Below are 57,105 nucleotides of genomic sequence, written 5' to 3'. Positions count from 1 at the left end.
AACATTTTAGAAACAAAATTGCCTAAGAAGCCAATCAAGAAAGAAACCGTTACTCTTTCAATGTTAAATATAGATGTAACTTTTGGAAAGTGTCCAACTTGTGGTTCGGCTTTAGCAGGAAAGCAAAACTATTGTACAAAATGTGGACAAGCTATCGATTGGGAGGGTTGAAAATTGAAAAAACCTAGTAGAGAAGAATATACAGAGCGAGGCGCTGCACTCGGTGTCGACGAAACATATAAGTACGTAGAAGCTCTAGAAGGATATTGTGAGCAATTAGAAAAAGCTTACGAAGATGTAAAAAAAGGTTTAGATAATGCTTGCAACAAACTAGAAGGTTTATATCTTTGCATTGATGTTTTAACGGATAAAGAATCTAAAAAAGATAAAGAATATTGGAAAAAGAAGGTAATGAAAGATGACTAAATTTGAATTGAATCTATTAAAAGAATTCTCTGATGATGGATGTGGTGGAGATGACTTTGATGAAATCAGTACATTAGTTGGCATGAGGATGAGAGGCTACTTTCAAGATGCCGAAGATGATGAAACCATTGATGAATTGATAGAGAGGTATGAAGAATGTATAAGTCGCCAATAGAAATAGTAATGAAAGAAGTGTTTCAAAAGATGAATGAGGATTTTGAAAATTCAGTATTTAAAGCTATACAAAAAGTCGGCATAAATGTTGATAAAGAAGAACTCCTAAAAGCTCTAATTTATGATAGAGGACAATATGATAAAGGATATGAGGATGCGATGAATGAAATCAAGCATCCTCAACCCCTTAAATTTGAAGATTTAACTCCTGGTATGTGGGTTTGGGATAATTTCTTTACAACTTTTACAAGATTAGAAAATACATATTTATATTCTGATGATGCTCTTGCCAAAGAAACTAAAATGACAACGTTTTATTGCGATGCAGGTGTTCTAACTAAGCCTTTTGAAGAAAATAGATATTATCCAGTTCAAATTCCATGGGAAGGAAATAAAAAACAATGGGAACGTACTATAGAAAGTTGCAAACAGTAAAACATGCTTTGCAATACTATATCACTAGACCGAACGCTAGTAAAAAGGATCTAGTAAGAGAAAAGAATTTATTGAAGTCAGTTGAAGAAGAAGTAGAAATTTATCAAGAAAGAAATCACATTCCAAAGAAGGAGAACAAGTAAATGAAAAAAATATTAATCATATTAGCAAGTGTATTTGCTTTAACCGGGTGTTCAAAAGCATCTAGAGTTAATCATAATATTAGAAAAGATGCCAACAACTTTAAAATTACAAGAAAAGTCGTTGCTCTTAATACTAGAACAAATGATCCTTTATTTACCGTTGAGGGAAAGATTTCCCTCGATAGTGATGAAGATGGAGATTTAAACGTAACTATTAAGACTGGAAAAGGAAAATACAAATTATTTTATGCACATCTATCAAATGATGTTACATACACTTGTATTCAAACGGAAGCTAAAAAAGAAAATCCTTATGCTTATGATATTCAATTCTTCCCAGCAAAAGAAGTTGTTGAAAATGGAATTATAGATATCAAATCAAGTGAATGAGAAAGGGTAAAACAATGACAAAGTTTGAATTGGACTTATTGCAAGAGTTAGAAGAGTTAACTAGTGGGCTTGATAATCACTTTGATGAAGTGCCTCTTTTGCTCGGTATGAAAGAAAGAGGATACTTTCAATATGTGCCATACGGCATGACATTAAAAGATGCTATTGTCATGTATAAAAAATTATTATACAAAGAAAAATAGAAAAAAACGTTAAGAAATGTTAAGATTATTTACATAAGGAATAATTAGCAAATCATGAGGAATAGAGATGCAAGAATCAAAGTATCAAGTTATTAATTGGAAACGCTGGAAAGATACAAAAAGGCTTTTAGAAGAAACACGTGATCAACTAAAGGATGATAGAAAAGCAATTACTTATTCTAAAGAAATGCCAGGAACAAATCACATGAGTGTTATTCAAAGATATAATAAAATCTTAGAAAACACTGATATTTACGATGGTTATATTCATGCTTACAAGATTGTAATCGAAAGATTGGAAAATTGTATAGCAACCTTGCTTAATCAAGAGCAAAGAAAGGCCATTATCATTTATGCAAATAATCCAGGAAAGGGAGAAAGTGGGATGCGTGAACAAGAAGCTCTAAAACAAGGCTTCTCAAGAGCAAAATTCTATGAGGTAATAAATCAATCCTTTAATATTTTAGACACTGTTCTAGCCCTTGAACCGGTGCAAAAAACGGATGCTGGACTAATTCAAGACTAAATACTAGAAAAAATGTGTTATATTATTAATGTGGTCAAGCCATAAAAAAGAAAAGCACCCCTTTTCTAAATTCAATAGGAGCAACTTCGGTTGCTTTTTTTCTTTATTTAATATAGCAGGGTAGTAAAAAAAGGTATAACGCAAGTCTCTTTAGCTTGTATTCCAGGTTCGATTCCTGGTCCTGCAACCACTAAAAAATAAAGGAGGTGTGTCATATGACAGAAAAGCAAAAGCTGTTCTGTGATGAATATTTAATTGATCTAAATGGCACACGAGCCTACAGAACAGTATATAAGAGCAAAACGGATAGAACAGCTGCAACTAGAGCAAGTAATCTTTTAAAAAAAGAAGATATCGCTGAATACATCAACAAGCGACTTGAAGAAATTCATAATGAAAAGACTGCAGATATTCAAGAAGTCATGGAATATCTTACATCAGTTATGCGTGGAACAAGTGAAGCTAGTACTCTAGCAATGTGCGGTGATGGTATGCAAGAAGTCATAACTAAAAAGCCTGATGAAAAAGAACGATTGAAAGCTGCTGAACTTTTAGGTAAGCGTTTTGGCATGTTTAAAGAAAGCGTAGATATTACTTCTAATGGTCAAACAGTGATTATAGATGATATCGAATAAAGTCAATTTAAAATCAATCATTGGTCCAGCTTTTTATGATGTTCATAAACATATCAAAAATAAAGATTTCACCCACTACTGGTTAAAGGGTGGCCGTGGATCATTGAAATCATCGTGTATCGGAACTGAAATTCCTTTAGGCATCATGAGGGATGCAAAAAAAGGATTGATGAGTAATGCGGTTGTTATCAGGCGTGTAAAAGATACTTTGAGAGGTTCAGTTTACGAGCAAATCAAGTGGGCCATTTATATGTTGAAAGCTGAAAACGATTGGGAAATTCCTGATTCAAAGTTACAAATGACATATAAGCCAACTGGCCAAGTCATCATATTTAAAGGTGCTGATAATCCTAAAAAGTTGAAATCAACTAAGGTATTTATTGGCTATATCAAATATGTTTGGTATGAAGAATGCGATGAATTTGAAAGCTATGACAAGATAACAAATATCAATCAGTCGCTATTGCGTGGTGGTCCTGAATATTGTGTCTTTTATTCGTTTAACCCACCTGAATCACAAAGAAGTTGGGTAAATAAAGAAGTTCTAGTTAAAAGAGATGATTCTTTTGTCTCTCATACAACTTATCTTCAAGCCCCGAAAGAATGGCTTGGTGAACAGTTCCTTATTGAAGCTGAACACATGAAAAAGACAAAGCCTGAAAAATACAAACATGATTATTTAGGTGAAGTAACTGGTACAGGTGGAGAAGTATTTACTAATCTTACAATAAGAGAAATTACAAATGAAGAAATCCAAACATTTGATAGATTAAAGAATGGTTTGGACTTTGGATATGCTGGTGATCCATTAGCATATCTTAAGATGCATTATGACAAGACGAGAAGACGTCTTTTTATTTTTGGGGAAGTATATGGTACACGTTTATCCAATGCAAAAGCAGTTGAGAAAATTAAAAAGCTTAACCCATTGAATAAATTAGTAACGTGTGACAGCGCGGAACCACGTACGATAAACGAATTCAAGTTGCTTGGATTAAAGGTAACTGGAGCAAAGAAAGGACCTGACAGTGTAGAAAACGGGATAAAGTGGATGCAGGATTTAGAAGAAATCATTATTGATCCTATTCGTTGTCCTAACGCTGCAAGAGAATTTAATGATTATGAGATTGAAAAAGATAAAGAGGGAAATCTTAAAGGAGAGTTTCCTGATAAAAATAACCACACGATTGATGCTGCACGATATGGGTGTGAACAAGACATCATCCAATCAAAAGGTCGAGCAGGTAAGAACCGTGCTAGATATGAAAATTAGGAGGTATCCACGTGTTTACGTTCACAATAGATAGTTCAAATTATGATGAAACAAAGTTGAATCTTGTTCAAATTGAAGAGTTGATCAACAAACATCGTAATTTGATTGGAAGAATTAAAAAGAATCAGCGATATTATGAAGCTGATCATGATATTAAAAGAAGACAAAAGAAGTTGAAGACATCAGCAAATAACAGAGTTGTTTGTAATCACGCTAAAGATATCAGTGATACAGCAACTGGTTATTTTATGAACAGTCCAATTTCTTATGCAAGTTATGATAATCAGAATAAAGAAAGCATTGATAAACTAACGGATGCCTTTGATAAAGCGGATGTAGATGATGTTGATAGTGACAATGCACACGATATGAGTATTTGTGGTGTCGCTTATGAATATGTGTATATCAAACAAGGTGAAACTGAAATAGCAGTTAGAAACCTTGAACCTGACCATACATTCTTAGTATACGATGATACGATAGAGCAAAATCTTCTTTTCGGTGTTTATTACTATCGATATAAGGATGCAATCACCAGTCAGCAATGCTATCGTGCAACTGTATGTACTAAGAATTACATCACTACAATGATTTTAGAATGTAACAATAGAAATAGGCATAGGTTTATTGATGAACCAGTTAAGCACTTTTTTGGAAATGTTCCAATCATTGAGTATCGAAATAATAAATTATGTATCGGTGACTTTGAACAGCAAATTTCTTTGATTGATGCTTACAATAAGCTCATGAGCGATAGAGTTAACGATAAAGAGCAATTCGTAGAATCATTGCTTGTTATTTATGGTTCATTAATGGGTGATGACAATGAAGAAGTCAGTGAAACAATGAAGATTCTAAAAGAAAATGGTCTTCTAGAATTACCTGCAGAAGCAAGAGCTGAATATCTTTCAAGAGTTTTTGATGAAGCAGGGATGGAAGTATTAAGAAAAGCAATCAAAGAAGATATCTATACATTTTCTCATGTTCCTAACTTAACTGATGAAAATTTCGTTGGTAACAGTTCAGGTGTGGCCATGGAATATAAACTTTTAGAACTTCAAATGATTACTGGAGAAAAGGAAAAGTATTACATAAAAGGATTAAAAAGAAGAATTGAATTGTTCTGCAATTATTTAAATATAAAAGCAATCGTAATAGATCCTGGAAATGTAAAAATCACATTTACTCGAAAACTTCCTAAAAACTTGAATGAGTTAGCTCAAATGATTGCCAATTTAAGTGGAAAGGTATCAAATGAAACATTGATTGAACAACTTCCTTTTATTGAAGATGCTCCAAGTGAAATGGAAAAAGTCAAAAAAGAAAATGAAGAAAGCGTAAAACTTCAACAGCAAATGTTCAAGCAACAAAGTGATGTACCTTTTAATCAAGACGAGGAGAACAAGGATGATGAAACAGGAAATGACACTGATACAAAAAATGATGCTTCAAATGTTAAAGGTAATAAACAAAATTCTAGCATTCCTAATTAAGAAATTAAGATGATATGAAGAATGAGAAATATTGGAAAAAGCGTCAGGAAGAAAAGCTTTCATCTATTTTGGATGATGCACAAGTAGCAAGTGAATATGTTTCAGATATCTACAGTAAAGCTAGTCTTTACACTCAAAGTAAAATCAATGGTATCTTTGAAAAATATAGAGATGGCCATGGTTTATCAAACGCTGATGCAAAAGAAATGCTTGATTCTTTGTTAAGTGATAGAGATTATAATCAAATAAAAAGAATACTTGAAAATAATCCAAAGACTAAACAAAGAAAAGAACTTTTAAAGAAGTTGGATACGCCACCCTATCAATATAGAATCAAACGACTTGAAAATATGCAAAGTCAGTTAGATAAATTGATGAATGAAGTATATAAAGTTGAAAAAGATGTAAGCACTGATTGTTATATCAACAGTGCTTTTAATGCTTATTATAGAAATGTATATAATCTTCAAAAGGGTATGAAAGTTGCTTATCAGTTCGATATGTTGGCTCCTGAACTGATAGACAGCATGTTAAAATCAAGATGGAGCGGTAAGAACTATTCCAATAGGATTTGGGATAATACGAACGCACTGGCCGAATCTTTGAAAGATGAAATGCTGATGGGCGTTTTAACAAATAAGACTGAAAAAGAAATGGCCGACACGATTATGAATAAGTTTGCTGTTGGTGCTTATCAGGCAAGACGACTTATTCAAACTGAAAGTGCAGCAATGACAGCATTTGCTGATCAACAAGCTTTTAAGGATGCTGGTATTGAAAAAGAAATGTTTATTGCAGTGCATGACAGTAGAACATCCCAAATTTGTCAGCAACACGATAGAAGCATCGTAGAAATAGCAAAAGCTAAAGTAGGTGTCAACGTTCCACCTCTTCATCCTAATTGTCGTTCACACATGATTCCTTATATCGAAGGTGTTACTGATGCTATGAAGAAAAGGCAACGGAATCCTGTTACTAACAAAGATGAAGTTGTGGATGTCAGTGAAAATTATGATCAATGGCTAAAAAGACAACAAGAAGAACATGGTGTTGACACTGTTAATTCTTTTATGAAAAAGACAAAGAATGCATCTAGTGATAGAAAACAATATAATCAATACATTGATGTTCTAGGTAAAGAAAATGTTCCATCCTCGCTATCTAAATTTCAAGATATGAAGTATAATGATAGTGATAGATTTAGTGAATTAAAATCAAATAAAATTGTTGTTGAGAAAGCAAAAGAATATGCTAAAGAAATAACTTCAGGAAAATACAAATTAGATTCTTCTAGCGGGTATTCTTTGTCAAATTATTTAAATAGTAAATTAGGATATGATGCTTTACCACAAGTATTACCTGAAAATGAATTTAAAAAAGAAATTAGTGATAGACAACTGTTATATAGAGGAATATCAGGTACGACAGATAAAAATGTTGAAGAAATGGTTGATTCTTTTAAATACGGAAAATTTTATGCTGGTAGAGGTATCTATGGTTACGGAACATACACCGATTCAAATGTAGAGGTTGCAAGAATATATACTCGAAATGGTGAATTTGGGAAAATAATGGAGATGTATCTTGATGAAGATGCAAAGGTTGCTGATTATAAGAAACTCTTCATTGAATATGAAAAAACTGGTATACCAGCTAAAATGGCTCAGTTTAAAGAGTTAAATGATTATGAGGAATTATTAAATAATTTAGGTGCCTATGCTTCTATAAAAGGATATGATGCAATTGCGTTGAATGGTTTTCAAGGAAAAACACATGTGCTAATATTAAATAGGGGAAAAGTAATTGTGAAGGAGTAAAAAAGTATGGATGAAGAAAAAATGTTAGAAGAAGCTCGTTGGAGCCAATTTGCTGCAGGGTTGCTTGATTATATTAATTGTGCAAATAGCAAATTTATTAAAACGGACTATCAAGTTAAATTCAACAAACCAACAGCTTACAATTATGAATTAATAACAGCCACATGCATGGAAGATTTATCCCCTGAACTGCAACGTGTTGCAAATGAATATAAAGAATATATGAAAAATGAAAATAATAAGTTAGCCTCTTATTTTGCAAAAAAATAATCTAATTAAGCCGACAGGTAGTCGGTTTTTATTTTACTCATTTTTAAGAAAGGGGAATGCTATGTCACAAGGATTAAGACCTCACTTTCATCAAGAATACATTGGTAGAAGTGAACAGTACTACAATAAAAAGAAACATCTTTTAATAAAAAAAGAGCAAAAGATATGTATGATATGTGGCCGAGAGAGATACGTAATTACTAAATGTTATGTACCGCCGCCAAATAGAAAAGAAAATTCAAACGGGTAACTGAGAGGTTGCTTTTTATTTTACTAAAAAGGAGGCATATTATGGCAAAGTTAAGAGTTATTCATAACATGGTTGATACTAGATGTGGAATCACAAGAAGAACTGGAGAAGTTTTTGAAGTGAACGATGAAGAACGTATCAAAGAGTTATTAGATGCAAAAGTAGTAGAAGAAGTAAAAGAAAAAATTAAACCTGATAAATAGGCAATTACTGATTGTCTTTTTATATGTCCAAAAACTTATGACACTAAAAGATGGGATGGTCTTACGGACCTTAACTGGAGGATTTTATGAAAGAAAAATTTTTATTTCCTTTAAACATTCAATTATTTGCTGATGATGGTTCCGGAAATGATTCAGGAAATGATAATGATCAAGGAAACGATGGCCAAGGTAATGACGGCCAAGGAAATGATGGTCAAACTGGCCAAGAAACGAAGACTTTTACTCAAGAGGAACTAGATAGAATCGTTCAAGGAAGAATTGCGAAAGAACGTAAATCTTGGGAAAAGCAATTGGAAGAACAGCAAACAGAAGCTCAAAAACTAGAAAAAATGAGTGAAAAAGAAAAGAAAAAGTATCAGGAAGAAAAAAGAATCAAGGATTTAGATGATAGAGAAGCAGCAATTACACGTAGAGAATTGACTGCACAAGCAAAAGTACAATTGGCCGACAAAGGAATTCCAACTGAACTTGCTGAGATCCTTATTTTAACTGATGCCGATTCTTGTAAAAAAAGTATCGAAACAGTAGAAAAAGCTTTTCAAACAGCTGTGCAAAGAGCAGTGGAAGAAAGAATAAAAGGTAGAGAACCTATGAAAAAAGCTAAAGATGCTAAATTAACTGATGAGGAATTAGTTTATCAAAAAATGATGGGAAAATAGGAGGTAATAAAATATGGCAATTAACACATTAGCAACAGCTACTTTATTTCAAGAAACATTAGATAAAGTAGCTATGCACGAAGCATTAACAGGATGGATGGAAGCAAATGCAGGAGATGTAATCTATAATGGTGGTGCTGAAATTAAAATTCCTAAAATGTCTTTACAAGGATTGGGAGATTATGACAGAGATAATGGATATACACAAGGCTCTGTAACATTAGAATATGAAACAAGAAAAATGACACAAGATCGTGGACGTAAGTTTTCATTGGATGCAGTAGATGTTGATGAAACTAATTTTGTCGCAACTGCTTCAACCGTTATGGGAGAATTCCAAAGAGTTCATGTTGTTCCTGAAATCGATGCATATCGATTATCAAAAATTGCAACAGATGTTATTACAGCTAACAAAACAGAAATGATTGAATATGGATATACTCCTGCAGAATCAACTATTTTAAGAAAAATGAAAACTGGTATTAAAAAAATCAGAGATGCAGGATATAACGGTGATTTAATCATCCATGCAACTGGAGATGTTATGTTAGAACTAGAAATGTTCTTATCAACAAAAATGCAAACAGCAACAATTTCAATCGGTGGAATTGATTTAACAGTTCCAGCAATTGATAAATGTGCAATCATCGAAACACCTCAAAATCGTATGTATACTTCTATCAAAATGAACGATGGAAAAACATCTGGTCAAGAAGTAGGTGGATACGCAAAAGGTACAACTGCAAAAGATATCAACTTTATGATTATTCCTAAACCAGGTGCGATTGCGGTTTCTAAACAAGACAAAATGCGTATCTTTGATCCTAATACAAACCAAAAAGCTGATGCATGGGCAATGGATTATAGACGTTTCCATGATGTTTGGACAAAAGACAATACATTACCATTAATTTATTTAAATATTAAAGATGCTGCGTAATAGGAGGTCTTTTTGATGAAAACTATTATCAATAGCAATGTTGAAAGAATTATCGAAGATGAAATGTTAGAAAAATATAAAGCCTTAGGCTACAAAGAAATTTCATCTTCAAAAGCAAATGATAACGCTCCTGAAAATAAGCCGTTATCTAAAATGAAAGTTGATGAATTAAAAGCATTAGCAACAGAATTAGGAATTGAAAATACAGACTCACTTACAAGAGATGAATTGATTGCAGTAATCAAAGAAAAGAAAAATGGATAAATTAAAAGAGCAGTTTAAAAAACTAACAGGAGAAACTGATGAAGAATTGGTTTCTTCTTTTCTTTTAAAATCTCAAAATACTGTATTATCAAAAACCAATCGAAGTGAGTTGATTGATGATCTCAATGATTATGTTTTGAAATTGGCCATTGCACTTTACAATCGTCAAGGAAACGAGGGGCTTGCATCTTATAGCGAGGGTGGAGAGAGTGAAAGTTATCAAAGTGAAGATGAAATTCTTTCAGGTATTTCCAATTATCGCTTATCAGCTATGGCAAGGAGATTGAAAGATGAAAAAAAGAAGTCTCAAGAAGTTTCAAATTAAAACTTACAGTGCTGTAAAAGATGATGAGGGCAATGTCATTGAAACCTATAGTGATGAAGCAAATGAAGATGTAGCTCTTATATGGCCAGCATCTTCAAAACTTCAAACTGAACTATATGGTATGCGTGTAAATGGTATCTTGAATATGCATTATTATGGCTCTCTAGCAATTAAAGAGCATGACATGATTAATTATGAGGGTATCAGCTATAAAGTCATCAGCATTCAAAATTTCAAGCGATTTAAAGCAATTGAGATTGAAAGAGTATGACAAGCACTGATTTTAGCAATCTCATAAGAAAACTTTCAGCATTAGACAATCAAGCATGTCAGGAGGTTGCAGTTACAGCTGTTAAACAAGCAGGTGTGATGGTTCAATCTCAAGCAAGACTGCTGATATCCAGTGATACTGGAGCATTGGCCCGTTCAGTCAAGGTGAAAAATGAGGTCAAGGAAAACAAGGCAACAGCCACTGTTTACACTAATTCAGCTTATGCACCTTACTATGAATTTGGAACTGGTCCTAATGGAGAAGCCAATCATCAAGGTATTTCTCCTCAAGTATCACCCAAATATAAACAAACAGGTTGGATGATACCTGCAGATGCGATGACAGTTGATAAAGCTGAAATGTATGGTTTCAAGGTTGCTTATAAAGATGGTGAAGTCATTGGTTATTACACTAAAGGTCAAATGGCAAGGCCTTTTATGTATCCTGCGCTTCATGATCAGGAAGATACCATTAATAAAAATACTGAAAAGCTATTTAAAAATAAAATAAGGGAGCTATATAAAAAATGATTAATGTTAAAGATATCGTTTATAAAGGATTGTCTCAAGTTGTTGAAAATGTAAGTGATGCTTATCCACAAAACTGGAGCAAAACACCTGCAATTCAATATGTTGAGGAAGAAAATAAGCCATATGAATTTACGGATGATAAGGAACAGCTTTCTTTTGTTCGCTTTAGAATCGACATATGGGATATGAAAAGTACTTCACAAACAGCATGTGATGTAGATGATATCATGTCGTCTCTAGGATTTTTAAGAACGACATGTGCGGATGTTCCTGACCCAAGCGGTTTAAAACATAAACAAATGAGATATGAGGCAATCATTGATTGCAAAAAACAATTTATTTATCACACAAAATAAAGGAGGAGTAGAAAATGTTAGCGAATGGAGCAACATTAGAATATAAGAGTAAGTCAGTAACAAGCTTTGCTAAATTAAAAGGCTTGAAAGAAATTCCTGAAATTGGAGTGGATCCTGAAAAAGTAGATAATACTGATTTGGAAGCCTCTCAAAAAGTGTATGAAATGGGAATTGGAGACCCAGGAGACATCACTTACAAATTCAAATATGAAAATACTGAAACTGACAGTCCATATCGTATTTTAAGAGCATATGAAGCATCAGGAGAAACTTTATCTTTCAAAGAAACATTGAAAGATGGAACAACTACTGAATTCGATGGCCAAATTTCTCTTAAGAGAACTGGTGGCGGTGTCAATGGTGTTATTGAATTTGATTTAAATATTGCATTAGCAAGTGCATTTAAAATTACTGATCCAAAAATTGTTTAGGAGGCTGAAAAATGGGAGTATTAAGTGGAGAAACCGAAGAAGTTCAAGCAGAAGTCGTTGAGGCACCAAAAAGAAAACCTTTTACCATTTGGGAAGTTGATGGTAAAGAATACAGATTAAAACTCACTACTTCTGAAATTGTCAGCTTAGAATCAAAATTAAGAGTTAACCTATTAACGATTATTTCTAGTGCTGATGATGGTTCATTGCCACCATTGAAAGTAATGTTATTGATTACACATGGTGCAATGAAAAAGTTCCAACATGGAATCAAAGAAGATGATGTCATCGAATTATTTGATAAATATTGTGAAGAGGGCGGAACTCAAATGACATTCATGACGGATGTGTTCTTGCCAATTTATCAGGTAAGTGGTTTTTTCTCCCAAGCTCAAGCGGAAACGATGGACAAGAGACTAGTGGAAGCGAAAGAGCAAATGTAGAAAACATAGAATTTGAATATGTATCTGATTTAATAAATGAACTATATCCAGTCGCTTTAGATTGTGATATCAGTTCATTTTTATTTTGGGAATCTTCGGTACTTGAAATCACTGACTATATCGAATCGTATCGAAGAAAAGAAAAGAGAAAACAAAAGCAAATAGCAATCGACAATCATATTCTTGCTGATCAACTGCTTAAAGGAATATCAGTTATTTTCAGTGAAGAAAATAAAGCTATTGAAATCAATGAATTATGGGATTATTACCCTGGATTATTTGAAGAAGAAAAGAAACAGCATCTTATTGAACAAGAAGAAAATGAATTTGAGAACTTTAAGGCAAGAAGAATGAAATTTGCGAATGCTTACAATAAAAAATTTAAAGGAGATGATTAAAAAGACACTAGAAGAATTAAAAGTTATCATCTCAGCTGAAACAAGCAAATTCAAGAATGCATTGAAAGATGCGACGAATGAAGCAAAAACATCAGCTAACAGTATTGAAAGCTCTACTGGTCGAATCAGCAGAGCAGTAAGTGGAATTAAATCTATGGTAGCAAAGGTTGCTGCAGGTTTTGGTTTGTACAAATTAGGAAAAGAAGCGATTGAGGTTGCTTCCAATATTACTGAGGTACAGAACGTAGTAGATACAGCCTTTGGAGATATGTCATGGAAAGCCGAGAGGTTTGCACAAAATTCCATTCAACAATTTGGTATGAGTGAACTCTCAGCCAAAAAGACAGCATCTACATACATGGCCATGGCATCAGGTATGGGACTAGGTGCTGACAAAGCGAGTGATATGGCTATTTCTTTGGCTGGACTTTCAGGGGATGTTGCATCGTTCTACAACATTTCACAAGAGTTAGCGGATATCAAATTGAAATCAGTATTTACTGGTGAAACTGAAACCTTAAAAGATTTAGGAATCGTTATGACACAAACTAACTTGCAATCTTACGCATTGAGCCAAGGAATCAGCAAGAATGTAAGTGACATGTCACAAGCTGAATTGACAACTTTAAGATACAACTTTGTATTGAATCAATTATCAATGGCTCAAGGAGACTTTGCGAAAACAAGTGGAACATGGGCCAACCAAGTGCGTATCTTGCAAGAACAGTTCAAACAGTTATTAGGAATCATTGGTAATGGATTGATTGCTGTATTGACACCAGTCATTCAAGTTATAAATATGATTATTGGAAAACTCATTACACTAGCAAATGTAATTGCAGGTGTTTTTGGCAAATTATTTGGTAAAAAGAGTGGAGCAAAACAAGCAAGTGCTGGATTTACTGCTGCAGGTGATTCAGCTAAAAAAGCTACAGCTTCAACTGGTGGCTTAAATAAGTCATTGAAAGGTACTGAGGGTCAAGCTAAGAAAACAGCAAAGGCCTTAGGCTCATTGGCATCATTTGATGAAATCAATACAATCAGCGCAAGTGATTCATCAGGTTCAGGTGGTTCAGGCAGTGGAGCAGGTGGAGGCGTTGGTGGTGGAGGCTATGATATAGATCCAATCGATTGGGACAGTGCTTTTGGAGAACCTGATACGAGCGGTATCGATAAAGCAGTCGACCATGTATTGAAGAAAATTAATTCTATCAAGGAATGGCTCGTACAAAACAAGCCAATCATTCTTTCATTGATTGCAGGTATCGTTGCTGGATTCCTTACTTTTGAAGTGATCAAGAATTGGGGTACGATTATTGCTGCAGTCACTTATCCATTTCAATTATTAAGTCTTGTAGTTTCTACATTCTTATCAGGAATGGCTGAGGGCGGTGGAATATTAGGTGGATTTCAGGCAGTCTTGGGTGTTACAGCAGGAACTGCAGCATACTTTGCAACAATTGTAGCAGCGATTACTGCCGCATTGGTTTATTTATATCAAACGAGTGATAGCTTTAGACAGTTAGTAAATGATTCAATAGGAGAACTTGTAGGAATTTTAAATAATTTCTATAAGAATATTCTTGTTCCTATTTTTGATTTCTTATTAGATTTGTTTAATACAATTATCGTTCCTTTAGCAACCTTTATAGCAAAAGTCTTTGTAAAGGCAGTAGAAGCAGTCTTTACTATAGCTCTTTCATTATGGAAAAACGTTTTGGCACCACTAGCTAACTTCTTAGTAAGTGTGCTTTCAGTAGTATTACAAGGTGTCTTGGAAGTATGGAATACATGGAAACCGGGCATTGAAGCAATTGGAAAAGCAATCAATTGGGTATGGGACAATGTTCTTTCTCCATTGGTTGACTTTATTCTTGGGTCATTCAGCGATACATTCAAATCATGGGGCGATTTGATCAACAAATTGATTCCTGATGTTATTGAAATCTTCCAAGGATTGACTGATTTTTTTGTTGGAGTATTTACTGGCGATGAAAAGCGTTGTTGGGAAGGAATTAGAAAAATATTTGAAGGATTCTCAAGCTTTCTTAAAAATATCTTTGCAACTGACTGGACACAATCATTTGGTTTATTAGGTGTTCCTCTTAATGCATTCTGTTCAACGGTTACAACTATTTGGAACACGATAAAAGGTGTCCTAAATGGAATTATCACGTTTATTAGAGGTGTATTTACTGGAAACTGGAGACAAGCATGGGAAGGTGTTAAACAAATCTTTTCAAGCATCGTCAGTGGATTAGCAAATATTTTTAAGGCACCAATCAATGCAATTATCAGTGGAATCAACAGTTTCATTGGTGGATTAAATAAAATTAAAATTCCTAATTGGGTTCCAGGTGTCGGTGGAAAAGGATTTAATATTTCAAAAATTCCAAAATTGGCTGAAGGTGCAGTTGTTTCAAAAGCAACTCCTGCAATCTTTGGGGAAGCAGGAACTGAAGCAGTTATCCCTTTACAAAGAAATACTAGAGGTTTAGACTTAATTGCTCAAAAGATTTCTGAAAGATTGCCACAAGTTGATAATGGTAATGGAGGTACTTATGTTATCAATTTAGTTTTAGAAAATGGTAAAGTTTTAACTAGAATGGTGATTGATAATATCAAAGAATATGAAGCGCAAACTGGTAAGCCAGTATTCGATTATTAATTAGGAGGTGTAGAATATGGCCGATGAAGCTAAAATAAAAGTGAATGGTGTATTATTACCTACGCCTTCTGATATCAGTGTTGAAATCCAAGATTTGGATGGTGATAGCATTAGACCTATCGCTACAGGAGTTTTAAGGCGTAACAGAATAAGGTCAAATATGTTGAAAGTGACATTGACATGGAATCTAAAGACATTTGTAGATGTCATGAGCATTCTAAATGCAGTTACTCCTGCAGAGTTCAATGCGGAGCTGTATATTCCTGATCATGGAATACGTGGCACCAAAAAAATGTATGCTGGAAATAAGAAATTTAATTATGTAAGGACAAAGGTTGGGCTCAAAGCACAATCTTTTTCTTTTGCTTTGATTGAGGTGTAGAAAATGCTTATTAAATATGGAGATTTGGATGTAACCCATCGTTTATTGGAATATAAAGTATCTGTTGCCTTTGCAAAGGGATATCTTATCGGGAATGTTCCTACAATGCAGTTGAATCTTAAATTCGATAACTACGATGGCATCCTTGATGATTTGGATATAACCAAGTATTGGGAAGTACAGGAAAATGACAATAGCGATGTAAGATATTTCAAAGTATATGATCAACCTGAAAAATATACAAAGTCATTGAGTTTGAAACTATATGATGATAACTATGAATTGGATGTTCCTTATGCAACTCAATTATCTTATCCAGTAACAATTAAAGACCAGTTATATGAAATAGAAACGCTAACTGGTTTTTCTATTGTAAGAACCAATATTCCTGCGTATGTCTTAGAAAAAGAGGTTTCCTGGTACGATAACACCATTGTCATTAGAAACTACTTAGGATGGATTGCTGAGCTTTTTGGAGCAAATGTATTTGCAAGCGGTAAAGGCTCACTTGAATTTGTTCAAGTGACTAAGGATGCGTTTGCTAAAACTGATACGTTAACAAACTATGAAAAAAATGAATTGTACTGCGTGTCTAGAATTTACTATGAAAATGGCTTAAACCCTTTAGAAAAAGGGGATACAGCGGGTAATACCATATTTCTAGATTCTAATAATTTATACTTAACAGATGAACAAAATTTGATTGATAAACTATATGATCAATTAAATGGATTAACATTTTATTCAACAAAAAGCATATCAATGATTTCAATAGATAACTTGTTACCAGGATGTTTAGTAAATTATAATGATGAATTCAATTTTATGGTTACTGATTTGTCTATCACATATAAAGGTGGAGAATTTTCTATAAGTGAAGTTGATGGAAATACTCCAACAAAAAACGAAGAACGTGTTATTAAAAAAATTACCAATTCAACAAGAATTAGAAAATTACAGATAACTCAAGATCAAGAAAAATTAAAATTAGATATCGTTGCTAAAGAGCAGGAAGATCTAAATACTAAAATGGGTGAATTATCATTATCAAATGAAGAAATCAAAACAAAGATTAATGAAATAGAATCCAAAATAGATGATTTGGATGTTTCATTGATTACTGTTAATCTTGTACCTAGTGCAACTATACTTAATAGTTATAATCAAAGTATTAAAATTGCATGTCATGTTATGAATTCTAATGAAGATGTTACTGAAAATTATAATGATCTAAGTTTTCAATGGTATTTAAATGATAAAAAATACAAAACAGGTAAATTTATCACATTAACTCCTGATGATATTAATATGTCAGTTAATGTCAAGTGTGTATTTACATTGGACAATATTCAATTTGATACAGGATACACAACAATAGTTGATGAAAGTGATGCAGTTCATTTAGGAAATAGTTTTCTAGACGTTACTAATACTACATTAACTCAAAAATTAAATGACAACGGAACTTACATTCCTGATTGGACCATTACACCAGCAATCATTACACCTTGTATTATGGACGGTAATGTAATTATAGAATTAAGTAATTGTACGATTGGTTATAAAAAAATAATCAATAGTAAGGAAGTCGACATAGACAGTAGTTATGAGATCGTAAAAGATGGTATTTTATCAGTTAATAAAAATATTATGACAAACAAATTGCCTAATGTAACATACGTTTGTGATGTTGCATATAAAGGTACTTCGATTAGATTATATGTAAATTTTTCATTAGCTGAACAAGGAGTAGGAATTCAAAATATTACAACCTATTATTTAGCATCAAGTAAAAGTAAAGATATAAGAGTAGACAGTGAGGGATGGACAACATCTATTCAAACTATCAATGCAAATAATAAATATCTATGGACATATTCAGTTACAAATTATACTGATGGTTCATCAAAAACAAGTGAACCACTTATAATGGGAACTTATGGTGATGATGCAATAACTCTATATATTGAATCCTCAAATGGAAATACATTCAAAAATAGTGATATTGCAACTATATTGACAGTTCATATTTATGTCGGTGCTGAAAGAATTGAAAGTGCTGAACAATTGGAAAAAAGATTTGGCAAAAATGCATATCTTCAATGGCATGTAAAGAAATTTGGAGAAAAAGAATTCTCACCTATAGATATTGAAGATACAAGAATAAATGATAAAGGATTTATATTTACTATAAGTCCAAGAGATATAAATAAGAAAGCAGTTTTCAACTGTGAATTAAATTTGGAGGAATAAAAGAATATGGCAATCAAAGCAAGTAATCAAGTAGATTTATTAGATATGACGGATGGGTATACCGTTGTATTGACAAATGATAACTATACATTTTTAGGAACTACTACTGCTGTTAATGGAACTCAAACAACAAGCACACAAGTAATGGCTTTGCAAGGTTCTGAAACAGTACCCGCTAAAATAGGTACAATTACATGCCCAACAGGTATTAGTGCTGTTAGTGATGGAAAGACTCCAATGCCTACTATCACAATTACTGCAACCAGTGCATTAACAAAAACAGGTAGTTTCACTATACCAGTAACTGTTAATGAGGGAACGGTAAATGAAGTAACTATTAACAAAGTATTTTCTTATTCTATTGCTTTTAAAGGAAATCAAGGAATTCAAGGTACAAGTGTTAAAATCTCATCTAAATCAATTCAATATGTCGGTTCTTCAAGTGGTACAACAACACCAACTAGTGGATGGCAAGATACTATTCCATCAGTTAGCGCAGGAAACTACTTATGGACAAAAACAACAGTAACTTATAGTGATGGTACTTCTACAGTATCTTATTCAGTCGCTAGACAAGGCGCTAATGGTTCATCACCTACAGTATCTAAAACAGTTACTGAATACGTTCAATCAACAAGCGGAACAACAACACCAACTAGTGGATGGTCTACAACTCCACCAACAGCAACTGCTGGGCAATATATTTGGACAAGAGTAACAGTGACTTATAGTGATGGTAAGACAGCTGTTAGCTATACTGTATCTAAAAATGGTGCTAACGGGGCAAAAGGTGATAAAGGAGATAAAGGGGAAACAGGTGCTAAAGGTGATGATGCAATCTATATGAATATTACTTCGTCTAATGGAAATGTATTTAAAAATACCGCAATTGCCACAACTTTAACTGCACATGTTTATAAAGGCGCTACAGAATTAACTGGCGCTGCTATTACAGCTTTAGGAACTATCAAATGGTATAAAGATGGTGGAACAACTTCTATTGCAACTGGTCAAGCATTTACTGTCAGTGCAGGTGATGTAACAAATAAAGCAACTTATACTGCTCAATTAGAGGGATGATATATGGCAGTTAAATCTAGTGCAATTCTAACATTGATTAGAATTGATGATGCAAGCATTAGAAGTGCAACTGCACCTAGTGATACTACAAAGTTGTGGTTTGATACAACTACACAAACTTTAAAGAGATATGACAGTTCAAGTGGTACTTGGGAAATTGTTAACGATTATGCTGATGATATGAACAATATGAGACAAGAAATATCTGTTGAATATAACTCAGCGATAACTCAATTAAAAAACTCATTAACATCATTAGTAGAAGAACTGCAAACAACAACTACTAATAATACAACATCTATCAATAGTCTTAGTTCTCAAATTATTCAAAATGCCAGTTCAATTCAGTTGGTTACGAATAACGTTAATTCTATTACTGATAAATTAACGGGAGTGGCTACAAAAGAAGAAATTTCTCAATGGGCTAAGTTTGAAGAAGGAATATTAAAATTAGGATCTAGCAATAGTCCTTTTGATGTAAGACTGTCCAATACGGAACTTGGATTTTACGAAAATGATAAAAGAATTGCTTATCTTTCAAACCAACAATTGAACATATCACAAGCAGTTGTAATGAAACAAATCAACCTGGGTACTTTTCAAATTATCTATGATGAAGATTTAGGATTGTTAATTTTGTAGGAGGTAATATATGGCAACATTTGGAACCACTAATAAATATATAAATTACAGTGTTAATTCGCAGGAACTGTCATATGACATCAATTCTAACACATCAGTTGTTCGTGTTTGGATTGATGTATGGCGTACAAATACAGGATATACGACATATGGTAATGGTACAGTATATGCTCGTATAAATGGAACAGTATATAGTGCTGGAATAGGTACTGGCCAAAAAATTACTTCCAGTGCAATTCGATTAGGAACTTGGGATGTAACTGTAGGACATAATAGTGATGGTTCAAAGTCAATCGGTGTAAGTGGTTGGATTAGTCATGATAGATTCAGTTCAAGTGAAAATGGATATACACATACATTAACCACTATTCCTCGACAAGCCAATATAACCGATTCACCAACAACTTTCAAAGATACTGATAATCCTTGGTTCAAATACAGTAATCCAGGTAACTTCAATATGGAATGTTGGTTGGAACCAAATCCTAATGGAGAACATTACGCTAAAAGGACATTAAGTGGTACGAGTGGTACGTTTACATGGGAACTTACTAATGATGAAAGAAAACAGTTAAGAGAAGCATGTAAGGGCAAAACATGCACTATTCGTATAGGACTATATTCAAATAACTGTTCCTGGGCAAGTTATCACGATAGAACATATCAGATGACAAACGCTGAACCAACTATAAATAGTGTTGTAACAAGTATTATTGATCCCTTTGGAAGTCTATGTTTACAAAATAGATCCAATATTAAATTTACTATTTCAGCAACAGCTAAATATGGAGCAACAATTACTAATTATGCGGTTAGTGGTAATAACTTTAGCTATGCAGGAAGTAAAAATACGTGTCAAACTTCAAATATCAGGGATAGTGGAAGCTTAAAATATACAGTCACAGTTACTGACAGTAGAGGGTTTACAGCTTCTACAACAAAAACAATCAATGTTACTGGGTATTCCTATCCAACTATTTCTATGGAGGCGTTTAGAAGTAATTCAAGCGGTACAAAGGATGTATCCAGTGGCACTTATATTTGTGTCAAACCAGTATTTACGTATTCAGCAATAACTGGCAATTCAATAGCAAGCAAAGCTATTAAAATAAATAACATTTCTAAAAGTACAAGCTTTTCAAGTGAAGGAAGTTATGTATTTAGTGGTTATTCATTAAACGATTCTTATGATGTAGTGTGCACTGTAACAGATTCCGTTGGAAACAGTGCAAGTATAACAGCCACAATCACAGGTGCTAAAATACCTTTTAATATATCGAAGAATAAAGATGCTATAGGATTGGGAACAGTAGCTAAATATGAGGGTTACATCAATATTGGCTATGGATTTTGCAACGAGAATGGAGAACAGTTGTTTATGTTTGGAGTAACTGATAATTATGATGATGATTAAGGAGGAAAAATCTATTATGCAAGAATTTAAAATCTTCGGGGGGGGGTGCGATATTTACTATTTAAATATTGCATTTCCAAAGAAAGAAGGTGCGCTAATTTAATTAGTGGACCAAGTGGTGATTGTGTATGAAATTTCTAAAACCACCAAAGAATATGTTCTTGAGAAAAAAGGATGTGTACTTTAAATATTCTATCGAAGAACAATGGACTGGTGAATATTGGTTGGATGGAAAGAAAATATATAGCAAAGTTATACAATCAACAGGTGTATTATCTTCTGCTGGTGTAGTTAATATTAAGCATGATATTGTTAATTTAAATGAATTTATTGATTATGAAGTTTTTATTCAAGGTGATAATACATTTTACAAACTACCAGTAGTTTATTATTCTAATGCGACATCAGGGACTTTTTATGATATGTTTGCAAGAATAAACGAAACAAGTCTTCAAATAATTAATAATAGTGTCGGCTGGAACAAATACGCAGTAACTGCTATTATATATTATACAAAAAACACATATCACGATTTTGACTAATTAAATTTAGCAGTAAAAATGAGTTTCATAAAACTTTTTGGAAATAAAATTAGAGCAAAGGATGTTGTAAATAAAACAGGTGTAGATCTTTTGATATGGAAAGAAACAAAGAAAGGTGCAAGGTTTGGCCAAACAATAAATTTAATAGACGGAGCTACGGAATATTTATTTTTATGCCACATGGCTCCAGGTACTGATGGATCATTAACATATCCTTTTTATATACCAGCATTCCTTTGCTCAAATATTGCAACTAATAATTTAACTTTTAGATTTGGAGGATATTTAACAAGTGGTGTAAGTCATGGAATGACTATAATGTTTGACAAAACAAGTAACTATTTTAAGTTGTCGGATTGGTATTATGGAAGTTCACCTAAAAACACCACATATACAGTTGATATCTATTATCGCTAATAGTAAATATCAAAACAAATGAAATTTATTAAGTTTTTTGGAAACAAAGTTAGAAAGAAAGATGTTTATTTCAAGTATTCTACTGAAGAACAGTTTACGGGTGAATACTGGATAGACGGAAAAAAATATATTGTAAAGTTATATCCGTAAGTGGCTTCACTAAAGATAAATATGTAGCACATAATATATCTAATTTAAAACGAGTGTTGAGTTGTGACCTTTTTGTAATGTTTGCTGATAATACAAACCATATGATGCCACGTGCTCATATGGATAATGATCATGATGGTATTTCTATTCAAGTCAATAAAACTAATTTGATATTACAAGTTGGTACATCAAATGGTTTTGCGGATACAACAGGTTATGCAATATTAAAATATATCAAAACAACTTAAAAAAAGGAGACAAAATATGGATAACAAAACAAACGTATATACATTAGATGTAAGTGAAAAAACATTTAATGATGTACAAGCTAATAAATTCTATATTACTGATACAAAGAATTTAAAAGCAGGAGATTATATATTATTTAGAGTAGTTGTTAAAGATGAACAACAAAATGATAGTTATACTGGAGCAAATGTAATGTTAACCGTTAGTACAATTAATGATACATTTGTAGGTTTAGAAAAAGGATACAGTGTTGTATTTCTTAAGTAGAAGGTGAGGAAAATGAATAATATGGAAAAAGCATTCAACACAGCAGTAGCTATCTTAGCTACTTTTTTTACGTATCTATTTGGTGGCTGGGATTTAGCTTTAAAGATTTTAATTACATTCATGGTGTTAGATTATATGACAGGTGTAATTTATGCTTATGTAATTAAAACACTTAATAGTGAGGTCGGCTTTAGAGGATTAATTAAAAAATGCATGATTCTAGCCGTTCTTATTGTAGGAGTGGAATTAGATCGTATGCTTGGAAATGGTGGCACTTGGGTATTTAGAACTCTTGTAGCGTATTTCTATATTGCGAATGAAGGAATTAGCCTATTAGAAAACATTTCTAATCTAGGTGTTCCAATTCCAAATAAAATCAAAACTGCGTTAGAACAGTTAAACAATGATGAAGATCAAGAGAAAGAGTAGTCGAAAAGGGCTACTTTTTTAATTTAAATAACGAAGGAGAATAGAAAATGAAAAAATATGTTGGAGTTAAATTAATTGAAGCAAAACCAATGACAAGAGGAGATTATAACAACTATCGTGGATGGACTATTCCAAAAGATGAAGATCCAAAAGATGAAGGATATTTAGTTAAATATTCTAACGATTATGAAAGCTGGTCTCCTAAAAATCCATTTGATGAATCATATAGAGAATATGATGCAAATGCATTACCTCAAACTGCTTTAGGAATGATTAGTAGAGATTATAAAGAGAGATTTAAAGCTGAATACGAACAACTTGTTATTAGATATAACGGCTTAAATAGAATGATTGAAAATTGGGATAGAGGTTGTTTATCTTTTAAACCAACATGCCCTAGAAGCACATATGATTTACAATTAAAAACTATGAGAGATTATATTGCTGTTTTAGAAGCTAGGGCAGTTATGGAAAATGTTGAATTATAGGAGGAAATAAAAAATGAATATTATTGAAAAAACATATAACTGGAAAGGTAGTTTAAAAAATAGAACTTCAACAAAGAGAATCATCTTACACCACGCTGAATCAAAATCATGTACTGCAGATGATATTCATAGCTGGCATTTAGCAAATGGATGGGCAGGTATTGGGTATCATTTCTTTGTAAGAAAAGATGGATCTATTTATAGAGGTAGACCTGAAGGTGTTGTTGGATCACACGCTAAAGGTTCTAATAGTGATTCTATTGGTATTTGTTTTGAAGGTTCATACATGACAGAAACAATGAATCAAACTCAAATCAATGCTGGTAGAGAATTAGTAGCTTATTTAAAAAATAAGTATGGTATTTCTAAAGTCCAAAAACATAAAGATGTATGTTCTACTAATTGTCCAGGAACAAATTTTCCTTTTAATGAAATTGTAAATGGAACTGTTGCTCCAAAACCTACACCATCACCAACTCCTGCAGCTAAACCATCTACAAGTGGGAAAGCAACTGGAACATATGAAGTTACAGCTAGTGATCTATCAGTTAGAACTGGTCCTGGTACTAATTATCGTAGAAAAAGACATGATGAATTAACAGCTGATGGTCAAAAACATGATAAAGACAAAGATGGATGTTTAGATAAAGGAACACGAGTAACAGTATATGAATGGAAAAATGGGTGGGCAAGAACGCCTAGTGGATGGTTATCAGGAGACTATTTAAGAAAAGTTTAATTTATTGTATAATATATATGCACATTTGTTGTATTAGTTAATAAAAAAAGTGAAATGTAATATTATCTATTCTTCGAAAAAATCTACAACCTTATTTATTAACTAATAATTGCATGAAAAGACCTACTCATAAATTTGGGTAGGTTCTTTTTTTATTTTTAATGTATTTTTTATGGAAAAATAGCATATAAATAAAATAGTGAATTTTAACACAATATAGAGTGTTTTATAACAATATGAAGAGGTATAAAGGAGTATAAAAGGTTTCTAAACGAGAAAAATATTGCCAAATTGTGAATAGCCTTGATATAATAACGTTGAAAATGTGAATAACTTAATGTTTATGTGAATTGTTGTATGGAGGGAAAAATTATGAAAGGAAAGTATTCTGCTTTGACAGTAGCAAAGTGGTTTTTGTGGTACAATGACAAAATCCTAGAAGAGGAAGATGCTGATTTGATATCTAATTTAAAATTGCAAAAATTATTGTATTATGCTCAAGGATGTTATTTAGCATTAAAAAACGAACCATTATTTAATGAACAAATTGTAAATTGGGCACATGGTCCTGTTGTAGAAGAAATCTACCATAAATATAAAAATAACGGATCAAATGGAATAGAATATCAAGGAGATTATGATAGTTCTATTGACAAGGATACAACCGCAATTTTAGAAGAAGTGTATGATATTTTTGGAAAGTATTCTGCATGGGGATTAAGAAACATGACACATCAAGAAGACCCTTGGTTAAAAACACAAAGAAACGAAGTAATTCCTTTACCTTTAATAAAAGAATATTTTGAAAAAACATATATTACTGATTGATGGCTAAATTAAAACGAAAGCAAGAAAATAATAAATTATCTAAATTAGACGTGAAAATGAAATGTTTATTCATGAATGAACATGATACGATATTATTTTCTTTTAAGTATCTTACAAATCAAGATAATTATAATTTAAAAGGATTTAAAGGAAGCAGGAATTTTAGAGACGATATAGATGTTTTAAATGCGTTTCATGATTGTTTAAATAGAATGAGTATTGATGGGTGGGAATCCTTGAGAAGTAAGAATAAATTTCAAGGTGGAAGAGAATTGCTAGATTACTCACAAATCAATTTTAATGCACTAGATCCTCAAAATGAATTAAACCTTACTAGAGATACTAAAGTATGGGTTATTAGATTTGGAGGAAATAAATATCGCTTGATTGGATATAGAAGTAAGAAATGTAAGGCTATATTTCATATTTTTGGTATAGATCATGACTTTTCTGCTTACAAACACGGTTAATATTAATGAACATAAAACCTACTCAATTTTGAGTAGGTTCTTTTTTGTTTTTGTGGACGACAAATGGACGAATGAAGCTAAAAAACAGTAAAAAATCAATAGAAATTATATAGAATTGTATATAAATAAATGAGCATTTATAAGGGCTTATAGAAAATTATAGTATAGGGGATAATTGGTGCTGATTTAGACTAGTAATATGTATTTTAGCCTGTTGACAAAATAATTTGTTGACAGGCTTTTATTGTATTCATGAATAGTTATTCATTGGACAATCTGTCCAATGAATTAAAATGAAATAAAGTATATAATAATAGTAGAAAAGAAGTATTTGTGAATTAAATTTGAGATAAAATTGAGACAAATATGAAACAAATTCGAGACGAAATAGAGAAGGATATATGATACAATTTATTTGTAACAAATCTAGATAAGTTACCTCAAATCAAAAAGAAAGCAGGTAATAATAATTGATCCTAACAAATAATTTAACACCTGATAGTGCCTGTCGTACCTTCTTAAGTAATGATATCAGTTTTGTTTCTTTTTCCAATGCCATCTTGTTTGATGGCAAACAAGTCATTCATCCTGAAAGACTTGTACGTTATGAAAATGATATGTCACTTATTATTGATGATACAAAAAGTGCAGAAGATAAAAAAAGAAGAAGGGACATTATCGTAAAAACGGATATCAATGGTGTCTATTGTCTTCTTAGTATTGAACATCAAAGTACGATCGATAAGAACATGGTGATACGATGTGGCAACTATGAAATGATGGAGTATTTAAAACAGTTAAAAAACAAAAAGATTAAAGGATTAGTTCCTCAAGTTATGATCGTTTTTTATACGGGTGATAAGAAATGGAATGCCCTAGTAAAACTAAGTAATTATTTTGATATACCAGAAGAATTAAAAGCATATATAAATGAATGGAAATTTATATTTGTTGATGTCAAAGAAATAGATACCAGTAAGATCAAAGATGAACAAACAAGATATTTTATAGAAGCCATCCAAGAGATGTATAAAGGAAACTATGAGGGATTACATCGAAGAATAAAGATGAATAGAGATAACTTTATTTATGCAGCCATCATTACAGGAAGTTTAGATTTAATTAGAGACTTACCAGAAGGAGATGAAATCGATATGTGTGAAGGAATGGAAAGAATGGCAGAAGGATTTAGAAATGAAGGAAGAATGCAAGGACGTGAACAAGGCATTCTTGTTGGAAGAAGTGAAGGAAAACTCGAAGAAAAGAGAAGTACACTAAAAGAGCAATTAGAAATCAAACTAGGAACTATTTCAAATAATCTAGAATTACAACTAACCAATGCAACATTAGAAAAACTAAATATATTAACACGTAATATATTTAATATTACAAATGAAGAAGATGTTTTAAAAATCATTAATTAATAAGTTAATATCTAAGCAAGAAAAAGCAAGTCAAATAAAATGATTTGTTTAGACTGTTGAAAAAATAAATAAAAAATCAAACCCTCTTTTCTTTTGTTAAGTTGAAATATATACTATTATATATGTCGTGGATGTCTTCGTTCCAATTACGCAAAATTTGAAGCTCCACGACTTTTTATATAAAAATCAAACAAATAAAAAGTAAGAACATGACAAGAAGTCAAAGAATAGGGTATGAAAGAGGAAAAATTTCTTAAAGTTATTTAATAAACTTTTTTCTATAGAAAACATCAAGTATTTGAGAATTTTTCTTTACAACATTATGCTCAAATATTTAATATATTTATTAGAAAAGAAAAAAAGATAGGAGATAATATTATGGAATTTAAAGATGTTATTCAAAACCGATATTCATGTAAAGACTTTTCTACACAACAAATAGAAAAAGAAAAATTAACGGAAATATTAGAAGCAGGAAGAGTTGCTCCAACGGCTAAAAACTTGCAAGAACAAAAAATCTATGTTGTTCAATCAAAAGAATATTTAGATAAAATAGATGCATGTACACCTTGTCGTTATCATGCACCTACTGTTTTAGTTGTAGCTTATGATAAAAACAATGTTTTTGATTATCCAGGTAATGAAAGAAATTCAGGAATTGAAGATGCTACCATTGTAGCCACCCATTTAATGTTGGCTGCTTATAATGCAGGAATTGATAGTTGTTGGATCAATTTCTTTAATCCTCAAGAAATGAAAAAAGCTTTAGATTTACCTGAAAATGAAGAAGTTGTTATGATGTTGGATTTAGGATATGGAAATCAAAAAGAACCACTTCCTAATCATCATTTAAAAAAAGAATTGGCTGAAACAGTTAAATACTTATAATTTTTATAACAAAATAATCTTTGCTTGTTTTGTTATTTTTTTGTTACAATTAGGGTAAGAGGTGAGCTAGATGAAGCTGTTATTTAAACAACAACCATCTTTTATTTTTCGCTTTTATGTAACAAATCAAAATAATGAATGGTTATATATTATAAAAAAAATGGCAATTATGTATCAACTTTATATATATGATGCTCATGAAAATATTGTTGCTAAGATTGAACAAGATCCTAAATTAGCTATTTTTTTATTTATAAAAATGAGGAATATATTGGTGCTGTAGAAAAAGAGTTTTCTTATTTTATTCCTTATTTTTTAGTGGATTATCGAAAATGGAATGTTGATGGAGAATATGTTGAATATAATTATGAAATAAAAGATGAAAATGATTATCTTATTGGAAGAATTGAAAAAAGATCATAAAATATTTTAGATACATATGATATTTCAGTTGATTTAAAGGAAGATATTTTAGATTTCGTCATTTTAACAACCGTAATAGATATTGAAAAATCAAGAAGAAATAGACATTATTAAAATAATTGGAGGGAATCTTATGAAACTATTATTTAAACAGCGTATTTTTTCATGGCTAGACAGTTATGATATATATGATGAAAAGGGGGAAACTGTCTATACAGTGAAAGGACAACTCAGTTTTGGACATAAACTTTTTATTTATAATAAGTATGGTGAACATATTGGTACGATCAAAGAAGAAATATTAACGTTTTTACCACGTTTTGCTTTATATGAAAATGATGAATATATTGGTAAAATTACCAAAGAGTTTACTTTCTTTAAACCTAAATTTATTTTAGATTATAAAGATTGGCAAATAGAAGGAAATTTTTGGGAATGGGATTATCAGATCGTGGATTATTCAGGAAATATTATTGGTTTAATTAATAAAGAAATCTTTCATATGAGTGATACATATTCTTTAACAATAGAACATGACGAAGATGCCTTTTATGTTTTGATGATTGTTCTTGCGATAGATGCTCAAAAATGTAGTCAAAATAAATGATTGTAAGTCAATCATTTTATTTTCTTAAAAAATTAGCACTCTGCGCTTGACTATGCTAAAACAAAGTAATATACTATCTTTAGCATTTAAATAACAGGAGTGCTAAAGGAGGATATATTATGGCAGAAAAAAAACAATTTAAAGCAGAATCGAAAAGATTATTAGACTTAATGATTAATTCTATATATACACATAAGGAAATCTTTTTAAGAGAATTGATTTCTAATGCAAGTGATGCAACAGATAAACTTTATTATAAAGCATTAACAGAAAATATTTCTGAAATCAATAAAAGTGATCTTACAATTGATTTAGCTTTTGATAAAGAAAATAGAACATTGACTGTTACTGATCATGGTATTGGAATGAATAAAGAAGAACTAGAAGAACATTTAGGTACGATTGCTAATAGTGGTTCTTTCAAATTTAAAAATGAAACTGAAAGTGATGATATTGATATCATCGGACAATTTGGAGTTGGTTTCTATTCAGCATTTATGGTTGCTAAAAAAGTAGAAGTTTCTTCAAGAGCTTATGGTAGTGATCAAGGATATACATGGGTATCTGAAGCAAGTGATGGTTATGAAATCTTTGAAACAGATAACTTACCAACAGGAACAACAATTAAACTTTATTTAAAAGATAATACAGAAGAAGAAAATTATGATGATTATTTAGATCAATATCATATCGAATCTTTAGTTAAAAAATATTCTGATTATGTACATTATCCAATTAAAATGGATGTGACAACATCTAAGAAAAAAGAAGATAGTGATGAATATGAAGATGTTGTTGAAAATAAAACATTAAATTCAATGGTTCCTTTATGGAAAAGAAATAAAAAAGATATTAAAGATGAAGAATATAATGAATTCTATAAAGATAAATTCAATGATTTCTCTGATCCAATGAAAGTTATTCATACATCTGTAGAAGGAAATGTTTCTTATGATGCATTATTGTTTATTCCAAGTCAACCACCAATGAATTTCTATTCAAATGATTATGAAAAAGGATTACAACTTTATAGTCGAGGTGTCTTTATCATGGATAAAGCAAGTGATTTAATTCCAGAACACTTTAGATTTGTTAAAGGGTTAGTTGATTCACAAGATTTATCATTAAATATTTCAAGAGAAATGTTACAACATGACCGTCAATTAAAAGTCATCGCTGATCGTATTGAAAAGAAAATCCAAAGTGAACTTACAAATATGTTGAAAAAAGATCGTGAAACATATGAAAAATTCTTTAAAAACTTTGGTTTACAATTAAAATTTGGTATTTATCAAAGCTATGGAATGTTAAAAGATAAATTACAAGATTTACTTTTATTCTACTCTGGTAAAGAAGAAAAAATGATTACTTTAAAAGAATATGTTGAAAACATGAAAGAAGGACAAACAGAAATTTACTTTGCAAGTGGTGAAACAAAAGAAAAGATTTCTCATTTACCACAAGTAGAAGCTGTTAGAGATCGTGACTTTGATGTTTTATACATGATGGATAATGTTGATGAATTCATGATTCAAATGATGAGAGATTATGATTCTAAAGCTTTCAAAAACGTTGCTCAAGGTGATTTAAACTTAGATAGTGAAGAAGAAAAGAAAGAATTAGAAAAAATCAATGAAGATAATAAATCATTATTAGAATCATTAAAAGAAGCTTTAAAAGATAAAGTAGTGGATGTTAAAGTATCAAATAGATTAAAATCTCATCCAGTATGTTTAGTATCTGATCAAGGTGTATCTTTTGAAATGGAAAAAGTATTAAATGCAATGCCTGATGGTCAAGATGTTAAAGCAGGTAGAATTCTTGAAATCAATCCAAATCATGATATTTTCAAGGCAATTCAAAATGTTTATCAAAATAATGCAGATAAGATCAATGATTATGCTTCATTGTTATTCGATCAAGCATTATTGATTGAAGGATTATCTATTGAAGATCCAGTGGCTTTTTCAAATAAGATTTGTGAGCTTATGATTGAATTAAATAAGTAAGGCTATCATTCGATAGTCTTTTCTTTTATAATAAAAGCAGGAGAGTGAAAATTATGGAGTTACAAAATGTTTTACAACAAAGAAGAAGTATTCGTAAATATAAACAACAACCTGTAGAAAAAGAAAAAATTGAAGAAATGATTCAAGCAGCTATCTATTCAGAAAGTTGGAAAAATAGTCAAACCTCACGATATCATGTTATTCAATCAAAAGAAATGTTGGAACAATTTAAGAAAAAATGTTTACCTGAATTTAATCAAAAAAATATAGCTGATGCACCTGTTTTAATTGTGACAACATTTGTTAAAGATCGTGCAGGTTTTCAAAGAAACGGAAGTCCTGACAACGAATTACAAAATGGTTGGGGTGTTTATGATTGTGGACTAGCTAATCAAAACTTAATTCTTAAAGCAACTGAACTTGGTTTAGGAACACTTGTTATGGGAATCAGAGATGAAAGAGCGATTCGTGAACTTTTAGAAATACCTGTACAAGAAACGATTGTTTCTGTCATAGGTGTGGGTTATCCAAATATTGAACCAAGTATGCCAAAAAGAAAAACAATAGAAGAAGTGAGTACGTTTTATTAATGAAGAAATTACTGTATAAAATTTGCAAACCACATCATAAATATAAAATCAATTTGGTTGATGTTTTATTGCTTATTGAACCGGTGGTGATGAATACGTCTTATTTTATGGTTGGAAGAATCTTTTTGCTTATGGCGTTAGTTCTTAACTATTTAGCACACTATCTTTGTCATGATGATTATAGCGAATTTGAAAGACGTGTCCTTGTTGCAACAATGATTATTATTGCTTTACTTCTTATCTATCTTATTATTACAGGTAAATAAAAAATCCACTTTGGGGTGGATTTTTTGTTTATTTATAAAACTCAATAATATTTTGATAATCATTTTTTAAACTAAAGTTTGCAGAAACAAAATAGAAATGATTTTCTTTTTTATACAGTAAAGTATCATACGATGTATCAAGTTTAAAGAGATAAGTGTTTTTATCGATTTTAATAACAGGAACATCATCATACGTTTTTAAATAACGTTTAAAGAAAGTGTTTGTTTTGTCAGTTGATTTAAAACAATAATCTTTACTATACATGAGATCACCTTGGTTGTTTTCTTCAAAATAAGAAGTAGATTCAACAATAAAACTTTTAGTATATTTGTAGTTTGGATATTTTTTTAAATTTGTTTCTTTATCAAATGTTTGCAAGGTTAAAATATTTTGATTTAAAGGAATATCTTTTCTATCAGTAACATCTAAAATACATCCAAGTATAGCCACTACACAAGTAACTATAGTCATAGCGTAGAAGATATGTTTAATAATCTTTCCAAAGCTTTTTTGACAGGCTAAAACAATTTTATAAAGGCAACGAATAAGAATTGTCGCAAATAGAAGAAGAGGTAAGTAATGAATTAAAATACTTCCATTTGTAAGAAATTCTTGAATCTGATTTTTTTGTAAAACAAGCTGTGCGACAAAAAAAGCAAAGAAAATCCATAAAACAAAATAAGTGGTTACAGAGATTTTACGAGTACTTAAGTATTCATCAATTGCTTTTTGTCTTTCTTTAGGTAAAGCACGTTTATTATCTGTTGTAAAAATAATAAATTTTCCTATTTTACCATAATAATCAAACATTTGTTTTTCATATTCATTAATAAAATCATGTAATGCTTTTCTTTTAGGGGTTGCCGGTTTTTTGATTAGTAAATCTACATGGAAGTAGTAGTGTTTCTCATTTTTTTCAAAACGGCTGATTTTACCTAAAGAAGTAGGATTGTAACCTTGTTTAGATAACTCATTCAAGGTGTTTTCTAATTGTTTATATTCAGTTATATCATAATCTAATAATTTATACATATGTGACTCCTTTGACTGTTACATCATAACAAAAATAGTCATGGAAATCCATGACTATTGATTAAATGCAGAATCAACTTCATAATCAGGTTTGAAGTTTTCTTCTTCTAACATATAAGATTCAGCTATGTTTTGGCAATGATCACCAATACGCTCTAAGTTGGATAAGATATCAACGTATGTAGAATTGACAATAACTGATTTTTCAGTTTTATTAGTAACACGTTGAATATGTCTTTGTTTTGCTTTTTTATTATAATAATCTAAATTACTTTCATGATCATCAACATAAATAATATCATCTAAATCATGTTTATCAAAAGCCACCATTGCATGATTCAACATTTCAATATCCATATTGATCATGGCGATAATGTCATCTTTAGCTTCTGATGAAAAATCATCTTTTTCATCATAAACAGCTTCAAAGAATTGAGTTAAGTTAATACATAAATCACCGACACGTTCTAGATCTTTAATTGATTTCATATCAGCAAAATATTCTTTTGAATCATGATCGTTTAATTGTTCATGTGAAATAAGTAATAAATATTCAGCAATCTTTTTATCTAATAAGTTGATTGCATTTTCTAATTCTTCGACTGCTTCTTTAGCAGTAGAACTTTTAGAAATAAAATATTCTTTAACATTTTCACAAGCTTCAACAGTAATAGTTCCCATTTCTAAAATCTTGTTTTTAGCGATAGCTAAAGCATGAGAAGGGAACAATTGAACCACATGAGGATCTAATTCTGATAAATCCATTTGTAATTCTTTTGAATGATTTGGAATAATTTTTTTAATAATAACAACAATCTTATTAATAAATGGAAAGAACAAGATGGTTGTTACTATGTTAAAGATACCATGAGCTACTGCAAGTTGTAATTCAGGAGACATTGTACTTACTGAATTAATATATTGAATCAACATGGTAAATGGTGATAAAACAATCATAAATAGAACAGAACCAATGACGTTAAATAAAACGTGGAAGAATGCTGCTCTTTTAGCGGGAATAGATCCACCAATAGAGGCAAGAACAGCTGTAATTGTTGTTCCAATATTTGATCCAAATAAAAATGGTAAAGCAATATTTAAACCAATAGCACCGGCACCATACATTTGTTGAACAATTGCAATCGTTGCAGCTGATGATTGAATCGCACATGTAAGAATTGTTCCACCAAGTAAACCAAGCCAAGGGCTCTTCATTAAAAATTCGGTAATTTGTGTAAATTCTGGAACTTCAGAAATCATTGATAAATTGTTTCCCATTAAATCAAGTCCATAGAATAAACAACCAAATCCAAAAATAATTTGTGATAAATATTTTGTTTTTTTGTTTTTAGAAAACATTGAAACAAACGCACCAATAATAATGAAATAAACCGCATATTTAGAAATCTTTAAACCAACTAAAACAGAAGTAATAACTGTTCCAATATTGGCCCCCATAATAATTCCTACTGCTTGATTTAAATTCATCAAACCAGAACGAATCAATCCAATTGTAAGGGCTGTTGTTCCTGAACTTGATTGAATTAAACACGTAACTAAAGCCCCAATTAAAATTCCTTTTACAGGACTTGAGGTGTATTTATCAATAATGTCCTTTAATTTATCTCCGGCATAACTTTTTAAACCATCACCCATATAATCGATACCAAATAAAAATAAACCAAGCCCTGCCAGAATTAAAGGCCAGTTGATATCTGCTAATGTCATAAAATCACACTCCTATACATCTCATTTTAAAGGAATGTTAATTTTGTGTAAAGATTATGTTAAGTTTCTTTACAAAACCTTAACAATTCTTTTTGAAACAACTTTCAATCAATGTAATTATATGCTTATAAAAAGGAAAAATAAGGAGTGTAGTAACAATATTGAAGAAGCCATGAATAAAAGCGAGTTGCAGACGAGGTGAAATAGGAATATAAAAGCGAAATGTTAAAAAAAGATGATAAAAAGGAGTCAGGAAAATCATGAAAAAAGTTGTTCCAATTACATTAAATAAAAAATGAAAGAAGGCAGCTTTTTTGGCAGAAGAATTGGTTTTAAGGGCAGAAAGAAAAGCGGTAATGGTTGTACCGATATTACAACCTAAGATATAAGGAATAGAAACATAAAGGGAAATGGCTTTTAAATGATACATTTGTTGGACAATAGCAATCATCGCACTTGATGATTGAATAAGAGCAGTTGTGATGGCTCCACCAAGCATGGCTAAAATAGGATGATTTGTAAAAAGTGTTACTAATTTCATAAATTCAGGAAGTTTAGTAATAGCTTCAAGATGCATTGACATAAGTTCTAATCCATAAAATAAACAGCCAAGCCCAAAAAGAATTTGTGCAAGGCCTTTTATTTTAGGATGATTAGAAAATAATAAACAAAAAGCACCAATAATTAAAAAGAAAGAAGCATATTGAAAAAGATCAAAACCTACAATAAAAGCGGTTATGGTTGTGCCAATATTGGCTCCCATAATAATCCCAATACTTTGTGAAAAGGTCATGAGATTTGCATTAATTAAACTGATGGTTAAAGCAGTTGTGGCAGAACTTGATTGAATAATACAAGTTATAAAACAACCAATTAGAATAGCCTTAAAAGTAGAAGAAGTACATTTAGCAAGAAGATTTTTTAAACGGGTTGGTGAAAGTTCTTGTAAAGAAAGGGAAAGATAGTCGATACCAAATAAAAAAAGTGCCAGACCGATTAGAATAGAAGTCCAAGAAACGTGGTTCATGAAAAAGCCTCCTTTTTCATATTTTAAAAATAATCATTTTTAACTAGAAAAAATAATCATTCTTTGTAAAAATATATGAAGGAGGTGTTTTAATATGAAAGGAAGATGGAAGAAATTTTTATCTTATTATACAAACTATAAGGTTTTGTTTTTTAAAGATATGTTTTGTGCGATGATTTCAGCAGCCATTACGCTCGTTTATCCTATGCTAACACGCTATATTACAGGGACGATTTTAAATCAACCAAAGATTGATTATTCTAAGATTTATTTATTAGGACTTTTTATGCTTTGTTTGATTGTTGTTGAATATTTTTGTAATTATTTTATAGGTTATCTAGGACATGTCATGGGTGTCTATATGGAAAAAGATTTACGTAATGAGTTATTTAGTCATTATCAAAAATTATCTTTTCGCTTTTATGATGAACAAAACACAGGACAATTGATGTCACGTCTAACGAATGATTTATTTTCTTTAACTGAACTTTATCATCATGGACCAGAAGACATTGTCATTTCAATTATTAAGTTTATAGGGGCCTTTATTTTACTTTCCTATATTAATGTCAAACTGACTTTAATTTTATTTGCAATCTTACCATTTATGTTTTTATTTGCTTGGTATTATAATAAAAAGATGAAAAAAGCTTTTAAAAGAAATAAAGAGAGAATTGGTGATATCAATGAACGTATTGAAGACAATTTATCAGGAATTCGTGTTGTTAAAAGTTTTGCGAATGAAGATCAAGAGTTAGAACGTTTTGATAAACAAAATGGACATTATGTAAGTGCTAAGAAAAATAGTTATTATTATATGGGAAGATACAATGCAGGACTTACTTCTTTTACAAGTTTAATTACAGTATCGGTTATCTTTTTTGGAACCTTATTTATTTCTTATGGAAGTATTAATGTTGCAGATTTAATTGCCTTTTTACTTTATGTCACGAACTTAATAGATCCTGTAAAAAAACTTTTAAACTTTACTGAACAATTTCAAGAAGGTGTTACTGGTTTTGAACGTTTTATGGAAATATTAGAAATTGAACCAGATATTCAAGATACAAAAAATGCAGTTGTATTACAACATGTTGAAGGGAATGTCATGTTTGATCATGTTTCATTTCGCTATAATGAACAAACACCTTATGTGTTAAATAATATTAACTTGGATGTAAAACCAGGAGAGTATATTGCTTTTGTTGGTTCATCAGGAGTTGGTAAAACAACGATTTGTTCTTTGATTCCTCGTTTTTACGAAGCAACGAAAGGAAATGTCTTGATTGATGGAATTAATGTCAAAGAGATAAAACAACAATCTTTAAGAGAAAATATTGGCATTGTTCAACAAGATGTTTATTTATTTACTGGAACGATTATGGATAATATTCGTTATGGAAATTTAGAAGCGAGTGATGAAGAAGTCATTGAAGCCGCTAAAAAAGCTAATGCTCATGATTTTATTATGGAATTAGAAGAAGGTTACGATACGGATTGTGGACAACGTGGGGTCAAACTTTCAGGTGGACAAAAACAACGTATCTCGATTGCACGTGTTTTCTTAAAGAATCCACCAATTCTTATTTTTGATGAAGCAACAAGTGCATTAGATAATGAAAGTGAAAGTATTGTACAAGAATCTTTAGAAAAATTATCTCAAGATCGTACAACTTTTGTTATTGCGCATCGTTTATCAACGATTAAAAATACTAAGCATATTTGTGTTTTAACGGAAAATGGCATCGAAGAACAAGGAAACCATGAAGAGTTGACGAAATTAAATGGAAATTATGCAAGATTGTATAATATGCAATTTAAAGGAGAAAAGTAACATGGAAAGAAAATATATTTTTTTTGATATTGATGGAACACTTTTAGATGATAATCCGGGAGGAAAGATTTTAGAAAGCACATATCGTACGTTAGATAAGTTAAAAGAAAATGGGCATTTTGTTGCTATTGCGACAGGAAGAGCACAATATATGGCGATGGATGCTGCTAAAGAAGCCCATATTGATTGTTTAGTAACAGATGGGGGAAATGGTATTACTTTACATAATGAACTTCAATATATTAAACCGATAGATTTTGTTCAAGCCAATCGTGTCATTGATCAATGTATTGAACATCATTTACCATTTGCAGTTGCTTTAGGAAATGAAGCTGTTTTGTATACGAATCAAAGTGATCAAAAAGATCAAAAACTTCCGGTAAAATTAGTTGTTGATGAAAGTATAGACTTTCATCAAGTAAAGGAAATTTATAAAGTATTTATTGAATGTGGTGAACAAGAAGAAAAATTATTAGATTTAGGAACTTTGGAATATATGCGTTATTTTAAAGGACAAATCATCATCGAACCAGCAGATAAATATAAAGGTATTTTAGAAATGGTTCATTTATTAAAGGGAAATGAAAAGGATATTGTGGTCTTTGGGGATGGCTTAAATGATATTTCTATGATTGACCAAGCTCCTTTAGGTATTGCTATGGGTAACGCAATCGATGAAGTCAAAGCAGTTGCAAATTTTATAACCAAAAGAAATGATGATGACGGTATTGAATATGCTTGTCGTCATTTTGGCTGGATTGATTAAACAAAATAGGCTATACTAAAGATGGGTGAGATTATGGAACTAATTAAAGATTTTTTAATCATTATTGGTATTTTTGTATGTATGTCTTTAGGTATTTTCTTTTTACTTCATAGTGGTGATGCCAAAAAGAAAACCAAACAAACAATTCAAGATACAAGAGACAGTATTCAAGAAGCAAATCAACAACTCGATGATGTTTTAGAACAATTACAAGAAATGAATGCTCCCTTAGAAAAAGCGATGAAGGCAGTACGTTCTTTCAATGATAAAGTTTTATCAAAAAAATAATCGAGGAATGTTGACAAAGCTTAAATATTATCTATAATACAGATATATAAATAAACTCAATGAAAAAGAGAGTAGTTTTATTGGATATGTTAGAGAGTCTATGTTGGTGGAAATTAGATATTGAAAATAAAATGAAGCGCACTTTGGAGAGGGTTATCTGAATACATAGGATAACAAGCTAACCAGCTTTAACGGTGAGGTGGATATGTTTATCATATCAACAAGAGTGGTACCGCGGAATCTTTCGTCTCTTAGCAATCGCTAGGAGACGTTTTTTATTGGGTAGAAAAGGGGAAAAGAATATGAAAAAAGTATTAAAATTAATGTTAGCACTTGTGATGACTTGTGCTATTGCTGGATGTTCATCAAGCAGTAAAAATGATGCCGATGTGACAATTACAATTGGGACATCACCTGATTATGCACCATATGAATCATTAAACAAAAAAGGTGAAATCGTTGGTTTTGACGTAGATATGGCCAAATTATTTGAAGGTTATTTATCTGATATGGAAGGTAAAACTTATTCTTTAGAATTCAAACAAATGGATTTTGATAACATTGTTACTCAAATTCAAGGTGATCAAATTGATTTAGGTATTTCTGGTTTTACTTATAGTGAAGATAGAGTTGTTGAATGGTCTGATCCATATTTAGGAACTCAACAAGTTGCTGTTGTACCAAATGGTTCTTCAATTACTTCAAATGATCAATTAGTTGGTAAAAAATTAGCTGCTCAAACTGGAGCTACTGGTGAACAAGCTGCCAAAGAAGTTGAAAATGCTGATGTTGTTTCAATGAAAAACGTACAAGATATTTTCAATGGTTTAGCAAGCAATCAATATGATGCAGCAATCGTTGACTTAGGTGTTGCTAAACAATATGTATCTAGTGGAAACTTTACACAATTAAATGGTTCATTAATGGATGAAAAGAACTATGTTATCGCTAAAAAAGGTAATACAAAAATGATCAAATTAATGAATAAATGTATTAAAAAATTCGTAGCTTCAAAAGATTACGATAAATTATGTAAAAAATATGATTTATCACCATTAGAAAAATAAAAAATTATAGAAAAGGGGTATAGAAATGTTTGTAGCTTTTTCAAAAGTGTTTACTCCTGAAAACTTACTTTACTTTGCTAAGGGTGCAGTAGTATCACTTTTACTCGCTGCTGTATCCCTTTTATTTGGTATTGTTTTTGGGATTTTAGGATCTTCAGCAAAAAGATCTAAATATAAAATTTTTAGAATTATTGGAAATGTGTATGTTGAAGTCATTCGTGGGACACCAATGTTACTTCAAATCTTGATTTTATTCTCAGTTATTCCATCTATTTATACAGCGTTTACAGGAAATGTTTTAAGAATTAATGTCTTTTTAATTGGTGCTGTTGCTATGTCTATTAACAGTGGGGCTTATTCGACAGAACTTATTCGTAGTGGAATCAACGGGGTTGATAAAGGACAATGGGAAGCTTGTGAAACTTTAGGACTTTCTCATAAACAAACAATGAGACTTGTTATCTTACCACAAGCGTTTAAAAGAATTATTCCACCAATGATCAGTGAATTTATTACATTGATTAAAGATTCTTCATTGATCAGTTGTATTGGTGCCGTTGAATTATTAAAATCAGCTCAAGTAGTGGGGGCACAATATTATGATGTTATGTCACCTTATTGTATTGTTGCAGTTTATTATTTAATTATGACAATTAGTATTTCTTATTTAGGTAGATATGTAGAAAAGAGGTTAGCTGAAAGTGATTAAAGTTGAACATATATCAAAACAATTTAAAAAAGTAAAAGCAGTTGATGATGTTTCTCTTGAAGTAAAAAAAGGAGAAATTGTGTGTTTAATTGGACCTTCTGGTTCAGGTAAGAGTACAGTTTTAAGATGTATTCATGGTTTAGAAGTACCAGAAACAGGACATGTATACCTTAATGGGGAAGTATTAGATCCAAAGAAATCTAATTATCAAGAATTAAGAAATAAAATGGGATTTGTTTTCCAACATTTCAATTTATTTCCACATATGACAGTCTTAGAAAACTTAACACTTTCACTTACAAAAGTACGTCACATGGAGGAAGAAAAAGCCAATGAAATAGCTTGTAACTATCTTACAAGAGTTGGCTTATTAGATAAAAAAGATGAGTATCCAAATAAACTTTCAGGTGGACAAAAACAAAGGGTAGCGATTGCGAGAAGCTTATGTACAAGCCCTGAAATCATGCTTTTTGATGAACCAACAAGTGCCTTGGATCCAGAAATGGTTATTGAAGTATTAGAAGTTATGCAACAACTTGCTAAAGAAGGAATGACAATGATTGTTGTTACTCATGAAATGGGCTTTGCTAAAACAGTTGCAGATCGTGTTATTTTCTTAGAAAATGGTAAAATCGTTGAAGAAAATGATGCAAAAGCTTTCTATGAAAATCCTAAAACTGAACGTGCTCAAGATTTCTTAAAGAAGGTTATGCACTAATGAAACTACAACGTTTTGAAGTAGAGTCTTATATGACTTTGCATGAAAATAACTGTCGCTATAACTTGGCAGATACAGTTGCTAAATCTTTAACTTTAAAGGAATTATTAGCGTATGATAAAAAAGATTCATTAGAAGATTTAATGAATCTTTCTTTAGATTATGGTGCTATTGAAGGTTCTCATGAACTAAAAAAAGGTATTTTAAGTTTATATCAAAGTGGTGATGATGAAGAAATTGCTATTTGCCATGGTGGTGTCAATGCCAATGAACTTGTTTTAATGACATTACTTTCAACAAATGATCATATTTTATCATTTTTACCAACGTATCAACAACTTTATAGTTTTCCTGAATCTTTAGGGGTAGAAGTTGATTTTATTCATTTAAAAGAAGAAAATGAATGGAAAATCGATTTTGAAGAATTAGAAAAAAATATTAGAGAAAATACAAAAATGATTTGTTTGAATTTACCAAACAATCCTACTGGAACAACTTTAAATCATGAAGAAATGCAACAACTGATTCAAATATGTAAAAAGCATGATCTCTATGTTCTTGTGGATGAAATCTATCGAGGACTTTATCAAGAAGAATCCATTAGTGATCTTTATGAAAAAGGAATAGCAACCTCAGGACTTTCTAAAGTTTTATCAACTCCTGGACTTCGTATTGGTTGGATCAAAACAAAAGATAAAGAACTTATTCGTTTAATCAATGAAAGACGTGATTATTCAATTATTAGTAGTGGACCAATCAATGATTATTTAGGGGCACTTACTTTAAAATATAGTAAAGAGATTTTAAAAAGAAATCGTGAGATTTTAGAAGAAAATAAGTGTTACTTGAAAGAATGGTTAAAAGCTCATCCTCATCTTTCTTGTGTTATTCCAAAATATGGAACAGTTTGTTTCCTAAAATACGATTATCAAATAGATTCAAATACTTTCTGTGAAAAGTTACAAGAAGAAACAGGGGTCTTCTTTGTACCGGGATGTTGTTTTGATGTGGAAAATCATTTGCGTTTTGGACTTGCAAATGATCCACAAATTGTTAAAGAAGGTTTAGAAGTATTTTCAAATTGGTTAAAAAAATTAGACACTTCAAGATAAAGAAGTGTCTTTTATTATTTTAAAACAATAAATTGCACTTAAAGTTAAGGTTGTAATCAATCCTGTAAATAAACTAATCAAAATAGCGTTAACATAAAGATAATGAGATAAAGTATAAGTTAAGATAATTTCTAAAGTACATTCAATCATAGAGATGATAAACATCACTTTATTTTTATTTTTAGCTTGTAGGATAGTTGAAAGGGGCGTTTGTAAATAAAAGAGTAAAAAAGGAAAAGACATGTATTTTAATTGTTGATAGCCACTTGTTGTATTGTAAAGAATCATAAGGGATCGTTTTGGAAAAAAATAGAAAATTAAAGTAAAAGGAAGACCGATAAGAAAACAAATAAGTAAAGCATAAAGAAGATGTAAAAAAGTATTACTTTTATGATAATAAAGATCATCTGTAGCAATAGGCAAATAGAGGCGATAGATGATCGTACAAAAAAAAGTAGGCGTGACAAGCATCGAGACGACATAGCCAGAAAGGATGGCATATTGGTCTTGGATAAAGTTTTGAGTTAAACCAAGTCGAGTTAAAACATGAATTAAAAGAATGGGCTCTAAAAAATTCATAAAACAATGGTAAAGACGTGAACCTGTCAAAGGTAAAGAAATGTTTAAAAGATCTTTCATAATCAAGTTTTGCTTGTTTATGTTTTTTAAAGGAGTAAAAGAATATCTTTTACGACTTAAAAGAAGTAGATAGATAATTGACATCAATTCACCAAAACTCATTGATAAATAAGCGATTGTTACTAAAAAAGGTAAGGATGAACTTAAAGGAGTTTCTAAAAATAAATAGGTAAATAATAAGCGTGAAGTTTCTTCGACAATTTGGCTTTTAGCAATGACATAGACATGCCCTTTGGCTAAATAATAGTTTTTAATAATACCACTGATAGCAATCAATGGAATAAAAATTAAAAAGGATAAAATGGGATAAAGAGTATAATCGTTTTTTAATAAAGAATGAGCAATGAAAGGACTTAAAATAAAGAGGGTTCCACAAATAACAATGACAGAAAAAAAGGATAGAATAATTGCGGTAATAATGACTTTGTAGTTTTTATATTTTGGATGTAATATAAGACGAAAAACAGCAGAAGGAATCCCAACCTGTCCAAGTGTTAAACACAAAGAAAGTGTTGGCATAATGACAAGATATAATGACATAGCTTCTAAAGGAAGAAGCCTGGAAAGCAACATTCTATTTAAAATACTAAATATTTTAGAGATAGCTGAACTAGCGGAAAGAATAATGAATGAATTGATAAGTTTTCTTTTCATAAAAGACTTCCTTTATGTCGAATTTTCATCTATAATAGACGAAGTGGGAGTTGGTTTATCATGAATGAAAAACTGGATTATAAATTTGGTAAATATGATTTAGATTTTCTAATCAAATTAAAAGCTCATGAGTTTCGTAAGCAAAAAATAGATAATATATCCGAAAAAGAAATAAGAGATTATTTATTCAATATTAAATGGAAATCTCAAAAGAGTCTACCAATGTGTGATATTATTGATAATGTAATGAATTTACAATTTTCGGAAATTTTTGATTATTTAAGTATACAAGCAGTTAAAGAAGCAAGTACACTCGATTTAGCAGCATTTCAAGAATTCATTTCAAAATAGTTGGTAACAACTATTTTTTATTTAAGGAGATTTTATGAACTGGGATATAAAAGAAATACATAACTATAATGAATATATGCAAAAGTATTCAATACATTCTTTACTTGCAAAGATTTTTGCACAAAGAAAATATAATGAACAAGATGTTCAAGGACATACTTCAAAAAGATTGATTTATCATGATTTTTCATTGTTTTTAGATGCGGATTTAGTTTTAGATCGTATACAAGAAGCTTTGGAAAATGATGAAAAAATATGTATTTATGGAGATTATGATTGTGATGGAATCTTGTCAACAGCCATTCTTGTTCAAGCTTTTTTAGAATTAGGGAAAAAAGTAGGGTATCATATTCCTAATCGTTTTGAAGATGGTTATGGACTAAATAAAGAAAGAGTTCAACAAATGTATGAAAAAGGGTATTCTTTGTTAATTACAGTAGATAATGGTATTAAAGCGTATGAAGCTATTGATTTAGCGAATGAACTTGGTATTGATGTTATTGTTATTGATCATCATGATTATGACGAATTGCCGGATGCATGTGCAATCATTCATACAAAAATGTCACCGGATTATCCATTTAAAGAAATATGTGGAGGTTTTTTAGCGTATAAACTTGCCAGTAGTTTGCTTGGAAAACATGATAAATATTTATTTTCTTTAGCAGCTATTACGACCATTTCAGATATGATGCCTTTAGTTGATGAAAATAAATCGCTTGTTTCGCGAGGTCTGCAATTTATGAATGAAGAAAAATATCTTCAATTAGAACTTTTAATTGGTGAAAATCAAAAATATAATACAACAACTTTAGGTTTTAATATTGCACCTAAAATCAATTCCTTTGGAAGACTACCAGAACTTGTTAATCCAAATCATTTAGTACGTTATTTTTTAAAGGATGTCGATCAAAAATTTGCAATCCAAATTTCTCAATACGCTAAAAAAATCAATAGTAAAAGACAATCTCTTACAAATGAACAATACAAAAACATTTTAGAAAATAGCCAAAAAGATGAATTTTTATACAGCTATGATCAAGAAGTTCATGAAGGAATCGTAGGTTTAATTGCGGGAAAGTATACTCATGAATTTCAAAAGCCGAGTTTTGTGATGAAATACGATGAAAAAAATGAAGTGTATCGAGGAAGTGCCAGAAGTATTGAAAGTATTCCTTTAAATCAAATCTTTGATGATTTAAAAGATTATTTTGTACAATATGGTGGACATGCTTTAGCGGGTGGCTTTCAAGTAGCTAAAGATGAAGTGTTAACTTTAAAAGAAACATTGCATACCTACTTAACAACACATACTTTTTCTAATGAAAAAGTTCTTGAAGGGATTCAAATTGAATTAAATGAGCTTACTTTACCAGCTGTTAAAGAATTAGAGTTGTTAGAGCCGTATGGTCAATGTAATGAAGAAATGAAATTTGTTTTAAAAGATATTACGAATTTTACTAGTCGTGTATTATCTGATGGGAAACATTTACGTTTCGATATTCCTTTAAATAAAGGTAATTTACAAGCACTTTATTTTAATTGTTCGAATGAAATTGAGCAATTACAACAAAAAAAGACAATTTCTTTAATAGGAACTTTAAAAATTAATAAATATTTAAATACAGAATCAATAAATATGATTATAGAGGATATGAAATAGTTTCCTTGATAATAAAAGTTTGTTATAATAGAAATAGGAGGAGTACATAAAATGGACTTTAAAAAATATATTGAAGATATTAAAGATTTCCCTGAAGAAGGAATTATCTTTAGAGATGTAACACCTTTATTAAAAGATAAAGAAGCTTATAAAGAATCAATTGACACATTCGCTAAATGGATCGATGGACTTGGAGTTCAAGTAGATGTTGTTGCTGGTCCTGAAGCAAGAGGTTTTTTATTTGGATGTCCTGTTGCTTACAAAGTAAATGCAGGGTTTGTACCTGTTAGAAAACCAGGAAAATTACCAAGAGAAACAGTTTCAGCAAGTTATGATTTAGAATATGGAAAAAATGAAGTTCATATTCATGCCGATAGTATCAAACCTGGTGAAAATGTTGTTATTATAGATGATTTACTTGCTACAGGTGGAACAGTTGAAGCAACTATTCAACTTGTTGAACAACTTGGTGGTAAAGTTGTAGGAATTGCCTTTTTAATTGAACTTGAAGCTCTAAAAGGTAGAGAAAAATTAAAAGACTATAATGTCTATTCAGTATTAACTTATTAAATAAAAGAGAGGAAACTCTCTTTTATCATATGAGGGGGTTATAATATGAAAGAGTTTAAAAAAGCTGGAGATAAAGTCACTATAGAAGATGTCTATGAATCATGTAGACGCTATATTACCAATGAAGATGATATGAAGCTTATTAAAAAAGCTTATGATTATATCATGGTTAAACACGAAGGACAAAAACGTAAAAGTGGAGAACCTTATACAATTCATTTGATTTGGGTTGCTTATATTTTATCAACATTACAAACAGGACCACTTACCATTACAGCGGGTCTTTTACACGATGTCATGGAAGATTGTGATGTATCACGTGAAGAAATGGTGAAAGAATTTGGAGAAGAAGTAACGACCCTTGTAGAAGGTGTTACGAAGATTTCTAAAATGCCATTTAAAGATGAAGCAGACGTATATGCTGAAAATCATCGTAAAATCTATATTGCGATGGCTAAAGATATACGTGTTATCTTGATCAAATTTGCCGATCGTTTACACAATATGCGTACATTACAATTCATGCCCCCAGAAAAACAAAAACGTATTTCTCGAGAAACTTTAGAAGTCTATACACCGATTGCTCATCGTTTAGGGTTGAGCGATATTAAAACAGAATTGGAAGATCTTTCTTTATCTTATTTAGATCCAATTGCTTATCATGATATTGCGAGACTTCTTCAAACAAAACAAGATGAGCGAAAAGAATCTGTGGCGAAGATGATGGAAGAAGTTGAAAACTTATTAAAGGAAAATCATTATCAATATCGTATTTTAGGTCGTGCGAAATCTATCTATAGTATTTATAAGAAGATGTTTAAAAAACATAAACGTTTTGATGAACTTTATGATCTTTATGCACTCCGTATTATTTTACAAAATAAACTTGATTGTTATAGTGTTTTAGGATTGATTCATGATCATTATCGTCCAATTCCAGGACGTTTTAAAGATTATATTGCTATGCCTAAACCAAATATGTATCAATCACTTCATACTTCTGTTATTGGTGAAGATGGTAATACTTTTGAAATCCAAATTCGTACTGAAGAAATGGATGAGCTTGCTGAACTTGGGGTTGCTGCTCATTGGCGTTATAAAGAAGGCAAAGGTTATTCTGCCAAAGCGGAACAAAAAGAAATTGGAGAAAAACTTCAATGGTTACGAGAATTTATTTCTTTGTCAGATGATATCAAAGATGGCGATGCCAAAGAATATTATGACTCCATTTCTCGTGATATTTTTGAAGCCAATGTTTATGTTTTAACGCCACAAGGAAAAATTGTTGAACTTCCTAACGGTTCAACACCAGTTGATTTTGCTTATCGTATTCATACAGAAGTAGGACATCATACAGTTGGTGCGATTGTCAATAATGTCATGGTGCCTATCGATACAAAATTAAATACAGGGGATGTTTGTGAAATCAAAACCAACAAACAATCCGCTGGACCAAGTGAAGATTGGTTGAAATTTGTAAGAACCGCAGGAGCTCGTAATAAAATTCGTACTTTCCTCGCTAAAAAAGAAGCTGAAACTAAGAAAGATACGATTGAAGATGGTAAGAAAATCTTAAAAGATGAAATCAAAAAACGTGGACTTGATGAAAAGAAATTCTTGGATCCAGAAACTTACAAAACATATTTAGGTGCTTTTGGAGCAAGAAGTTTAGATGATATTTTCTATTTTATTGGAAAGAAAAATCTTTCAGTAGCGACACTTTTAGAAAAAGTAAATCCAAAGAAAACAGGTTTCTTTGATAACTTATCTAAAATCTTACAAAGAAATAATGAACAAAGAGAAAAATTAGAAAAAACGACATCTAATAATGGAGTTGTTGTTAAAGGTGTTTCAGGATTAAAGATTCAACTTTCTAAATGTTGTAATCCAATTCCTGGAGATCAAATTACTGGTTATGTTTCTCAAGGACAAGGAATCAAAGTTCATCGTGTGGATTGTCCAAATATTAAACAAAAAGAAATTCAAAGCCGTTTAATTGATGTTTATTGGGATTTTGCATCACTTTCTAATTTGAAATTTGATGCTGATTTACAAATTGATGGCTTAGATCGTACAAATTTATTAAATGATATTATTACGGTTTTAGGACAAATGAAAATCAATATTTTAAATATTCATGCGGATGCATCAGATGATGGTAGAGCTTTAATTAAATTAAAGATTGGTGTTGATGATGCTGAACATTTAAATCGTGCAATTGCTAATCTTGAACGTATTCAAGGAATTTATGATATAAAAAGAGTGATACATTAGAATTATAGCTTTAAGCTATAATTCTTTTTTTTGAGAAAAACTATGAAAGAAGAAAAAGTAATTATTCATTTTGAAGATGAAACAACAAAAACAAAACAAACAAGTTGTTGATGATTTTAAACAAGAGATAAAAAAGAAACAAAGAGTACATTTCCTAAAGGAAATGGTAGGAAATTTAAAAAATATTTCTTTTAGTTTATATTATAATCATATTATTGATGACAGTCTTACTTTGTGGAGTTATAAGTGGGTTATTTGCTTTCTTTATTTTAGGATTCCTTATTTTTGTAGGAATCCTTTATTATTTATTTAGACATAAAAAATCTATCGCATGGATAGATTTTTTTTATAATAAATGAATATTATTTTTTTCACATTCATCAATCATTTCTTGAGGCCAAATACTTGCTTGTACTTCACCAATATGAGCACGATTTAAAAGTAACATACAAAGTCTTGATTGACCAATACCACCACCGATAGTGTAAGGTAATTCTTTATTCACGATGGCTTGATGATATGGAAGATTTAAACGATCTTCACAGTTTTCTTTCTTTAATTGTTCAACTAAAGAATCTTCATCCACACGGATACCCATTGATGAGATTTCTAAGGCACATTGTAATGGTTCGTACCAGAATAACAAGTCACCATTGAGTTTCCAATCATCATAGTCTGGTGCACGTCCATCATGCTTTTGTCCACTTTGTAAAACATTACCGATTTGCATAACAAAGACACACCCGAATTCTTTACAAATTTTATTTTCTCTTTCTTTAGCTGCTAAATCAGGATATTGATTTTCTAATTCTTGTGCAGTAATGAAATGAACACGATCTGGTAAACGATTAACAACATGAGGGTATTTATACCAAACTTCATGTTCCATATGTTTAATGACTTTAAAAATCTTTTTAACATGATTTTTTAATGTTGTAATATTGCGATCTTCTTTTTCGATGACACGTTCCCAATCCCATTGATCAACATAGTAAGAATGTAGGTTATCAACTTCTTCATCTTTTCTAATAGCGTTCATATTTGTATAAAGTCCTTCACGAACACCAAAACCATATTTTTTAAGTGCCATTCTTTTCCATTTAGCAAGAGAATGAACGACTTCAATATCATCGTTTTCAAAACAACTGATTTGGAAAGAAACAGGTTTTTCAACACCATTTAAGTTATCATTTAAACCACTGCTTTTTTGGACAAAAAGAGGTGCTGAAATTCTTTCTAACATTAAAGCTCTTCCAAATTCTTTTTGAAATGTATCTCTTATGTATTTAATTGCTTCTTGTGTTTGTCTTAAAGACAACACAGGATCATAATTTTCTGGAATTATGAGATTCATTTTAATTTTTTCCCCCTTAATAATATGTTCTATTTTATCATTTATCTAGATATATGAAAGATAATAATAAAAAATTATAATAGCTATAAAAGTGTTTCAAATGTATTCACTTGTTGTCAATTGCCTTTCTTTTCTGTATAATAAGAAAAAATGAAAAGTAGGTGTAAACATGAGAAATTTAGAACATGTCAAACATGTTATTATAAAGATTGGTTCGACTTCTTTGTGTAATGAAGATGGACAACTAGATAAAGAAAGAATTTTAAAACTCATCCAACAAATAGCTATTTTAAAACGTAAAGGGTTAAAAGTAACACTTGTTTCATCAGGAGCGATTTCTTCAGGAATGGGTGTTTTAAATTTAAGTGAAAAACCTAAAGAAATTTCTAAAAAACAAGCACTTGCGGCTATTGGACAAGCTCATTTGATGCAAATTTATGAAGATTTATTTTCATTGTTTCATTTAAAATGTGCACAGATTTTATTAAATCATGATGATTTTGATCATCGTAAACGTTTGATGAATTTAAGCTATGCTTTATCTTCTATTTTAGATTATGATGTGATTCCTATTATTAATGAAAATGATACATTAGCGGTAGATGAAATCAAAGTAGGAGATAATGATACATTATCTGCCTTACTATTACCTATTGTGGATGCACAATTACTTGTTTTAGTTTCAGATATTGATGGACTTTATAATGATAATCCTCATACCAATTCCAATGCAAAATTATTAAGTGATATTGAACTTGTGGATGATAAAATTATGAACTATGCGAAAGATTCAAGTAGTCAATTTGGTACAGGTGGGATGGTGACAAAATTACGTGCTGCAAAAATCGTTAATGATTATGGAGGAGATATGGCCATCGTTAATGGCAATAATGAAACAGCTCTTATTGATTTATTAGAAGGAAAACAAATTGGAACATATTTTAGTGGAAAAGCGGGGCGTACTTTAAGTGCTAGAGATCATTGGATCATGTATCGTAGTTCTCCTAAGGGAAAAGTCATTGTTGATGATGGTGCATATGAGGCTTTAAAAACACATACAAGTTTACTACCTAAAGGAATCAAAGAAGTTGAAGGTTCATTTATGCAAGGTAGTGTCATTGATGTTCTTTCTTTTAAAGGACACTTAATAGCAAGAGGTATTACGAATTATTCAAGTGATGAGTTAAAATTGATTAAAGATCATCATAGTAATGAAATAGAAAGTATTTTACATTATAAAGATTATGATGAAGTGATTCATGCAGATAATCTAGTCATTAATAAGGGGTGAAATTATGATTAAGGAACAACTTAAAGAAGCTAAAAAAGCATGTCGTTTTATGCAAAATGTTAAACCAGAAGTAAAAAATAAAGCTTTAAAAAATATTTCTGAGGCATTAATTCAAAAAAGTGAATTGATTATTCAAGAAAATCAAAAAGATATTGCAGAAGCTAAAAATAATGGTATTAAAGAATCGATGGTTGATCGTTTATTATTAAATAAAGAACGTATTGAAGCGATGGCAAAAGATATTTTAAAAGTAATTGATTTACAAGATCCTATTGGAACTCTTGTAAGAGAAATTAAAAGACCCAATGGTTTAGTGATTCAACAAATCAGAATTCCTTTAGGAGTGATTGGGGTAATTTATGAATCAAGACCTAATGTAACAGTAGATATTGCCAGTTTATGTATTAAAACAAACAATGTTTGTGTTTTAAAAGGTGGTAAAGAAGCCATTCATTCAAATCGCATCTTAGTTCAAATTATAAATGAGGCTATTCAAGATGTTTTACCAACACATACGGTTACTCTTATTGAAACAAAAAAGCGTGAAGAAACTTTAGATTTAATTCAAGCCCATGATTATGTAGATGTCATTATTCCTCGTGGAAGTGCAGGGCTTATTCAATATGTTGTTAAAAATGCAACTGTTCCAGTAATTGAAACAGGAGCAGGAATTTGTCATCTTTATGTTGATCAAGAAGCCAATCTTGATATGGCTTTAGAAATTGCAAAAAATGCAAAGATCCAAAGACCATCTGTATGTAATGCAATTGAAACGATTCTTGTTCATCAAAAAGTAGCACCAGAATTCTTACCAAAACTTCAAGAAATATTTAAAAATGTACAAATCTATGGTGATGAAAAAACAAGAAAAATCATAGATTGTCTAGAAGCTACTGAAAAAAATTATGCTACAGAATATGATGATTATATTTGTAATATAAAAGTTGTAGATGATATTGAAGAAGCGATTGAACATATTTATAACTATTCAACAAAACATTCAGAATCGATTATTACCGGAAATAAAGAAACAGCAAAATATTTTATGGATTCTTTAGATTCAGCTTGTGTTTATCATAATGCTTCTACACGTTTTAGTGATGGGGGAGAGTTTGGTTTTGGGGCAGAAGTTGGTATTTCAACGCAAAAGCTTCATGCCAGAGGCCCACTTGGTTTACAGGAAATTACTTCTACAAAATATATGATTTATGGAAATGGACAAGTAAGGAGTTAAGACTCCTTCTTTTTTTATAAAAAAATAATTAGTGTACTAAATATATTGACATTGATTAGTGCACTAACTATAATGTTTAGTATACTAACTAATAGGAGGTGTCTTATGGATCTATTGGAATTTGAGGATATTAAAGAAATCTTTTTACAATTTAAATCTCTCCATAAAAATATTCAAGAACTTACTAGTAAAAAAAGCAATAGGGAAGGATTATCTGCTGATCAGTGTTATTTGTTAGGTCTTATTGATCATTTTGGTCATCCTAATCAAAAAATTCTTGCAGAACGTTTAAAAATTACACCAGCTACTTTATCAGTAAGATTACAACGTTTAGAAAAAGCAGGTTTTATTGAAAAAGTTGTAAGTAGACATGATAAAAGAAATGTCTCATTACATATTACGGAAAAGGGAAAAGAAGAAATTAAAAGTTGTAAAGATGATATGAAAATGTTTACAACACGCTTATTTGGAGGAATAAATAAAGAAGATTTAGATAGAATGAAAACGTATTGTCAAATCTTTGAAAAGAATATTCGTTTAATGAAGGAGGAGTTAGATGTTCAAGATTAAAGGATATTTAAAGAAATTCTGGTATTTAATTCTTGCTTGTATTTGTTTATTGTTTGTACAAGCACAAACTGAATTAACTTTACCAGATTATATGAGTGATATTGTTTCAGTGGGAATTCAAGCAGGGGGATTTGCTTCACCTGTTTCAGATGTTTTAACGGAAGAAACTTATCAACATTTATTATTGTTTGTTGATCAAAAGGATCAAAAAACAGTAAAAAAAGATTATAAAAAAGTTAGTAAAGTCAATCAAGATATCATTGATACATTTCCTAAGGCTAAAGGAAAAACAGTTTATCAATTGAAAGATTTATCAAGTGATGAAGAAAGTAAGTTAGAAAGTATTTTAATGAAACCGATGTTAATTATTACTTCGCTTGATAGTATGGATACTTCTAGTAAAGAGTATCAAGAAAAATTTGGACAATTACCTCCAAATATGACGATTTATGACGCTATTTCTTTTATGGATGAAAGTCAAAAAGCAAAGATGTTTGAAGACATTGATAAAAAGATGGATACCATGGGAGAAAGTACTTTAAAAATTGCTGCTGGTAATGGTGTTAAAGCAGAATATAAAAAATTAGGTGCTGACATTGACAAAGTACAAACCGATTATATTTTTAAAACAGGTTTAAAGATGTTAGGAATTGCTTTACTTGGAACAGTGGCTGCAATTTCAGTTGCTTTCTTTGCGACAAAAGTTGGTGCTGGTGTAGCGCGTGCTTTAAGGAAAGATGTTTTTGAAAAAGTAGAAAGCTTTTCTAATGAAGAATTTAATCATTTTTCAACAGCGTCGCTTATTACACGTACAACAAATGATATTACTCAAGTACAAATGGTGACAATGATGCTTTTACGTATTGTATGTTTTGCACCAATTATTGGTATTGGAGCTTTAATTAAAGTTTTAAAAGAATCACCATCAATGACATGGATCATTGCAGTTGTTATTCTTGTTATTTTTGGTGTGATGGCGGTTGCGTTTGCTGTAGTTATGCCAAAATTCAAAATTATTCAAAATTTAATTGACCGTTTAAATCTCACAATGCGTGAAAATTTATCAGGAATGCTTGTTATTCGTGCTTTTGGTAATGAAAAACATAGTGAAGATCGTTTTGATAAAGCCAATAAAGATGTTACAAATTTAAACTTATTTGTTAATAGATCAATGGCTTCTATTATGCCAATTATGATGTTTATCTTTAATGTCGTTACTTTAGTAATTGTCTATTATGGTTCTAAACAAATCGATTTAGGTAATTTAGCAATTGGACAAATGATGGCCTTTATGCAATATGCAATGCAAATTATTATGGCTTTTTTAATGATTGCAATGATTGCTATTATGTTACCTCGTGCCAGTGTTGCTGCTAATCGTGTTTATGAAATTATTGAAACTAAGCCAACAATTCAAGATCCAACAAATCCAATTGCTTTAGATGAAAGTAAAAAAGGACTTGTTGAATTTAATCATGTTTCATTTGCTTATCCAGGGGCAAGTGAACCGGTTTTAAAAGATATTGATTTTGTTGCTAAACCAGGACAAACAACAGCTTTTATTGGCTCTACTGGTTCAGGAAAATCAACACTTATTAATTTAGTACCTCGTTTTTATGAAGTCAGTGAAGGAAATATTAAGGTTGCAGGGGTTGATGTTCGTGATATGACACAACATGAATTACGTGATCGTATTGGACTTGTTCCTCAAAAAGGAAACTTATTTTCTGGAACAATTCGTTCTAATTTAAAATATGGTGCACCAGAGGCAACAGATGAAGAATTAGAAGAAGTGATTCGAATTGCTCAAGCAAAAGAATTTATTGATCAAAAAGAAGAACGTTTTGATATGGAAATTTCACAAGGTGGAACAAACGTTTCTGGTGGTCAAAAACAAAGACTTGCGATTGCTCGTGCTATTGCAAAAAATCCAGATATTTATATTTTTGATGATAGTTTTTCAGCACTTGATTTCAAAACAGATGCTAAACTTCGTCAAGAATTAAATCAACTTGTTAAAAAGACAAAAAGTACAGTTTTATTAGTAGGACAACGCATTGCTTCTATTATGGATGCAGACCAAATCATTGTCCTTGATGAAGGAAGAATTGTTGGTAAAGGGACACATGAGGAATTAATGAAATCATGTCAGGTTTATCAAGAAATTGCCTATTCTCAATTATCTAAGGAGGAACTAAGTCATGAGTAATGAAAGAAGAAGACAAGGGCCTCGTGGACCAATGGGTCGTGGAATGAGAGGTAATGGTGAAAAAGCCAAGAATTTTAAAGGAACATTAAAGAAATTATTTGTTTATTTAAAACCTTATTATTTTAAATTAGCGGTTGTTATTATTTTTGCGGTAGGATCAACGATTTTTACAATTGTAGGACCAAAGATTCTTGCTAAAGCAACAGATAAATTATCTGAAGGAATTATGGCCAAGGTAAGTAATACAGGAGGAATTGATTTTGATTATATTGGTATGATCTGTTTGATTCTTGTTGGTTTCTATCTTGTCAGTGCACTCTTTAGTTTTATTCAAGGATTTATTACATCTTCGATTTCACAAAAAGTTGCTTATGATTTAAGAAGCTCTTTATCTAAGAAGATGTCAAGAATGCCTTTAAGTTATTTTGATAGACATTCTAGTGGAGACACTTTAAGTAGAGTAACCAATGATATTGATACAATTGCCCAATCACTTAATCAAAGTTTATCACAAGTGATTACATCTTCTGTTACAGTTGTTGGAATCTTTATTATGATGCTTACCATTTCTGTAAAAATGACATTGATTGCGGTACTTGTTTTACCACTTTCGATGTTACTTATTATGTTTGTTATGAAACATTCTCAAAAGTATTTTAGCAGACAACAAAAAAGCTTAGGAGATGTCAATGGTCATATTGAAGAAATGTATGGTGCTCATGATGTTGTTAAAGCCTTTAATGGGGAAGAAGATTCTGTTAAAACTTTTAATGAATATAATGATGCACTTTATGATTCAGCATGGAAATCTCAATTTTTATCAGGTTTAATGCAACCTTTAAGTAACTTTGTAGGAAACTTAGGATATGTAAGTGTTTGTTTATTAGGTGGTTTTTTAGCAGGGGGTAATACGATTACAATTGGTGATATTCAAGCGTTTATTCAATATGTACGCCAATTCAATCAACCAATTGCTCAACTTGCTCAAACAATGAATATGTTACAAAGTACAGCAGCCGCTGCGGAACGTGTTTTTGAATTCTTAGAGGAAGAAGAATTAGAACCTGAAACAGTTAAAATTGAAACAGATGAAGTTGAAAAATTACATGGTTCAGTTACTTTCAATCAAGTTAATTTTGGTTATCTTCCAGAAAAAACAATTATTCATGATTTCAATATGCATGTTCATGCTGGACAAACAGTCGCTATTGTTGGTCCAACAGGAGCAGGAAAAACAACGATTGTTAAATTGTTGATGCGCTTTTATGAATTAAATAAAGGTTCAATTATGATCGATGGTCATGATATTAAAGATTTTTCAAGACATGATTTAAGAAGTTTGTTTGGAATGGTTTTACAAGATACATGGCTTTTTCATGGAACAATTAAAGAAAACTTGATGTATGGTAAATTAGATGCCAGTGATGAAGAAGTAAAAAATGCCTGTGAAATGGCGTATGTAGATCATTTTGTCAATACCTTAGAAGATGGTTATGATACGGTTCTTGATGAAGAAACATCAAATATTTCACAAGGACAAAAACAATTATTGACAATTGCGAGAGCGTTTCTAAAAGATCCTAAAATTCTTATTTTAGATGAAGCAACATCTTCAGTTGATACACGTACAGAAGTGCTTATTCAAAAGGGTATGGAAAAACTAATGGAAGGACGTACAAGCTTTGTTATTGCACACCGTCTATCAACGATTCGTGATGCTAATACAATCATTGTCATGAAAGATGGCGATATTGTAGAAATTGGTAATCATGATGAATTGTTAGAAAAAGGTGGATTCTACGCCTCACTTTATCAATCACAATTTGAAGGTAGCGAAATTTAGAAGCAAAGAAATTTGGGCTTTATGAAATAACATGATATTTTTGAAATAGAGCTAATGAGAAACCATGAGG

General features: G+C 30.9%; 66 protein-coding genes, 1 tRNA gene and 1 other annotated feature (1 of these 68 only partly in view). Of the genes, 62 read left to right on the top strand and 5 right to left on the bottom strand.

Annotated elements, in window-relative coordinates; genetic code table 11:
- From LJD34_RS03850 to LJD34_RS03625, 46 genes are all read left to right on the top strand, one after another.
- Positions 1-171, top strand: the final stretch of a protein-coding gene (locus tag LJD34_RS03850) for a hypothetical protein (RefSeq protein WP_175300770.1). It extends 180 nt beyond the left edge of the window; only the last 171 of its 351 coding nucleotides appear in the window; its start codon lies off the left edge, out of view; its stop codon occupies positions 169-171.
- Positions 172-174: 3 nt separating this feature from the next.
- A complete protein-coding gene (locus LJD34_RS03845; protein ID WP_117828510.1) occupies positions 175-426 on the top strand; it encodes a hypothetical protein in 252 nt (83 codons plus the stop codon).
- A complete protein-coding gene (locus LJD34_RS03840; protein WP_227359218.1) occupies positions 419-601 on the top strand; it encodes a hypothetical protein in 183 nt (60 codons plus the stop codon). The genes LJD34_RS03845 and LJD34_RS03840 overlap by 8 nt, the downstream gene beginning before the upstream one ends.
- An 8-nt stretch (positions 602-609) precedes the next feature.
- Complete coding sequence (locus LJD34_RS03835) at positions 610-1,035, top strand: hypothetical protein (RefSeq protein WP_227359217.1); 426 nt, start codon at positions 610-612, stop codon at positions 1,033-1,035.
- Positions 1,036-1,178: 143 nt separating this feature from the next.
- Positions 1,179-1,568 carry a membrane lipoprotein lipid attachment site-containing protein gene (locus LJD34_RS03830; protein WP_227359216.1) on the top strand — a complete coding sequence of 130 codons (390 nt, stop codon included), beginning with the start codon at positions 1,179-1,181 and terminating at the stop codon, positions 1,566-1,568.
- 14 nt (positions 1,569-1,582) lie between these two features.
- The gene (locus LJD34_RS03825) at positions 1,583-1,771 is read left to right on the top strand and encodes a hypothetical protein (RefSeq protein ID WP_227359215.1); all 189 of its coding nucleotides are present in this window, start codon (positions 1,583-1,585) and stop codon (positions 1,769-1,771) included.
- Positions 1,772-1,838: 67 nt separating this feature from the next.
- A complete protein-coding gene (locus LJD34_RS03820; RefSeq protein ID WP_227359214.1) occupies positions 1,839-2,297 on the top strand; it encodes a hypothetical protein in 459 nt (152 codons plus the stop codon).
- Positions 2,298-2,411: 114 nt separating this feature from the next.
- Positions 2,412-2,487: transfer RNA gene (locus LJD34_RS03815), tRNA-Lys, on the top strand.
- Positions 2,488-2,512: 25 nt separating this feature from the next.
- The gene (locus LJD34_RS03810; RefSeq protein ID WP_227359213.1) at positions 2,513-2,932 is read left to right on the top strand and encodes a terminase small subunit; all 420 of its coding nucleotides are present in this window, start codon (positions 2,513-2,515) and stop codon (positions 2,930-2,932) included.
- Positions 2,919-4,205 (top strand): PBSX family phage terminase large subunit, encoded by a 1,287-nt coding sequence (locus LJD34_RS03805; protein WP_227359212.1) that lies wholly within the window; start codon positions 2,919-2,921, stop codon positions 4,203-4,205. Before LJD34_RS03810 ends, LJD34_RS03805 begins: the two co-directional genes overlap by 14 nt.
- Positions 4,206-4,216: 11 nt before the next feature.
- A complete protein-coding gene (locus LJD34_RS03800) occupies positions 4,217-5,698 on the top strand; it encodes a phage portal protein (protein WP_227359211.1) in 1,482 nt (493 codons plus the stop codon).
- Positions 5,699-5,712: 14 nt separating this feature from the next.
- A complete protein-coding gene (locus tag LJD34_RS03795; protein WP_227359210.1) occupies positions 5,713-7,515 on the top strand; it encodes a minor capsid protein in 1,803 nt (600 codons plus the stop codon).
- A gap of 6 nt (positions 7,516-7,521) precedes the next feature.
- Complete coding sequence (locus tag LJD34_RS03790; RefSeq protein WP_227359209.1) at positions 7,522-7,785, top strand: hypothetical protein; 264 nt, start codon at positions 7,522-7,524, stop codon at positions 7,783-7,785.
- Positions 7,786-7,846: 61 nt separating this feature from the next.
- Positions 7,847-8,035, top strand: coding sequence for a hypothetical protein (locus LJD34_RS03785; RefSeq protein WP_175300779.1), 189 nt, complete (start codon positions 7,847-7,849; stop codon positions 8,033-8,035).
- 41 nt (positions 8,036-8,076) lie between these two features.
- The gene (locus LJD34_RS03780; protein WP_175300780.1) at positions 8,077-8,238 is read left to right on the top strand and encodes a hypothetical protein; all 162 of its coding nucleotides are present in this window, start codon (positions 8,077-8,079) and stop codon (positions 8,236-8,238) included.
- An 86-nt stretch (positions 8,239-8,324) separates the two neighbouring features.
- On the top strand, positions 8,325-8,918 hold the full coding sequence (locus tag LJD34_RS03775; protein ID WP_175300781.1) for a DUF4355 domain-containing protein: 594 nt from the start codon (positions 8,325-8,327) through the stop codon (positions 8,916-8,918).
- A 13-nt stretch (positions 8,919-8,931) separates the two neighbouring features.
- The gene (locus tag LJD34_RS03770; protein ID WP_175300782.1) at positions 8,932-9,858 is read left to right on the top strand and encodes a hypothetical protein; all 927 of its coding nucleotides are present in this window, start codon (positions 8,932-8,934) and stop codon (positions 9,856-9,858) included.
- 15 nt (positions 9,859-9,873) lie between these two features.
- Entirely contained in the window at positions 9,874-10,122 is a 249-nt protein-coding gene (locus LJD34_RS03765; protein ID WP_175300783.1) for a Rho termination factor N-terminal domain-containing protein, read from the top strand.
- Complete coding sequence (locus LJD34_RS03760; RefSeq protein ID WP_175300784.1) at positions 10,115-10,447, top strand: phage head-tail connector protein; 333 nt, start codon at positions 10,115-10,117, stop codon at positions 10,445-10,447. The genes LJD34_RS03765 and LJD34_RS03760 overlap by 8 nt, the downstream gene beginning before the upstream one ends.
- Positions 10,413-10,718, top strand: a complete 306-nt coding sequence (locus tag LJD34_RS03755) for a hypothetical protein (protein WP_175300785.1) — start codon at positions 10,413-10,415, stop codon at positions 10,716-10,718. The genes LJD34_RS03760 and LJD34_RS03755 overlap by 35 nt, the downstream gene beginning before the upstream one ends.
- Positions 10,715-11,248, top strand: a complete 534-nt coding sequence (locus tag LJD34_RS03750; RefSeq protein WP_227359208.1) for an HK97-gp10 family putative phage morphogenesis protein — start codon at positions 10,715-10,717, stop codon at positions 11,246-11,248. The genes LJD34_RS03755 and LJD34_RS03750 overlap by 4 nt, the downstream gene beginning before the upstream one ends.
- Positions 11,245-11,604, top strand: a complete 360-nt coding sequence (locus LJD34_RS03745; RefSeq protein ID WP_117827081.1) for a hypothetical protein — start codon at positions 11,245-11,247, stop codon at positions 11,602-11,604. The genes LJD34_RS03750 and LJD34_RS03745 overlap by 4 nt, the downstream gene beginning before the upstream one ends.
- 14 nt (positions 11,605-11,618) lie before the next feature.
- On the top strand, positions 11,619-12,035 hold the full coding sequence (locus tag LJD34_RS03740) for a phage tail protein (RefSeq protein WP_117575841.1): 417 nt from the start codon (positions 11,619-11,621) through the stop codon (positions 12,033-12,035).
- An 11-nt stretch (positions 12,036-12,046) separates the two neighbouring features.
- On the top strand, positions 12,047-12,478 hold the full coding sequence (locus LJD34_RS03735) for a DUF6096 family protein (protein WP_117575843.1): 432 nt from the start codon (positions 12,047-12,049) through the stop codon (positions 12,476-12,478).
- Positions 12,479-12,841: 363 nt separating this feature from the next.
- Entirely contained in the window at positions 12,842-15,544 is a 2,703-nt protein-coding gene (locus tag LJD34_RS03730; RefSeq protein WP_227359207.1) for a hypothetical protein, read from the top strand.
- Between the two features lie 16 nt (positions 15,545-15,560).
- A complete protein-coding gene (locus LJD34_RS03725) occupies positions 15,561-15,926 on the top strand; it encodes a DUF6711 family protein (RefSeq protein WP_175300788.1) in 366 nt (121 codons plus the stop codon).
- A gap of 3 nt (positions 15,927-15,929) precedes the next feature.
- A complete protein-coding gene (locus LJD34_RS03720) occupies positions 15,930-18,179 on the top strand; it encodes a hypothetical protein (protein WP_227359206.1) in 2,250 nt (749 codons plus the stop codon).
- A gap of 6 nt (positions 18,180-18,185) precedes the next feature.
- A complete protein-coding gene (locus LJD34_RS03715) occupies positions 18,186-19,259 on the top strand; it encodes a hypothetical protein (protein ID WP_175300790.1) in 1,074 nt (357 codons plus the stop codon).
- A gap of 3 nt (positions 19,260-19,262) precedes the next feature.
- Positions 19,263-19,901 (top strand): hypothetical protein, encoded by a 639-nt coding sequence (locus LJD34_RS03710; RefSeq protein ID WP_175300791.1) that lies wholly within the window; start codon positions 19,263-19,265, stop codon positions 19,899-19,901.
- 10 nt (positions 19,902-19,911) lie between these two features.
- Entirely contained in the window at positions 19,912-21,315 is a 1,404-nt protein-coding gene (locus tag LJD34_RS03705) for a DUF859 family phage minor structural protein (protein WP_175300792.1), read from the top strand.
- A 128-nt stretch (positions 21,316-21,443) separates the two neighbouring features.
- Complete coding sequence (locus LJD34_RS03700) at positions 21,444-21,857, top strand: hypothetical protein (RefSeq protein ID WP_175300622.1); 414 nt, start codon at positions 21,444-21,446, stop codon at positions 21,855-21,857.
- Between the two features lie 18 nt (positions 21,858-21,875).
- Positions 21,876-22,274, top strand: a complete 399-nt coding sequence (locus LJD34_RS03695; RefSeq protein WP_175300793.1) for a hypothetical protein — start codon at positions 21,876-21,878, stop codon at positions 22,272-22,274.
- Positions 22,275-22,501: 227 nt separating this feature from the next.
- On the top strand, positions 22,502-22,672 hold the full coding sequence (locus tag LJD34_RS03690) for a hypothetical protein (RefSeq protein WP_227359205.1): 171 nt from the start codon (positions 22,502-22,504) through the stop codon (positions 22,670-22,672).
- Between the two features lie 16 nt (positions 22,673-22,688).
- Positions 22,689-22,940, top strand: a complete 252-nt coding sequence (locus LJD34_RS03685; protein ID WP_175300794.1) for a hypothetical protein — start codon at positions 22,689-22,691, stop codon at positions 22,938-22,940.
- 12 nt (positions 22,941-22,952) lie between these two features.
- Positions 22,953-23,369, top strand: coding sequence for a holin family protein (locus LJD34_RS03680; protein WP_175300795.1), 417 nt, complete (start codon positions 22,953-22,955; stop codon positions 23,367-23,369).
- 47 nt (positions 23,370-23,416) lie between these two features.
- Positions 23,417-23,857 (top strand): crAss001_48 related protein, encoded by a 441-nt coding sequence (locus tag LJD34_RS03675; RefSeq protein WP_217498390.1) that lies wholly within the window; start codon positions 23,417-23,419, stop codon positions 23,855-23,857.
- A 13-nt stretch (positions 23,858-23,870) separates the two neighbouring features.
- Positions 23,871-24,596, top strand: a complete 726-nt coding sequence (locus tag LJD34_RS03670; RefSeq protein ID WP_227359204.1) for an N-acetylmuramoyl-L-alanine amidase — start codon at positions 23,871-23,873, stop codon at positions 24,594-24,596.
- A 372-nt stretch (positions 24,597-24,968) separates the two neighbouring features.
- A complete protein-coding gene (locus tag LJD34_RS03665) occupies positions 24,969-25,424 on the top strand; it encodes a Panacea domain-containing protein (protein ID WP_227359203.1) in 456 nt (151 codons plus the stop codon).
- Between the two features lie 71 nt (positions 25,425-25,495).
- Positions 25,496-25,894, top strand: coding sequence for a hypothetical protein (locus LJD34_RS03660; protein WP_227359202.1), 399 nt, complete (start codon positions 25,496-25,498; stop codon positions 25,892-25,894).
- A gap of 470 nt (positions 25,895-26,364) precedes the next feature.
- Positions 26,365-27,318 (top strand): Rpn family recombination-promoting nuclease/putative transposase, encoded by a 954-nt coding sequence (locus tag LJD34_RS03655; RefSeq protein WP_227359201.1) that lies wholly within the window; start codon positions 26,365-26,367, stop codon positions 27,316-27,318.
- A 378-nt stretch (positions 27,319-27,696) separates the two neighbouring features.
- Positions 27,697-28,206, top strand: coding sequence for a nitroreductase family protein (locus LJD34_RS03650; RefSeq protein WP_032091336.1), 510 nt, complete (start codon positions 27,697-27,699; stop codon positions 28,204-28,206).
- 70 nt (positions 28,207-28,276) lie between these two features.
- The gene (locus LJD34_RS03645; protein WP_227359200.1) at positions 28,277-28,489 is read left to right on the top strand and encodes a hypothetical protein; all 213 of its coding nucleotides are present in this window, start codon (positions 28,277-28,279) and stop codon (positions 28,487-28,489) included.
- 273 nt (positions 28,490-28,762) lie between these two features.
- Positions 28,763-29,236 carry an LURP-one-related/scramblase family protein gene (locus LJD34_RS03640; protein WP_032091335.1) on the top strand — a complete coding sequence of 158 codons (474 nt, stop codon included), beginning with the start codon at positions 28,763-28,765 and terminating at the stop codon, positions 29,234-29,236.
- Between the two features lie 119 nt (positions 29,237-29,355).
- On the top strand, positions 29,356-31,245 hold the full coding sequence (gene htpG, locus LJD34_RS03635; RefSeq protein WP_022001736.1) for a molecular chaperone HtpG: 1,890 nt from the start codon (positions 29,356-29,358) through the stop codon (positions 31,243-31,245).
- 53 nt (positions 31,246-31,298) lie between these two features.
- Complete coding sequence (locus LJD34_RS03630) at positions 31,299-31,835, top strand: nitroreductase family protein (RefSeq protein ID WP_147580024.1); 537 nt, start codon at positions 31,299-31,301, stop codon at positions 31,833-31,835.
- Complete coding sequence (locus LJD34_RS03625; protein ID WP_227359199.1) at positions 31,835-32,101, top strand: hypothetical protein; 267 nt, start codon at positions 31,835-31,837, stop codon at positions 32,099-32,101. Before LJD34_RS03630 ends, LJD34_RS03625 begins: the two co-directional genes overlap by 1 nt.
- A 28-nt stretch (positions 32,102-32,129) precedes the next feature.
- Here the strand turns inward: LJD34_RS03625 and LJD34_RS03620 are convergent, their stop codons facing one another.
- The 3 genes from LJD34_RS03620 to LJD34_RS03610 form a co-directional block, all read right to left on the bottom strand.
- Complete coding sequence (locus tag LJD34_RS03620; protein WP_227359198.1) at positions 32,130-33,134, bottom strand: hypothetical protein; 1,005 nt, start codon at positions 33,132-33,134, stop codon at positions 32,130-32,132.
- A 54-nt stretch (positions 33,135-33,188) separates the two neighbouring features.
- Positions 33,189-34,862 (bottom strand): Na/Pi cotransporter family protein, encoded by a 1,674-nt coding sequence (locus tag LJD34_RS03615; RefSeq protein ID WP_227359197.1) that lies wholly within the window; start codon positions 34,860-34,862, stop codon positions 33,189-33,191.
- Positions 34,863-34,941: 79 nt separating this feature from the next.
- A complete protein-coding gene (locus LJD34_RS03610) occupies positions 34,942-35,889 on the bottom strand; it encodes a Na/Pi cotransporter family protein (RefSeq protein ID WP_227359196.1) in 948 nt (315 codons plus the stop codon).
- Between the two features lie 94 nt (positions 35,890-35,983).
- Between LJD34_RS03610 and LJD34_RS03605 the strand changes: the two genes are divergently transcribed.
- The 7 genes from LJD34_RS03605 to LJD34_RS03575 all read left to right on the top strand — a co-directional run bounded on the left by LJD34_RS03605 (position 35,984) and on the right by LJD34_RS03575 (position 42,383).
- On the top strand, positions 35,984-37,723 hold the full coding sequence (locus LJD34_RS03605; RefSeq protein ID WP_227359195.1) for an ABC transporter ATP-binding protein: 1,740 nt from the start codon (positions 35,984-35,986) through the stop codon (positions 37,721-37,723).
- Position 37,724: 1 nt separating this feature from the next.
- Positions 37,725-38,489, top strand: coding sequence for an HAD-IIB family hydrolase (locus tag LJD34_RS03600; RefSeq protein ID WP_175300804.1), 765 nt, complete (start codon positions 37,725-37,727; stop codon positions 38,487-38,489).
- Between the two features lie 33 nt (positions 38,490-38,522).
- The gene (locus tag LJD34_RS03595; protein ID WP_032091327.1) at positions 38,523-38,777 is read left to right on the top strand and encodes a hypothetical protein; all 255 of its coding nucleotides are present in this window, start codon (positions 38,523-38,525) and stop codon (positions 38,775-38,777) included.
- 50 nt (positions 38,778-38,827) lie between these two features.
- Positions 38,828-39,032 (top strand) — a binding site (T-box leader).
- A 47-nt stretch (positions 39,033-39,079) separates the two neighbouring features.
- The gene (locus tag LJD34_RS03590) at positions 39,080-39,844 is read left to right on the top strand and encodes a transporter substrate-binding domain-containing protein (protein ID WP_119364331.1); all 765 of its coding nucleotides are present in this window, start codon (positions 39,080-39,082) and stop codon (positions 39,842-39,844) included.
- Between the two features lie 25 nt (positions 39,845-39,869).
- Entirely contained in the window at positions 39,870-40,553 is a 684-nt protein-coding gene (locus LJD34_RS03585) for an amino acid ABC transporter permease (protein WP_022001746.1), read from the top strand.
- The gene (locus LJD34_RS03580) at positions 40,546-41,271 is read left to right on the top strand and encodes an amino acid ABC transporter ATP-binding protein (RefSeq protein WP_022001747.1); all 726 of its coding nucleotides are present in this window, start codon (positions 40,546-40,548) and stop codon (positions 41,269-41,271) included. The genes LJD34_RS03585 and LJD34_RS03580 overlap by 8 nt, the downstream gene beginning before the upstream one ends.
- A complete protein-coding gene (locus LJD34_RS03575) occupies positions 41,271-42,383 on the top strand; it encodes an aminotransferase class I/II-fold pyridoxal phosphate-dependent enzyme (protein ID WP_022001748.1) in 1,113 nt (370 codons plus the stop codon). Before LJD34_RS03580 ends, LJD34_RS03575 begins: the two co-directional genes overlap by 1 nt.
- On the opposite strand, the gene LJD34_RS03570 is transcribed toward LJD34_RS03575, so the two are convergent.
- Positions 42,375-43,676 carry an oligosaccharide flippase family protein gene (locus LJD34_RS03570; protein WP_022001749.1) on the bottom strand — a complete coding sequence of 434 codons (1,302 nt, stop codon included), beginning with the start codon at positions 43,674-43,676 and terminating at the stop codon, positions 42,375-42,377. The two genes, LJD34_RS03575 and LJD34_RS03570, sit on opposite strands and share 9 nt — an antisense overlap.
- A 60-nt stretch (positions 43,677-43,736) precedes the next feature.
- Between LJD34_RS03570 and LJD34_RS03565 the strand changes: the two genes are divergently transcribed.
- From LJD34_RS03565 to LJD34_RS03550, 4 genes are read left to right on the top strand one after another with little or no spacing between them, the layout of a single operon-like run.
- Positions 43,737-44,027 (top strand): post-transcriptional regulator, encoded by a 291-nt coding sequence (locus LJD34_RS03565; RefSeq protein ID WP_022001750.1) that lies wholly within the window; start codon positions 43,737-43,739, stop codon positions 44,025-44,027.
- A gap of 34 nt (positions 44,028-44,061) precedes the next feature.
- Positions 44,062-45,690 carry a single-stranded-DNA-specific exonuclease RecJ gene (gene recJ / locus LJD34_RS03560; protein ID WP_022001751.1) on the top strand — a complete coding sequence of 543 codons (1,629 nt, stop codon included), beginning with the start codon at positions 44,062-44,064 and terminating at the stop codon, positions 45,688-45,690.
- A 51-nt stretch (positions 45,691-45,741) separates the two neighbouring features.
- Complete coding sequence (locus tag LJD34_RS03555; protein WP_022001752.1) at positions 45,742-46,260, top strand: adenine phosphoribosyltransferase; 519 nt, start codon at positions 45,742-45,744, stop codon at positions 46,258-46,260.
- Positions 46,261-46,305: 45 nt separating this feature from the next.
- The gene (locus LJD34_RS03550) at positions 46,306-48,534 is read left to right on the top strand and encodes a RelA/SpoT family protein (protein WP_107029330.1); all 2,229 of its coding nucleotides are present in this window, start codon (positions 46,306-46,308) and stop codon (positions 48,532-48,534) included.
- A gap of 346 nt (positions 48,535-48,880) precedes the next feature.
- Here LJD34_RS03550 and asnA read toward each other — a convergent pair whose 3' ends face one another.
- Positions 48,881-49,888 (bottom strand): aspartate--ammonia ligase, encoded by a 1,008-nt coding sequence (gene asnA, locus LJD34_RS03545; protein WP_227359194.1) that lies wholly within the window; start codon positions 49,886-49,888, stop codon positions 48,881-48,883.
- A 169-nt stretch (positions 49,889-50,057) separates the two neighbouring features.
- Here asnA and proB point away from each other — a divergent pair, with 169 nt between their 5' ends.
- The 5 genes from proB (at position 50,058) to LJD34_RS03520 (ending at position 57,035) form a co-directional block, all read left to right on the top strand.
- A complete protein-coding gene (proB, locus tag LJD34_RS03540) occupies positions 50,058-51,179 on the top strand; it encodes a glutamate 5-kinase (protein ID WP_227359193.1) in 1,122 nt (373 codons plus the stop codon).
- Between the two features lie 4 nt (positions 51,180-51,183).
- Positions 51,184-52,413, top strand: coding sequence for a glutamate-5-semialdehyde dehydrogenase (locus LJD34_RS03535; protein ID WP_227359192.1), 1,230 nt, complete (start codon positions 51,184-51,186; stop codon positions 52,411-52,413).
- Between the two features lie 105 nt (positions 52,414-52,518).
- Positions 52,519-52,983: a MarR family winged helix-turn-helix transcriptional regulator gene (locus LJD34_RS03530; RefSeq protein ID WP_158546503.1), complete on the top strand. Its 465-nt coding sequence runs from the start codon at positions 52,519-52,521 to the stop codon at positions 52,981-52,983.
- Positions 52,970-55,192 carry an ABC transporter ATP-binding protein gene (locus LJD34_RS03525; protein WP_227359191.1) on the top strand — a complete coding sequence of 741 codons (2,223 nt, stop codon included), beginning with the start codon at positions 52,970-52,972 and terminating at the stop codon, positions 55,190-55,192. The genes LJD34_RS03530 and LJD34_RS03525 overlap by 14 nt, the downstream gene beginning before the upstream one ends.
- Positions 55,185-57,035 (top strand): ABC transporter ATP-binding protein, encoded by a 1,851-nt coding sequence (locus tag LJD34_RS03520; protein WP_117871576.1) that lies wholly within the window; start codon positions 55,185-55,187, stop codon positions 57,033-57,035. The genes LJD34_RS03525 and LJD34_RS03520 overlap by 8 nt, the downstream gene beginning before the upstream one ends.
- Positions 57,036-57,105 lie beyond the last annotated feature (70 nt).

Origin of the sequence: Faecalibacillus sp. MSK20_93 (genome assembly GCF_020589945.1) — a bacterium.
GTDB lineage: Bacteria > Bacillota_I > Bacilli_A > Erysipelotrichales > Coprobacillaceae > Faecalibacillus > Faecalibacillus intestinalis.
The sequence above is the reverse complement of the archived record's forward strand: the minus strand, read 5'-3'. Positions and strand labels throughout refer to the sequence as shown.

What these genes read in the sequence shown, in the direction of transcription:
- LJD34_RS03840 (WP_227359218.1), top strand. Translation starts at nt 419, where the DNA reads ATGACTAAATTTGAATTGAATCTATTAAAAGAATTCTCTGATGATGGA.
- LJD34_RS03835 (WP_227359217.1), top strand. Translation starts at nt 610, where the DNA reads ATGAAAGAAGTGTTTCAAAAGATGAATGAGGATTTTGAAAATTCAGTA.
- LJD34_RS03830 (WP_227359216.1), top strand. Translation starts at nt 1,179, where the DNA reads ATGAAAAAAATATTAATCATATTAGCAAGTGTATTTGCTTTAACCGGG.
- LJD34_RS03825 (WP_227359215.1), top strand. Translation starts at nt 1,583, where the DNA reads ATGACAAAGTTTGAATTGGACTTATTGCAAGAGTTAGAAGAGTTAACT.
- LJD34_RS03820 (WP_227359214.1), top strand. Translation starts at nt 1,839, where the DNA reads ATGCAAGAATCAAAGTATCAAGTTATTAATTGGAAACGCTGGAAAGAT.
- LJD34_RS03810 (WP_227359213.1), top strand. Translation starts at nt 2,513, where the DNA reads ATGACAGAAAAGCAAAAGCTGTTCTGTGATGAATATTTAATTGATCTA.
- LJD34_RS03805 (WP_227359212.1), top strand. Translation starts at nt 2,919, where the DNA reads ATGATATCGAATAAAGTCAATTTAAAATCAATCATTGGTCCAGCTTTT.
- LJD34_RS03795 (WP_227359210.1), top strand. Translation starts at nt 5,713, where the DNA reads ATGAAGAATGAGAAATATTGGAAAAAGCGTCAGGAAGAAAAGCTTTCA.
- LJD34_RS03790 (WP_227359209.1), top strand. Translation starts at nt 7,522, where the DNA reads ATGGATGAAGAAAAAATGTTAGAAGAAGCTCGTTGGAGCCAATTTGCT.
- LJD34_RS03785 (WP_175300779.1), top strand. Translation starts at nt 7,847, where the DNA reads ATGTCACAAGGATTAAGACCTCACTTTCATCAAGAATACATTGGTAGA.
- LJD34_RS03780 (WP_175300780.1), top strand. Translation starts at nt 8,077, where the DNA reads ATGGCAAAGTTAAGAGTTATTCATAACATGGTTGATACTAGATGTGGA.
- LJD34_RS03775 (WP_175300781.1), top strand. Translation starts at nt 8,325, where the DNA reads ATGAAAGAAAAATTTTTATTTCCTTTAAACATTCAATTATTTGCTGAT.
- LJD34_RS03770 (WP_175300782.1), top strand. Translation starts at nt 8,932, where the DNA reads ATGGCAATTAACACATTAGCAACAGCTACTTTATTTCAAGAAACATTA.
- LJD34_RS03765 (WP_175300783.1), top strand. Translation starts at nt 9,874, where the DNA reads ATGAAAACTATTATCAATAGCAATGTTGAAAGAATTATCGAAGATGAA.
- LJD34_RS03760 (WP_175300784.1), top strand. Translation starts at nt 10,115, where the DNA reads ATGGATAAATTAAAAGAGCAGTTTAAAAAACTAACAGGAGAAACTGAT.
- LJD34_RS03755 (WP_175300785.1), top strand. Translation starts at nt 10,413, where the DNA reads ATGAAAAAAAGAAGTCTCAAGAAGTTTCAAATTAAAACTTACAGTGCT.
- LJD34_RS03750 (WP_227359208.1), top strand. Translation starts at nt 10,715, where the DNA reads ATGACAAGCACTGATTTTAGCAATCTCATAAGAAAACTTTCAGCATTA.
- LJD34_RS03745 (WP_117827081.1), top strand. Translation starts at nt 11,245, where the DNA reads ATGATTAATGTTAAAGATATCGTTTATAAAGGATTGTCTCAAGTTGTT.
- LJD34_RS03740 (WP_117575841.1), top strand. Translation starts at nt 11,619, where the DNA reads ATGTTAGCGAATGGAGCAACATTAGAATATAAGAGTAAGTCAGTAACA.
- LJD34_RS03735 (WP_117575843.1), top strand. Translation starts at nt 12,047, where the DNA reads ATGGGAGTATTAAGTGGAGAAACCGAAGAAGTTCAAGCAGAAGTCGTT.
- LJD34_RS03730 (WP_227359207.1), top strand. Translation starts at nt 12,842, where the DNA reads ATGCTTACAATAAAAAATTTAAAGGAGATGATTAAAAAGACACTAGAA.
- LJD34_RS03725 (WP_175300788.1), top strand. Translation starts at nt 15,561, where the DNA reads ATGGCCGATGAAGCTAAAATAAAAGTGAATGGTGTATTATTACCTACG.
- LJD34_RS03720 (WP_227359206.1), top strand. Translation starts at nt 15,930, where the DNA reads ATGCTTATTAAATATGGAGATTTGGATGTAACCCATCGTTTATTGGAA.
- LJD34_RS03715 (WP_175300790.1), top strand. Translation starts at nt 18,186, where the DNA reads ATGGCAATCAAAGCAAGTAATCAAGTAGATTTATTAGATATGACGGAT.
- LJD34_RS03710 (WP_175300791.1), top strand. Translation starts at nt 19,263, where the DNA reads ATGGCAGTTAAATCTAGTGCAATTCTAACATTGATTAGAATTGATGAT.
- LJD34_RS03705 (WP_175300792.1), top strand. Translation starts at nt 19,912, where the DNA reads ATGGCAACATTTGGAACCACTAATAAATATATAAATTACAGTGTTAAT.
- LJD34_RS03700 (WP_175300622.1), top strand. Translation starts at nt 21,444, where the DNA reads ATGAAATTTCTAAAACCACCAAAGAATATGTTCTTGAGAAAAAAGGAT.
- LJD34_RS03695 (WP_175300793.1), top strand. Translation starts at nt 21,876, where the DNA reads ATGAGTTTCATAAAACTTTTTGGAAATAAAATTAGAGCAAAGGATGTT.
- LJD34_RS03690 (WP_227359205.1), top strand. Translation starts at nt 22,502, where the DNA reads ATGTTTGCTGATAATACAAACCATATGATGCCACGTGCTCATATGGAT.
- LJD34_RS03685 (WP_175300794.1), top strand. Translation starts at nt 22,689, where the DNA reads ATGGATAACAAAACAAACGTATATACATTAGATGTAAGTGAAAAAACA.
- LJD34_RS03680 (WP_175300795.1), top strand. Translation starts at nt 22,953, where the DNA reads ATGAATAATATGGAAAAAGCATTCAACACAGCAGTAGCTATCTTAGCT.
- LJD34_RS03675 (WP_217498390.1), top strand. Translation starts at nt 23,417, where the DNA reads ATGAAAAAATATGTTGGAGTTAAATTAATTGAAGCAAAACCAATGACA.
- LJD34_RS03670 (WP_227359204.1), top strand. Translation starts at nt 23,871, where the DNA reads ATGAATATTATTGAAAAAACATATAACTGGAAAGGTAGTTTAAAAAAT.
- LJD34_RS03665 (WP_227359203.1), top strand. Translation starts at nt 24,969, where the DNA reads ATGAAAGGAAAGTATTCTGCTTTGACAGTAGCAAAGTGGTTTTTGTGG.
- LJD34_RS03660 (WP_227359202.1), top strand. Translation starts at nt 25,496, where the DNA reads ATGAATGAACATGATACGATATTATTTTCTTTTAAGTATCTTACAAAT.
- LJD34_RS03650 (WP_032091336.1), top strand. Translation starts at nt 27,697, where the DNA reads ATGGAATTTAAAGATGTTATTCAAAACCGATATTCATGTAAAGACTTT.
- LJD34_RS03645 (WP_227359200.1), top strand. Translation starts at nt 28,277, where the DNA reads ATGAAGCTGTTATTTAAACAACAACCATCTTTTATTTTTCGCTTTTAT.
- LJD34_RS03640 (WP_032091335.1), top strand. Translation starts at nt 28,763, where the DNA reads ATGAAACTATTATTTAAACAGCGTATTTTTTCATGGCTAGACAGTTAT.
- htpG (WP_022001736.1), top strand. Translation starts at nt 29,356, where the DNA reads ATGGCAGAAAAAAAACAATTTAAAGCAGAATCGAAAAGATTATTAGAC.
- LJD34_RS03630 (WP_147580024.1), top strand. Translation starts at nt 31,299, where the DNA reads ATGGAGTTACAAAATGTTTTACAACAAAGAAGAAGTATTCGTAAATAT.
- LJD34_RS03625 (WP_227359199.1), top strand. Translation starts at nt 31,835, where the DNA reads ATGAAGAAATTACTGTATAAAATTTGCAAACCACATCATAAATATAAA.
- LJD34_RS03620 (WP_227359198.1), bottom strand. Translation starts at nt 33,134, where the DNA reads ATGTATAAATTATTAGATTATGATATAACTGAATATAAACAATTAGAA.
- LJD34_RS03615 (WP_227359197.1), bottom strand. Translation starts at nt 34,862, where the DNA reads ATGACATTAGCAGATATCAACTGGCCTTTAATTCTGGCAGGGCTTGGT.
- LJD34_RS03610 (WP_227359196.1), bottom strand. Translation starts at nt 35,889, where the DNA reads ATGAACCACGTTTCTTGGACTTCTATTCTAATCGGTCTGGCACTTTTT.
- LJD34_RS03605 (WP_227359195.1), top strand. Translation starts at nt 35,984, where the DNA reads ATGAAAGGAAGATGGAAGAAATTTTTATCTTATTATACAAACTATAAG.
- LJD34_RS03600 (WP_175300804.1), top strand. Translation starts at nt 37,725, where the DNA reads ATGGAAAGAAAATATATTTTTTTTGATATTGATGGAACACTTTTAGAT.
- LJD34_RS03595 (WP_032091327.1), top strand. Translation starts at nt 38,523, where the DNA reads ATGGAACTAATTAAAGATTTTTTAATCATTATTGGTATTTTTGTATGT.
- LJD34_RS03590 (WP_119364331.1), top strand. Translation starts at nt 39,080, where the DNA reads ATGAAAAAAGTATTAAAATTAATGTTAGCACTTGTGATGACTTGTGCT.
- LJD34_RS03585 (WP_022001746.1), top strand. Translation starts at nt 39,870, where the DNA reads ATGTTTGTAGCTTTTTCAAAAGTGTTTACTCCTGAAAACTTACTTTAC.
- LJD34_RS03575 (WP_022001748.1), top strand. Translation starts at nt 41,271, where the DNA reads ATGAAACTACAACGTTTTGAAGTAGAGTCTTATATGACTTTGCATGAA.
- LJD34_RS03570 (WP_022001749.1), bottom strand. Translation starts at nt 43,676, where the DNA reads ATGAAAAGAAAACTTATCAATTCATTCATTATTCTTTCCGCTAGTTCA.
- LJD34_RS03565 (WP_022001750.1), top strand. Translation starts at nt 43,737, where the DNA reads ATGAATGAAAAACTGGATTATAAATTTGGTAAATATGATTTAGATTTT.
- recJ (WP_022001751.1), top strand. Translation starts at nt 44,062, where the DNA reads ATGAACTGGGATATAAAAGAAATACATAACTATAATGAATATATGCAA.
- LJD34_RS03555 (WP_022001752.1), top strand. Translation starts at nt 45,742, where the DNA reads ATGGACTTTAAAAAATATATTGAAGATATTAAAGATTTCCCTGAAGAA.
- LJD34_RS03550 (WP_107029330.1), top strand. Translation starts at nt 46,306, where the DNA reads ATGAAAGAGTTTAAAAAAGCTGGAGATAAAGTCACTATAGAAGATGTC.
- asnA (WP_227359194.1), bottom strand. Translation starts at nt 49,888, where the DNA reads ATGAATCTCATAATTCCAGAAAATTATGATCCTGTGTTGTCTTTAAGA.
- proB (WP_227359193.1), top strand. Translation starts at nt 50,058, where the DNA reads ATGAGAAATTTAGAACATGTCAAACATGTTATTATAAAGATTGGTTCG.
- LJD34_RS03535 (WP_227359192.1), top strand. Translation starts at nt 51,184, where the DNA reads ATGATTAAGGAACAACTTAAAGAAGCTAAAAAAGCATGTCGTTTTATG.
- LJD34_RS03530 (WP_158546503.1), top strand. Translation starts at nt 52,519, where the DNA reads ATGGATCTATTGGAATTTGAGGATATTAAAGAAATCTTTTTACAATTT.
- LJD34_RS03525 (WP_227359191.1), top strand. Translation starts at nt 52,970, where the DNA reads ATGTTCAAGATTAAAGGATATTTAAAGAAATTCTGGTATTTAATTCTT.
- LJD34_RS03520 (WP_117871576.1), top strand. Translation starts at nt 55,185, where the DNA reads ATGAGTAATGAAAGAAGAAGACAAGGGCCTCGTGGACCAATGGGTCGT.